A 57671-nucleotide genomic window follows, 5' to 3' on the forward strand; every position below is an offset into this window, starting at 1 on the left:
ACTTCTACCAGAACGAGATGCCCTACGACCCGCCCAACCAGGCCTCCTGGATGAACGGCTCCACCCAGGGCTACGCCGCCTACAAGGTCGCCAACTCCGTCACCAGCCACCAGGTGTACGGGCTGGGCAGTTACTGCTACTTCAACGTCAATCCGGCGGTCGCCGCCGAGAACGCCATCGAGGCGCCGAACAATCCCAACGTCCGCTTCACCAGCATGGTGACCGTGTCGCTGGGCGGTGTCGGCACCATCCGTCATGTCGTGAACGGCAGCGGCGGACCGTCCAACTCCTCCACGAACGTGGCCAACCTGACCAGTTATCCGTAGGACGCGGGACGACCCGCCGCAGGTGACTCAGAGCTTGCGGCAGTAGAGCGCGTCCGGGGTCCGTGACGAGCCGACGCGGCCGGTGAAGGCGACCCCGGCCGCGTACTCGTCGTCGGCGCACTGGCCCTTGTAGCTGCCGTTCGCGAAGTCGCCGCCCCTGGGCGCCGGGCCCCGGTTGTCACCGCGGTCGAACCAGACCGTACGGCCGCTGCCGGCGAGCCGGCCGGACGGGGCCGCGGCGCACAGGGCGGAGGAGACGGCGGCCCCGCGCACGCCGTACCCGGTCATGAACGACCCCTCGGGGCACTGGAGTTTGGTGTACCCGGAGGCCCAGTCGCCGCGTACGTGCCGCTCGTCCCCGACCACCTCGTGGCCGCCGCCCGGCGCCCACAGTCCGCCGGCGGTCACGTCGGAGCAGAGCCCGCGGTTGCCGGTGTGCGCGAGTCCGACGAGCCGCTGACCGTCCGGGCACACCGCCTTGCGCGCACCGGAGTCGAAGTCCGGCAGCGCCCGCATCCGCCGGGACTGCACGAAGTCGCCGTGGTCGGGGCTGAGCATCGACCACTCGGTGACCGGCGCGACCTGGCCGGTCCGCCCCGGCGCCTGCACAAGCCGGCGCCACGCACCGGCCCGCCAGTCGTCACCGTCGTACACGCCCATCCGGTTGCCCGCCGCGTTCCAGTGCAGCAGGGCCCAGCCGTTGCCGGTGCGGTTCTCGTGCCGGCCGACGAGCGGCCAGTACGCGAAGTCGGCGTCGGTGCGGATCAGTTGGTCGACGAAGTTCTCGAACCAGGCCCGCTGCTTCGCACCCGTCTCCTCGCGGCCCCCGACACCGAACTCGCTGATCCAGACCGGTGCGGTGAAGTGCTGGTCCTGCTCGCCGGTGACGAAGAAGGCCTGGCGGTTCAGTACGTCGATCAGCTCGCCCGGCGAGAAGTCCCGGTACCGCGGGTCGGTGGTCTCGCCGGTCCCGGTCGCGCCGCTGTGGTTCGGGCCGGTGTAGTCGTAGAAGTGGGCCGCGTACACGAGTTTGCCGGAGTCGACGAGGGTGTGCGAGAGACGTCGTACGGGTTCCAGGGTGGGGCGTTCGTGGGCGAAGCCGTCGATGGGGATGCCGGTCCAGTTGATGCCCTCGACGACGATCAGCAGATCGGGGTTGGCCTCGGTGAGGATGCGGTCGCCGACGCGCTGGGAGGCGGCGAACCAGTCGTGGTTGTTCCCGAGGCCCCAGTTGGGGTCGTCCCAGATGTTGCGGCGGACCTCGTTGTAGAGGTCGGCGCCCACGACCCGCTTGTTCTCCTTGTAGCGGCGGGCCATGAACAGCCAGTCGTTCTCCCAGGTCTCGGCGGACTGGCTCGCGTTCCAGCGTTCGTTGCCGTCGACCCCGCAGCACCAACGGGTCGTGTTGGTGTGGTTGTTGAGGATCACGGCGAGTCCGGCGTCGGTGAGGGCGCCGACCACGGCGTCGTACACCTGGAGCGGTGTCCTGCCGCGCAGGGCCGGGTTGGCTGCGACGGCGTCGTCCGTGACGGGGACCGAGTCGCGGATCATCTCGTTCGAGAAGGGCAGCCGGACGCTGTTGATCCCGATCTCCCGGAACCCGGAGACGATCTCGCCCATGGGCGCGCGGTCCAGGCCGAGCGGGATCCGGCCGGAGTTCTCGCCGGCGTGGTGGTTGGCGTCGTCGGCCGTGCTGCCGGAGCCGTTCCAGGTGCCGCTCGCGCCGTGCCAGTTGCCGGAGCGGAGTCTGAAGCGGTCGCCGTTCGCGTCGACGATCCAGCGGCCGCGGGTGCTGAGGGGGGCGGTCCAGTCGGCGGCGGCCTCAGCCGGTGTCGGGGCCGGAGCGGGGGCGGGGGCGGTGGCCGGGGCGGGGGCCAGGGCGGGGGCCTGGGCGGGGGTCGGCCGCTCCGCGGAGGCCGCCGCGGGCACGGGGGCCGCGAGCAGGAGTACGGCGGCCAGAGTGGCCCTGACGAAGGATCCGCGCACGGTGACCGTCCTGGGGGATACGGTGTGACGTTGTCATGGCGGCGTCATGATGAGGGATGGGGCGACGCCGGTCCAGTCACCCGGGTGAGCGGTGCGGGCGGGCGAGGGGCGAGGTGGCGCGGTGAGCGGTGCGGGCGGGCGAGGGGCGGGGCGGCGCGGTGAGCGGTGCGGGCGGGCGGGGCGGCTCAGGGATCCACCAACCCGGCCCGGATCGCGTACCGCGTCAGCTCCAGGCGGTCCCGCATCCCCAGCTTCTGGAGCAGGTTGGCGCGGTGCCGTTCGACGGTCTTGGCGCTGATGAAGAGCAGTTCACCGATCTCCTTCGACGTGTGCCCCTCGGCGACCAGCTTGAGGATCTCCTCCTCGCGCTCGGTGATCGCCCGCGCGGGCAGCGCGTCGCCCCGCTGGAGGCGCTCCAGATACGACCGGACCAGCGCCCGCTCGGCCCCCGGGTACACAAACGGCTCGTCCCGTACGGCGGCCCGGCACGCCTCGACGAGATCCCGGTCGGCGACCGACTTCAGGACATAGCCGCAGGCCCCGGCCTTGAGCGCCTCGAAGAAGTACTGCTCGTTGTCGTACATGGTGAGGATGAGGATGGGCAGTCCCGGCAGCCGGCGCGACAGCTCGCGCGCCGCCTGTAGTCCGGTCATCCGGGGCATGGCGACGTCCAGCACGGCAAGGTCCACGTGCCCGGCGCGCGCCAGCTCCACCGCCTCGGCGCCGTCACCGGCCTCCGCGACCACGGTCAGATCGGGCTCGCCGTCCAGAATGAGCCGCACTCCCCGGCGTACGAGGGTGTGGTCGTCGGCGAGGAGGACGCGGGTCGCCTTCGGCGGGACCGTCATCGGACCGCCACCTCGACTCCTGACGCCCGGACGGGTACCCGTAGGCCCACCTCCGTGCCGTGTCCGCCGGGTCCGGAACCGAGGGTGAGATGGGCGCAGGCGAGGAGGGCGCGTTCGCGCATGCCGCTGATGCCGGCGCCCTCGGAGGCGGCGCCGATGCCGTGGCCGTTGTCCCGGACGAGCAGTTCGACGGCGCCCTCGCCGACGTCGGGGAGGGCGCGCAGACGGAGTTCGGCGCGGTCGGCGCCGGAGTGGCGGGCGGTGTTGGTGAGGGCCTCCTGGGCCACGCGGTAGAGGACGAGTTCCGTCTCGCCGGTGAGCCGTGGCAGGTCGGCGGCGGTGTCGAGGCGGACGGTGAGGCCGTGGGCGGTGAACTCCGCGGCGAGTGCGCGCAGGGCGCTGACGAGTCCGAGTTCGTCGAGGACACCGGGGCGCAGTCTGCGGGCGATCCGGCGGATCTCGTCGAGGCCGGCCCGGGTCGCGTCCTGGGCCTGGGCCACCTCGTCGCGCAGCTCACCGGGCACCCGGTCGGCGACCCGCCTGAGCTGGAGGAGGACCGCGGTGAGGGTCTGTCCGACCTCGTCGTGGAGTTCCCGGGCGACGCGGTGCCGCTCCCGTTCCTGTGCCGACAGCGCGCGGGCCGCGCTGCCCGCCCGCTCGGTCTCCAGCCGGTCGAGCATCGTGTTGTACGTCGTGATCAGCGCGGCCGTCTCCGCCGGTCCTGCGACCTCGGCGCGGGCGCCGGGGCGCAGCAGATCGGCGGTGGCCATCGAGCGGCCGAGGCGCTGGAGGGGCCGCAGCCCGACACGGAGGACGAGGGCGTTGCCGGTGAGCAGCACGGCGAGTCCGGCGAGCACCACGAGGGCCTCGCCGAGCAGGACGGGGGTGGAGACGGTGACCGGGCCCAGGAGGAGGGCGGTGGCCAGGACCAGGCCCACGGAGTTGAGCGAGAAGATCCGCCAGAACAGGGACACGCTCCGGACACGGCTCCTTCCGGTCGTGGGGGCGCTCGCCGGGCCGGACTTCGTGCCGGGGGGCCGGTGGTGAGGCGCCCGGCGCAGTCTCGCCGCTCGGCCGCGGTCGCGTATATCCGTCACAACACCCATGTCGCCACCGTATGCGGGAGTGAAAGCATGGCGGCGCCGCCCGAAATCCGATCAGTGATCGCCCAGCACGTACGAGGGAGAGAGAAACGTGTCCGCTCCACGCCTGAGGGCGACGCCGTTGCCGGGCATCGGGGTCCAGTACGACCTCATGACGCGCGAACAGCGCCATCTGTCGGTGGTGGCCCACCGCGACGGCGCCCGTACGGTGAGCGTGTACCGCTCCGACGACCCCGACTCCTGCGCCCAGTCGCTGCGGCTGACCAGCGCCGAGGCCGGTTCGCTGATCGACGCGCTGAAGCCGTCGCACCACAGCGCCAACCTGCTGTACACGACCGACCTCGGTCTGGTCGCCGAGCGCATCGAGGTGGCCGCCGCCTCGCACTGGAACGGCCGTGTGCTCGGTGACACCAGACTCCGTACCGAGACCGGCGCCTCCGTGGTGGCGGTGCTGCGCCGGGCCGAGGCCATTCCGTCGCCGACGCCGGACTTCCGGCTCGCGGGCGGCGACACCCTGATCGTCATCGGCACCCGCGAGGGTGTCGACGCGGCCGCGGCGATACTCGGGCGGGAGTGAACCCGTGCACTCCTCCGCGGTTCTGCTGATCGAGTTCGGTTCCATCATCCTGGGCCTCGGCCTGCTCGGCCGGATGGCCGCGCGGCTGAGTTTCTCGCCGATCCCGCTGTATCTGCTGGCGGGGCTGGCCTTCGGCGAGGGCGGGCTGCTGCCGCTCGGCGCGAGCGAGGAGTTCATCGCGATCGGCGCCGAGATCGGCGTCATCCTGCTGCTGCTCATGCTCGGCCTGGAGTACTCGGCGAGCGATCTGGTCTCCAACCTCAAGGCCCATTATCCGTCCGGCCTGGTCGACTTCGCCCTCAACGCGCTGCCCGGCGCGGCCGCCGCCCTGCTGCTCGGCTGGGGTCCGGTGGCCGCCGTGGTGCTGGCCGGTGTCACCTGGATCTCGTCCTCGGGTGTGATCGCCAAGGTCCTCGGCGACCTCGGCCGGATCGGCAACCGTGAGACGCCGGTCATCCTCAGCGTGCTGGTCCTGGAGGACCTGGCGATGGCGGTGTACCTGCCCATCGTTACCGCGGTGGTGGCCGGTGTGAGCCTCGCCGCGGGCAGCGTCACCCTGGCGATCGCGCTGGGTGTCGCCGGGCTCGTCCTGTTCGCGGCGCTGCGCTACGGCCGGGTGATCTCCCGGTTCGTCTCCAGCGACGACCCGGAGAAGCTGCTGCTCGTGGTGCTCGGCCTGACGATCCTGGTCGCCGGTGTGGCCCAGCAGTTGCAGGTGTCGGCGGCGGTGGGCGCGTTCCTGGTCGGCATAGCGCTGTCCGGTGAGGTGGCGGAGGGCGCGCACACGCTGCTGAGCCCGCTGCGGGACCTGTTCGCCGCCGTGTTCTTCGTGTTCTTCGGGCTGCACACCGACCCGGCGAGCATCCCGCCGGTCCTGCTGCCCGCCCTCGCGCTCGCCGCGGTCACCGCCGCCACGAAGATCGCCACCGGGTACTGGGCGGCCCGCCGCGCCGGTATCTCCGTCAAGGGGCGCTGGCGGACGGGCGGCGCGCTGGTGGCGCGCGGCGAGTTCTCCATCGTCATCGCGGGCCTCGCGGTGACCGCCGGCATCGAACCGTCACTGGGTCCACTGGCGACGGCGTACGTCCTCATCCTGGTCGTCGTCGGCCCGCTCACCGCGCGGTACACGGAACCCCTGGCCGCCCTCTGGACCCGGCGCCGCGCGGGCCGCCGCCAGGAGATGCGGGCGGAGGGGCGGGAGGAGGGGCATGAGCCGGCGCGGATGACCGTGGGGGACTGATCTGCGCTCGCCAGGCGGGCGCGCGACCCTCGCCAGGCGGGCGCGCGACCCTCGTCGGCTGGCGCGCGACCCTCCTCGACGGACGCCCGGCTCTCGTCCGTGGGCGCCCGACTCCCCGGCAGGCGCCCGGCGCCCACTCCAACTCCTGGGTGAGCCAGGTCACTTGAGGATGTGGGGGGAATGTGGAGCCGCCGCATGTCGCTCGTGGCATGCTCATGCGCGGTTACCGGCAAGTAGGAAGCATGGGCATGCCTCCCTGTGAGGCGCATGCCCGTGTCGTGACGTGCCGGTCGTTCCCGTCACCCCCCACCATCCCCTGGACTGACCTTGCGCAGACGCGTACGGCACTCGCGTGCCCTGATCCCCGTCGTGTCCGTGGCCGGCCTTCTGCTCGCCGCCGGCTGCTCCGCTCCCCCGCAGGCCGACCGTCCCCCGTCCGACCGCGCCACCGACGCCCGTACGGTCGAGACGACCGCCGCCGCCGACCGCTCCCTGACCGTCGCCGCCGCCCCGGCGGACACCCCGGCGGCCACCGCGAGCCCCGCCGGTTCCGGCAAGCCGGCCACCGCCCGCAGGACGTCCCTCAAGGTGGCGTCGTACGACAGCCGGACCCGGCGGGCCGTCATCGCCCCGAAGGACAAGGGCGGTTCGCCCGCGCCCGGCGCCGAGAGCCCGGCGCCGCCGCGGGGCACCGCCGTCGGTGACGTCATCGCCAGCGCCCCGGCGCCCGGCGCTCCCGAGGGCCTGCTCGCCCGGGTCACCGAGGTCGTCGGGCAGACCGACCGGGGCACCGAGGTCCAGACCGAGCCGGCCACGCTCAACGCCCTGCTCGGCGACGACACCGCGAAGGGTTCGGTGCCCGTCGACCCCGCCTCCTTCGACGTCGAGGAACTCCTCCCCGACGTCGATGTCTCCTGGTCGAGGACAGGTGACGTACACGTCGGCCCGGAGGGCGCCACGGTCCCGCTGGGCAGCCTGCGGCTCGACGTCACGGCGAAGCTGCCGAAGGCCGAGTCCGGCCCGGTGTCGGCGACGGCCTCGGTGTCCGGCTTTGTGCAGGTCGCCCCGCAGGTCGACTTCCGCTACGGCGGTGCGGGCACCGACTCCGCTCCCGACTCGGCGTATCTGGGCGTCTCCGGCGACTGGGACTCCGGCTGGGCCCTGAAGGGGCGCGCGGCGGTCACCCGGGCCCCGCTGCGGATCCCGTTCGCCACCCTGCACGCCGACCCGGTCCTCCAGGTCGGCCCGGTGCCCGTGGTGGTCAACCTCGACCTGAAGTGCTACCTGGAGATCAGCGGCGACGGCAGTGTCACCGTCGACATGGAACAGAGCCTCACGGGCGACTTCGAGGCGGGCGGCTCCTTCGGCCTGTCCGAGGGCTGGGAGCCGGTCAGCTCCGCCGAGATGACGAGCACGCCGGTCAAGTCGTCGGTCACGGCGGCCGGCAAGGTCAAGGCGGTCCTCGGCGCCGAGGCCGGTGTCGGCCTCTACGGCACTGTGGGCGTCCTCGCCGACCTGGCCCCGTATCTGCGCGGCGAGGCCTCGGTCGACACCTCCGGCGACCCGGCGGTCTGGGGCGTGTACGGCGGCGTGGACCTCAAGGGAACGCTCCGCCTCCAGCTGTCCGTCTTCGGTACGCCGATCATCCTGCACGACATCCCGCTGGGCACCCTGCACCGGGAGTGGAAGCTCGCGGGCAGCGAGACCGTCCAGGCCGGATCCGCAACGTAGTGCCGTCCGCCCGGAAGGGCGGGCGGCCACCTCTCCCCCTGCTGTGCCCGCGCGGTCAACGCGTGTACGGCCCGCTGCCGTTGTTCGGTATCCGTTTGTTCGGCGCCGGGCACCGAACCCGAACAACGCCCGGCGTGGTCAGCTTTGGCCAAGGGAGCCCTCGACCGGCTCACCGGAGCGCGACGCCACCGACCACGCGTCGCGGGGACACGTACACCCCGTCACCGGAACACCACGCTCAGGGGGAGACACATGCAGAACAACAAGAGCGCCCGCGCCACCAGATGGGCCGTCGCGACGACGGTCACCCTCGCGACACTGCTGACCGCGGCCCCGTCCGCGACGGCCCAACCGGCCGCCGTCGGCGGTGAGTCGGCGTCCGCCCCGCGGACGACGGTGGACGCGGCCGCGCTCGCCGCCGCCCCGCAGATCACCCGGGACGAGGTCGTCCTGCGGGCCCGGAGCTGGCTGCGGCCCACGGTGCCGTACGACCAGCACGCCACCCACACCAACGAGTACGGCACCTACCGCACCGACTGTTCGGGGTACGTGTCGATGGCCTGGGGGCTCCCGGGCCCCGGGCCCAACACGGTGGGCCTGCTGGACTTCAGCCACCCCATCGCCAAGGGCGATCTGAAGACCGGCGACATCCTGCTCGACGCCCAGGGCAACTCCAACACCCGCCACGTTGTGCTCTTCGACAAGTGGGCCGACGACGGGCAGTCCTCGTACTGGGGTTACGAGCAGTCCGGCGACGCCAACACGGTCTACCGCAAGATCCCGTACCCCTACTTCAGCACTCCGAGCCAGTTCAAGCCGTACCGCTACCACAACATCGTCGACGGCCGCCCGAGTGGGGCGTCGCTGTCGGGCGACAGCCGGTCCGAGCTGGTGTCCGTGCAGCCAAACGGCGACCTCAAGGCCTGGCGCAACGGGGCCGGCTTCGCCGAGATGCCCTGGAACGGTGACGCCGTCATCGGACGCGGCTTCACCAAGGACAACGTCAACTTCGCCGACCTCGACGGAGACGGCCGCGCCGAACTCGCCAGCGTCCAGGCCAACGGAGACCTGAAGGCCTGGCACAACGGTGGCGGCTTCGCCGAGATGCCGTGGAACGGTGACGTGGTCATCGGGCGCGGGTTCACGAAGGACAACGTGCGCTTCGCGTGACAGGGGCGGTCAGGGGCAGGGAAGTTGTTCGGTGGCTCCCGCATCCGAGCCGGCTCCCGCCTCGGAATCGGCCCCCGATTCCGAGGCGGACTCCTGCCGACGGTCGGACGCGTCGACGACACGGCATATGTAGCCGATGCGCCGGGCCTCGTCCATGTCCCAGATCCGCACGGTGCCGTCGGTGCTTCCCGTCAGGAGCCGGTCGTCCGCCGTGTGGACCACCGCCGACACCGCCTCGGTGTGGCCCGAGAGCAGCACTCTGATACCTGCGTCGGCACGGTCCCACACCCGGGCCGTGCCGTCGTTGCTCACCGTGGCGAGGGTGCGGCCGTCCGGGCTGAACGCCACGGACCGCACCGCTCCGGTGTGCCCGCTCAGCACCTTCGCCGCCCGGCGGGGCTTCATGTCCCACAGGCGCGCGGTGCCGTCGTTGCTGCCCGTGGCGAGGGTACGGCCGTCCGGGCTGAACGCCACGGACCGCACCGCCCCGGCATGGCCCTTCAGAACCGCCGTCGTGCGGCGGGCGCCCAGGTCCCACAGCCGTGCCGTGCCGTCGTCGCTCGCGGTGGCCAGGGACCGTCCGTCGGGGCTGAACGCCACGGCGTTGACGTAGTCGTCGTGTCCTTCCAGGGCCGCGATCCTGCTGCGGTCGGCCACGTTCCAGATCCTGAGCGTCGGATCGGCGCCCGCCGTGGCGAGCGTGCGGCCGTCCGCGCTGAAGGCCACGGCGTGGACGGCGCCGGTGTGCCTGGGCAGCACACCCGTGCGGCGGCGGGTCCGTACGTCCCAGAATCCGACCGTGCCGTCGCTGCCGCCCGTGACGAGGGTGCGGCCGTCCGGGCTGAACGCCATGGACCGTACGATCCCCGTGAGACCCGTCAGTGTCGCCGCGGGCCGGCGCTCGGCCGGGTCCCAGAGCTCGACCTCGGCGTTGTCCCCGGCGACGGCGAGGGTGCGGCCGTCGTGGCTGAGGGCCAGGGCGCCGACCTCGCGCAGCGGATGGCTGATCATCACCGACCGGTCCAGGTCCCACAGCACGGCGGTGCCGTCGAAGCCGGCGCTCGCCAGCATGTTCGCCCCCGAGCTGAACGCCACGTCCAGCACGTAGTCCGTGTGGCCGGGCAGCCGGGCGATCACCCTGCGGTCCGCCACGTCCCACAGCAGCACCACGCCCTCGCCCCCGGCGCTGGCCAGCATGGCACCGTCATGGCTGAAGGCCACGCTGTTGACCTGGTCCCGGTGGCCCCGCAGTTCGGCGAGCCTGCGGTGGTCGCCGCGGGTGTCCCAGAGGGCGACCGTGTGGTTCGCGTATCCGACGGCGAGCAGCTTGGAGTCGGGGCTGAACGCCACGTTGTTCACGGCGTCACTGCGGCCCCGCAGGACCACCGGGTCGGCGCGCGCGTCGTCGGCCTCCCACACCCGGACCGTCTGGTCGTCGCTGCCGGAGGCCAGCCGTGTGCCCGTGGGGTCGAAGGCGAGGCTGGTCACGGCGTCCTCGTGCCCGGAGAGAACACGGACGGTCCGGCCGGTGCCGGCATCGCGGAGGGTCACCCGGCGGTCCCATCCCCCGTGCGCCAGCGTCCTGCCGTCCGGGCTGAACGCGAGACCGCGCGCACTGCCGGAGAAGGAGGTCACGGTGCGCCGCCGGTCCACGTCCCACACCCGGACCCGCTCGTCCGCGGTGCCGACCGCGAGCCGCTTGCCGTCGGGGCTGAAGGCGAGGGTGAGGACGATCCCGCGGTGTCCCTCCAGCGTCGCGACCACCCGTCGCCGGCCAACGTCCCAGATCCGGACCGTACGGTCCGAGCTGCCCGTCGCCACCTGCTCGCCGCCCGGCCGGAAGGCGACCGCGTTCACCGGATCCCCGTGGCCCGCCAGCCGTCCGTCGAAGAACTCGGCCTGGGTGCTCAGCAGCGCGCTGCGCGCCTCGACCGTACGAGCCGTGCCGAACGCCCGCGCGGCCAACGCCATCGACGCCTCGGGCTGGCCCTCCGCCATGACGGACGACTGGGCCGCCATGGCCCGGGAGAGGGCCACGCGCCGCTCGTCCAGCGCGGCCGACCGCTGGTCGAGCGCGACGACACCCGCGGTGACGGCAACCGCCAGCAACACCACCAGAGTCACCAGAAGCCGGCGCTGGATGCGCGCCTGCCGCTGCGCCGCCGCCTCCTCGGCCGCCCGCGCGGCCAGGCCCGCCCGCAGGAACGCGCGCTCACCCGTGGACAGGACGCGCTGCGAGAGCCCGGCGGCCAGCGTCAGCCGCGTGCCGCGGTACAGCGCGCCGGAGTCACGGCCGAGCCGCTGCCACTCCTGGGCGGCGTCGCTGAGCTGCTGTTGGGTGCGCAGCGCCTCCCGGTCCTCGGCCAGCCACTGGTGCAGCCGGGGCCAGCAGCGGATCAGCGCCTCGTGGGCCAGCTCGACCCGGTCCCGGTCGAGCGTCAGCAGCCGGGCGCGGGCGGCCCCGTCCAGCATGACGCCGAGATCCTCGCAGTTGGTGCCGGTCAGCCCCTCCAGGTCCTCGACACCGGCGGGCCGGCGGGTGTCCTCCGTGCCGTCGCCCAGCGCCGTGAGCCGCAGGAACACCTGCCGGGCCAGCTCTTTCTGGGAGTCCGCCAGGCCCTGGTAGAAGGCCTCCGCCGTCCGCGCGAGTGAGCCCTCAAGTCCGCCGGTCGCCTGGAACGCCTCCAGTGTCAGGGCGTTGCCGCGCCGTCGCCGCCAGGTCTCCAGCAACGCGTGCGACAGCAGCGGCAGCACGCCGACCTGTCCGTGGGCCTGCGTGGTCAGCGTGGCCAGGAGCGCGCCCTGCACGGTGAGTCCGGCGCGCCCGGCCGGTCCCGCCACCGCCTGCCGCAGCTCCTCCAGGCTCATCGGCCCGACGGGCACCTGCGCGTCCCGCATCGCCTCGGCCAGCCGCGCGTGGCCGGTGCAGTGGGCGTAGAAGTCGGCGCGGACCCCGAGCACCACCCGGCAGGTGCTGCCCTCGGCCGTCGCGGCGGTCACGAGCGCGGTGATGAAGCGGTTCCGCTCGGCCTCGTCCTTGCAGAGGGTGAAGACCTCCTCGAACTGGTCGACGACGAGGACGACTTCACGGCCGTTGTGCTCGGGGCGGGCGGAGATCTGCCGGACGACGCGTCCCAGGTTCTGCGCGTCGGCGGCGAGTTCGGTCCGTAACGCGCCCGGTGTCACCCCGGCCTGCGCGCCGAGCCGTATCGCGCACTCCTCCAGCGGCTGCGCCCCGGGGGTGAACACCACCACGGCGGCCTCCTCGTCCAGCGCGGGGACCAGCCCGGCGCGCAGCAGGGACGACTTGCCCGACCCGGACGCCCCGAGCACCGCGACGAACCGCTGCCTGCCCAGCCGTTCGGTCAGCTCGGCGACAAGCTGCTCGCGGCCGAAGAACCAGTCGGCGTCCCGGGCCTGGAACGCCGCCAGCCCCACGTACGGCGGCCGCCCCTCGTTCTCGGTGGTCTCCGGCTCGGCGGCCTCGCCCAGCTGTAACGCGAGTTCTCGCCAGGTCCGCTCCCACTCCGCCACGTCGCCGCCGCAGGCGCGCACGTACGCCAGGGTCACCGCAAGGGTCGGCAGGCGCTGTCCGGACGCGGCGCTGGACAGGGTCGAGATCGAGTAGTGCGCGCGCTCGGCCAGCCTCCGGTACGGCGGGTTGCCCGCGTTCTGCCGCAGCTTGCGCAGTTCGACGGCGAACCGCACCAGCGGTCCGTCGCCCGACTCCAGTGGCCGCTCTCCACGTGGCACGCCATCTCCCCCGTTGGCCGAAAAACGTCGTACCGTCACCGACCTCCCACAGTCAGTGAGGCAGGTGTTCGAGAATAGTGCGCTGTTCTCCGTCGGCTCCAGTTGTCCACAGGCCGTGGTCAGGGCCTGTTCTCACCCGCCGCCGAGGCCGCCTTCCAGCCCTGGCGGCGCAGCACCGCAGACACGTCCGGAGCCTCGTAGTGCTCCCCCTTGAGCACCTTGCCGTCCGCGCGGCGGGCGACCTGGCCGTCGGGGCCCAGCTTGGTCATGTTGGAGCGGTGGATCTCGGCGAGTACCGCGTCCAAGTCGATGCCGTGCACCAGCGCGGTGCCGTAGGCGACGTAGACGACGTCCGCCAGTTCGTGCGCGAGCCGGTCGAGCGGGCCCTCGACGGCCACCTCGGCGACCTCGGCGGCCTCCTCGGCGAGCAGTTCGCCCCGGTGGGCGGCCAGCTCCGGGGAGATCTCACCGGGGGCGCTGCGGGCGTCCAGCCCGAAGACGCGGTGGAATTCACGGACCAGATCGGCGGGCGAGGTACTCATGCCGCGACTGTAACGGCCGCCACTGACAACGCCCCGGGCCCGGCCGCCGAACGTCTCGTTGTGATTCCGGCCCTGGTCACCGGCGCGTCCCGGCTGGCAGGATCGCCCGCATGTCCCGAGTGCTCCCCCGGATCGGCCGCCGCCGCGCCCTACAGGGCGCGACCGCCGGCGCCGTCGTCCTGGGGCTGCTGCTGTGGTGGCTGCTCCCGCTGGGCGAGGACCCACCGCGCGGGACGATCACTTTCAGTACGGGCACACCGCGCGGTGTCTACCAGGAGTACGGCGAGCTGCTGCGGTCCGAGCTGGACCGGGACATGCCGGACCTGAAGATCGAGCTCCAGACCAGCGACGGTTCGCAGCAGAACGTCGCGCGCGTGGCGGCCGGTACGGCGGACTTCGCCATCGCGGCGGCCGACGCGGTGGAGACGTACAAGCTGGACGGCGGTCCCGGCGCCGACCGGCTGCGCGGTGTGGCGCGCCTGTACGACGACTACACGCACATCGTCGTCCCGCGTTCCTCGGGCATCTCCACCATCTCGGCGCTGCGCGGCAAGCGGGTGGCCGTCGGTCCGCCGCGGTCCGGGGTGCGGCTGATCGCCGACCGGGTGCTGGAGGCCGCCGGCATCGATCCGCGCAACGACATCACCCCGCTGTCCGACGGCATCGACTCGGCCCCCGACCGGCTGGAGCGGGGCGAGATCGACGCGTTCTTCTGGTCCGGCGGGCTGCCGACGGACGGGCTGACCGAGCTGGCCGACACCTTCAGCTTCAAGTTCCTGCCGCTCGACGCCGGGTTCGTGGCCCGGCTGCACAACAAGGACGAGGGCACGCACTACTACCGCGCCACCAACATGCCGGAGTCGGCGTACCCGTCGATCCAGCACGGCAGCACGGTGCCCACCATGGCGGTCTCCAACGTGCTGATCACCCGCAAGGACATGGATCCCCGGCTCACCGAGTGGCTCACCCGCACCGTGATCAAGAGCCGCGACGGCATCGGCGCGCACGTCCACTCCGCCCAGCTGGTCGACCTGCGCACGGCGATCTACACGGACCCGCTGGCGCTGCACGAGGGCGCCCGCCGCTACTACCGGTCCGTGAAGCCGTAGTCGTCCGTCCGGGCCCCGGGGCCGCTGCGCGGCACCCGCACCGTCACCCGCAGCCCGTGCGGGGCGTGGTGGTCGTACGTGATCGAGCCGCCGCCCGCGGCCAGCAGGGCCCGGGAGATGGACAGGCCAAGACCGGAGCCCTTGATGTTCTGGTGGCGGCCGCTGCGCCAGAAGCGGTCGCCGACGCGGGTGAGTTCCTCGTCGGTGAGGCCGGGGCCGCGGTCGGCGACGGCGATGGTCGAGGTCTCGCCATTGGGGGCGACGGTCACCGTGACGGTCTCGTCGGCCGGGGTGAACTTCACCGCGTTGTCGATCACCGCGTCCAGGGCGCTGGACAGGGCGATCGGATCGACCCAGGCGGTGGTGGGCGGGCAGTCCCCGGTGAGCCGTACCCCCTTGGCGTCGGCGGTCGGCGACCAGGCCGCGACCCGCTCCGCGGTGAGCGCGCCGATGTCGGTCAGCCGCAGGTCGGCCTCCGCGTGCTCGGCGAGCGCCAGGTCGAGCAGATCGTCGAGGACCTGGGCGAGCCGCTTGCCCTCGGCCTGGACCGACGCGATCTCCTCGTGGGCCTCGGGCACGGTGAGGCCGAGCAGCTCCATCCGCAGCAGCAGCGCGGCGAGCGGGTTGCGCAGCTGGTGCGAGGCGTCGGCGACGAAGGCGCGCTGCTGCTCCAGGACGTCCTCGACGTTGTCCGCCATCTCGTTGAACGACCGGGCCAGGCGCCGCAGTTCCGGCGGCCCGCCCGCCACCGCGACCCGGGACTTCAGCCGTCCGGTGGCGATGTCGTGGGTGGTGGCGTCGAGAATCCGTACGGGTCTGAGCACCCAGCCGGTGAGCCGCAGCGCGGCACCGACCGCGACCAGCATCGCGGCCACCAGTCCGGCGGCGATGACCAGCCAGGACTCCAGGATCCGGGAGCGCAGTTGCCCGGTCGGCGAGTCCGTGACGACGACCGCGACGACATCGCCGTCCCGGATCACCGGCGAGGCGACGACGAGCCGCTCGCGCTGCCACGGCCACACCTGCTCGGGATCGTCGCTGCGCCGGCTGAGCAGCGCCTCGTCGAAGGCGTCGCGCACCTCGCCCTCGTCGGGCAGGAACCAGTCGCCGGGCGCGTGCGCCATGGGCGCGTCGCTGCGGTAGAAGACGCCGACGCGAATGCCGTAGACCTTGTGGTAGCTGGTGAGTTCGCTGCTGAGTGTCTCCTGGCGTTCGTCCAGGACGGTGGACGAGGAGGGCGTCACGAACTGGGCGACGGCCGCGAAGAACGCCGTGTCGTCGATCCGGTCGACGACCACCTTCTGCTGCTCGGCGGAGGCCGTGCTGACGGCGAGCGGCACGCCGAGTGCCAGCAGTACGGCCGCCATCAGGACGATGAGCAGCGGCAGAAGCCTGGTGCGCACACGTACCCGCTAGGCGGCCGGGGCGACGAGCCGGTAGCCGACGCCGCGTACGGTCTCGATCAGCGCCGGCATCCGCAGCTTCGCGCGGAGCGAGGCGACGTGCACCTCCAGGGTGCGCCCGGTCCCCTCCCAGCTGGTCCGCCACACCTCGCTGATGATCTGCTCCCGGCGGAAGACCACACCGGGGCGCTGGGCGAGCAGGGCGAGCAGATCGAACTCCTTGCGGGTCAGCTGGACGACCGAGCCCTCCACGGTGACCTGCCGCGTGGGCAGCTCGATCCGCATGGGCCCCAGGAGCAGGGCGCCCTCGCCGCCGGCGCCGGCGTCCTCCGCGACGGTGCGGCGGCTCACGGCGTGGATACGGGCGAGCAGTTCACCGGTGTCGTACGGCTTCACGACGTAGTCGTCGGCGCCGAGGTTGAGGCCGTGGATGCGGGAGCGGACGTCGGACCGCGCGGTCACCATGATCACCGGGATGCTGGTGCGTTTTCGGATCTTGCCGCAGACCTCGTAGCCGTCCTGGTCGGGCAGGCCGAGGTCGAGCAGGACCACACCGAAGTTGGCGACCTCGGAACCGCCGCCCTCCGGGACGAGGGCCTGGAGGGCCTCCTCGCCGTTGCGCGCGTGGGTGACGTCGAAACCGTGCCGGGCGAGGACCGCGGACAGCGCGGCGGCGACGTGGTTGTCGTCCTCGACTAGGAGCAGTCTCATCCCGGCCTCCTCCGGTTCATCGTGCGTACGGTCTCTAAGGTTAGAAAGATCAACGACTGGACGTCACTTGCTGCGCACGCGCGCGTGCACCAAGGCAGTCACGCCGATGGACGCCGACCCCGTCAAGGGGGTTCCACCCGTGTGCGCCTTCCGTTACCCGGCCGATACGCGCCCAGGTCTGCCCTGCTACGACCCGTGTCGGTCCGCTATCGGATCGTGATACTCAAATTCGCCTCAGATGTAATGACGCTGGTCGCGTAGGGTAGCTACTGTCCTCCGAAACCGAGGAGGACGGAGCCAGTAAGCGATGACCGAAGTATCGGTGGCCAAGGAAGATGTGGCCGCGACAGGCGAGCTGGTCGTCCTGAAGAGCGTCAACAAGCACTTCGGCGCGTTGCACGTGCTCCAGGACATTGATCTGACGATCGCCCGCGGCGAGGTCGTCGTGGTCATCGGGCCCTCCGGGTCCGGTAAGTCCACCCTGTGCCGCACCATCAACCGTCTGGAGACCATCGACTCGGGCGATATCGCGATCGACGGCAAGCCGCTGCCCCAGGAGGGCAAGGAGCTGGCCCGACTGCGAGCCGATGTCGGCATGGTGTTCCAGTCCTTCAATCTCTTCGCGCACAAGACCGTGCTCGAGAACGTGATGCTCGGCCAGATCAAGGTCCGCAAGGCCGACAAGAAGGCAGCCGAGGAGAACGCGCGGGCCCTGCTCGACCGGGTGGGCGTCGCCAACCAGGCCGACAAGTACCCGGCCCAGCTCTCCGGCGGCCAGCAGCAGCGCGTCGCCATCGCGCGGGCGCTCGCCATGGGTCCGAAGGTCATGCTGTTCGACGAGCCGACCTCGGCCCTCGACCCGGAGATGATCAACGAGGTCCTGGAGGTCATGCAGCAGCTGGCCCGCGACGGGATGACGATGATCGTCGTGACCCACGAGATGGGTTTCGCACGATCGGCCGCAAACCGCGTGGTGTTCATGGCGGACGGCCGGATCGTCGAAGAGGCTGCGCCCGACCAGTTCTTCAGCAACCCCCGCAGCGACCGCGCCAGGGACTTCCTGTCGAAGATCCTGCACCACTGACGAGCGGTTCCTGCACCACACGACGAGCGCTCGCCGCCCCGGCGACGAGCCGCGCCACCCGCAACGACGGCACCTCCTCTTCACACGAAGGATGTTCACCATGAAGCTCCGCAAGGTCACCGCAGCGGCAGCGGCCGCGCTCGTCCTCTCCCTGACCGCGACGGCCTGTGGCGGCGACGACAGCAGCAACGAGAGCGACTCCGGCTCCAGCGGCGGCAGCAGCATCAAGATCGGCATCAAGTACGACCAGCCCGGCCTGGGCCTGAAGGAGCCGAACGGCGACTTCTCCGGCTTCGACGTGGACGTCGCGACGTACGTGGCGAAGGAACTCGGCTACGAGCCGGACCAGATCGAGTTCGTCGAGACGAAGAGCGCGGACCGCGAGAACGCGCTGGCCCGTGGCGACGTGAAGTTCATCGCCGCGACGTACTCCATCACGCCGGAGCGCCAGGAGAAGGTCGACTTCGCCGGCCCGTACCTGCTGGCCCACCAGGACCTGCTGGTGAAGGCGGACTCGGACATCACCGAGGCGACGGACCTGAACGACAAGAAGCTCTGTTCCGTCACCGGCTCCACCTCCGCGCAGAACGTGAAGGACGACTTCGCTCCGGACGCGCAGCTGAAGGAGAACGGCACCTACTCGGAGTGCATCGCCGCTCTCCAGAGTGGCGCGGTCGACGCCCTGACCACCGACGACTCGATCCTCGCGGGCTTCGCCGCGCAGGAGCAGTACCAGGGTCAGTTCAAGCTCGCCGGCCTGAAGCTGAGCAACGAGAACTACGGCATCGGCGTCAAGAAGGGCGACACCGCGACCGTCGACAAGATCAACGCCGCGCTGGAGAAGATGGAGAGCGACGGCGCCTGGGACAAGGCCGTCAAGGACAACTTCGGCCCGGCCAACTACAAGAACGAGCCCGCGCCGAAGATCGGCGACATCGTCTCGTAACAGCCGGGTGCCCGCCCGACGGGCCTCCGCACACGCGGATCCGCAGCAACGCGGGTTTCTCAGGCGTGCCGCCGTACGACGCGAACACGGCGGCGGCGCGCCCCATCCGCCACGTACGTCACACACCCGGAAGCGCGGGAGATCGTGTTCGATTTTCTTTCTGACTATGACGACCCGAGCCTGTTGGGCGCTTTCTGGGTCACGGTGCAGCTCACCGTCTTCTCCGGGATCGGCTCCCTGATCTGGGGCACGCTGCTGGCGGCCATGCGGGTCAGCCCGGTTCCGTTGATGCGCGGGTTCGGCACCGCCTACGTGAACATCGTCCGGAACATCCCTCTGACGGTCATTATCGTCTTCACCTCGCTCGGTCTCGCCGACATCTTCGGCGTGACGATGGGGGCGCCGGACGACTTCGAACTCCAGGGCTTCCGGCTGGCGGTACTCGGCCTGGTCGCCTACACCGCGGCCTTCGTCTGCGAGGCGCTGCGTTCCGGCATCAACACCGTGCCGGTGGGACAGGCAGAGGCGGCGCGCGCCCTCGGGCTCAGCTTCATCCAGGTCCTCTCCCTGATCGTGCTGCCCCAGGCGTTCCGCTCGGTCATCGGCCCGCTGGCCAACGTACTGATCGCGCTCACCAAGAACACCACGGTGGCCGCCACGATCGGCGTGGCCGAAGCCGCACTGCTGATGAAGGAAATGATCGAGAACGAGGCGCAGACGCTGCTCATCGGCGCGGTCTTCGCCTTCGGTTTCGTGGTACTGACCCTGCCCACCGGCCTCTTCCTCGGCTGGCTGAGCAAGCGACTGGCGGTGAAGCGATGACCTCCGTTCTCTACGACGCCCCCGGCCCCAGGGCCAAGCGGCGCAACATCATCTTCTCGGTGGTCTTCTTCGCCGTACTCGCCCTGGTGCTGTGGTGGGTCTGGCGTGTGATGGACGACAAGGGCCAGCTGGAATGGGCCCTGTGGAAGCCCTTCACCCAGTCCGAGGCCTGGACGACCTACCTGCTTCCCGGCCTCGCCGACACCATGAAGGCCGCGGCGCTGGCGATGGTCATCGCGCTGCCACTGGGTGCGTTCTTCGGTATCGCCCGTCTGTCCGACCACCGTTGGGTGCGGATCCCGGCCGGCGCGGTCGTCGAGTTCTTCCGGTCCATCCCGGTCCTGCTGCTGATCCTGTTCGCGAACGAGTTCTTCGCCCGCTCCACGGGCGTCAGCAGCGAGGAGCGGCCGCTGTACGCGGTCGTCACCGGCCTGGTGCTGTACAACGCGTCCGTCCTCGCCGAGATCGTCCGTGCGGGCATCCTGTCCCTGCCCAAGGGGCAGACGGAGGCCGCCCAGGCGATCGGTCTGCGCAAGAGCCAGACCATGCGGACCATCCTGCTCCCGCAAGCCGTCACGGCGATGCTGCCGGCCATCGTGAGCCAGCTGGTCGTCATCGTGAAGGACACCGCGCTCGGCGGCGTGATGATCGGGTTCACCGACCTGCTGAACACACGCGGCACGCTCGCGGCCAACTACGCGAACGTCATCCCCAGCTTCATCGTCGTCGCGATCATCTACATCATCGTGAACTTCATCCTCACCAGCTTCGCGAGCTGGCTGGAGAAGCGGCTGCGGCGCAGCAAGCGGAGCACGGGGGCGGTGCTCGGGGCCGGGAAGGTGGACGACCTCAACGCGGCCGAGGTCGGCGGTTCCTTCGGCTCGGGCTCCAACAGCGGCGGCCTCTGATGATCCGTCAATAACCCACAGCGAAACGGGGGCAGTGGCATGATCGCCACTGCCCCTTGTCACTTGACGCAAGCACCGGCAATAGGTTGCATACGTTCTGTGATCGTGCACCCTGCTCCAACCTTGTGTTCACATATGTCCCTGGGGACACCGCCGTGCGCAGGGGGCGCCGCGCCGTGGACCCGGTGATCATCGTCGGAGCGGGGCCCGTAGGGCTCACGCTCGCCCTGGCGCTGGCGCGTCAGGAGGTGCCGTGCGTCGTCCTCGACGAGGGCCCCGGCAAGGACGAACCCCGCCTCGCCCGCACGGTTGTGCTCCGCGAGGACACCACCGCCCTCATGGAACGCCTCACCGGCCGCCCCCTCGCCGACACCGGCACCCACTGGGCCGGATGGCGGTCGATGCGGCGCAGACAGGTGATGCGCGAGATCACGTTCTACGACGATGACCACGGCGTCCCCGACGAGGCCGACGGCGCCGATGTCGTCGAGTCCGGCGGCCCCGCCCCCCTGCACATCGCCCAGCACGTACTGACCGGCGCCCTGCGCGCCGCCCTCGCGGGCGAGCGGCTGGTCAAGGTCGCCACCGACAGCCGCCTCGACACCGTCGAGCAGGAGCCCTCGGGCGTCACCGCGCACACCCGCGGCCCCAACTCCACCTGGTGGCGGGGCAGTTACCTGGTCGGCTGCGACGGCCCCCGCTCGACGGTGCGCAAACTCCAGGACATCCGCTTCCCGGGCCGTACGGCGGTCGAACGCCACGCCGTCGCCGCTCTGCGCACCGAACTCCCCTGGCCCGACCATGCGTTGCTGCACCGGCTGCCGCCGTGGCGGACGACGGGCCCCTCCGGCGGCGAGGTGACCGGCCGCCCGCTGCCGGACGGCGTCTGGCGCCTGGACTGGCTGCTGCCGCCCGGCAAGGACCTCGTCACACCCGAGCTCCTCGTGGCCCGCGTCCGGGAGACCCTGGCGGGCTGGACCAACGGCTCGACACCGCCGTACGAGCTCCTGGACACCGGTGTCCATACCGTCCACCACCGGCTCGCGCGGCGCTGGCGCGTCGGTCGGGTCTTCCTCGCGGGAGACGCCGCGCATCTGCTCGGCGCGTTCGGCACACAGGGGCTGGACGAGAGCCTCCGGGACGCCGACAACCTCGCCTGGAAACTGGCCCTCGCCTGGCACCACGGGCCGCACGAGGCGCTGCTGGACAGCTACCAGACCGAGCGGCGCGCGGTCGTCGCCGCCCGGCTGCGCGCCGCCGACCAGACCCTGCCGCTGCTGCGCGGCGGCGGAGGCCTGCGCGGCTACGTACCCGGCGCCGCCCGCGGCCACGACCTGCTGCTCACCGACGGCCACCTGGGGCGCGGACCGCTGGGCGCGCCGGGCTCGTACGCCGGGTCACCGCTCGCGCCCCGGCACCTCGAGGGCGAGGTGCCGGTGGACACCCCGCCCGGATCGCCGGTCGTCGACGTACGGGTGACCGCGGAGGACGGCTCCTTCGTGCGGCTGCGGGACCGGCTCGGCCGGGGCGCGCTCCTGGTGCTGCTGATCGCGCCGGGCACGGGTGTGTGGGAGCGGCGACACTGGGTGACCGCCGGGATCATGCCCCGGCTGGCCGCCGCGGTGACGGCCCTCCCCCATCCCGCCGAGCTGCTGGTCGCCGAGGACTACCCGGGCGCCGGCGCCCACACCGTCCTCCTGATCCGCCCCGACGGCCACCTGGTCACGGCCCTGAACGGCGTCCGCCCGGCCGACCTGTACACCGCGGCCGAGGCGACCCTCGGAGGGCCGCCCGGAGACCCCGGGAGCGCGGGCGCGGAGGGCACCGGGACGGGATCGGGCGCGAAGGCCGGAGCGGGCACGGAGGCGGAAGCGGGGGCCTCGGCCGGGTCCCGCTGACGGATGGACGGCCGGGGAGGCGAGGAGTGGACGGCGGAGGTGGTGACGGGGGGGGACGGCGGAGGTGGTGACCGGGGAGGACGGCAGCGGTGGTGAGGAGTGGACGGCGGAGGTGGTGAGCGGTGGAGGCGCGGTAGGTGAGGGGTGGAGGCGCGGTAGTGAGGGGCTGGAAACACCACCTGCCGATCACCACCCCAGCCCCTCCCGCCACCCCCAACTCCCCCTCCCCACCCCCGAACTGCTCCGTACTGTCCGCATCGTGAGTGCGAGTTGACCGATCTGTAGCAGCGTGGTGTACTCCGGAACATGACTGACACTTGCGTGCACCTGTGGCGGAGGGTCCATATGGACCTGGTCCGCTACATGGGCTGCGTGTGTCGCCCGTCCTGCTGATTTCGCATTCCCTCTCTCCCGAGCGCGCCCGCCTCCGAGCCCGTCGCGCGCTCTCCGCGAACGCTCATCAGGACGGTGCCCGTTGTCTGTCTCCCCTTCTCCCGCCACCGCACGTACCGCCGCCGCCGCTCCCGCCCCCGCGGGTCCGACGCAGGCGGACCTCCTGGACTTCGTACGGCGCACCGCCGCCGACACCGAGCTGATCGCCTCGCTGCCCCTCGACCCCGAGGGCCGCACCTGGGTGCGGCTCGAAGGCCCGGGCGGCAGTGAGGCCTGGCTCATCGGCTGGCCGCCCGGTTCGGGTACCGGCTGGCACGACCACGCCGACTCGGTCGGCGCCTTCCTCACCGCGCAGGGCGAGTTGAGGGAGTTCTCGCTCGCCGCGCGCCTGCCCACCGACGGCTGGAAGACCCTGGAGCTGTCGGAGGAGGTGGACCGCGAACGACGACTGCCCGCCGGGCGCGGCCGCGCCTTCGGCCACCACCACGTCCACGAGGTGCTCAACGAGTCCGACGAGCACCACGCCATCTCCGTCCACGCCTACTACCCGCCGCTGCCGCGCATCCGCCGCTACAGCCGCACGGGCCAGGTACTGCGCCTGGAGCAGGTCGAGCGGCCGGAGGACTGGCAGTGACCGCCGGCACCGCGAACGGCGACGCGAACGCCTCCGGCGGGAGCACTGAAGCCGGAGCCGGAGCTGCGAGCAGCGCGCGCTCCGTCGGGATAGACGAGCTGCTGGAACGGGTCCGCTCCGGCTACGAGCGGATCGAACCCCGCGAGGCCTTCGACGCCGCCCAGTCCGACCAGGCGCTGCTCGTCGACATCCGCTACGCCGCCCTGCGCGACCAGGACGGTGTGATCCCCGGCGCCGTGATCGTCGAACGCAACGAGCTGGAATGGCGTCTGGACCCGTACGGCAGCCACCGTCTCCCCGAGGCCGTCGGCCATGACCTGCGGGTTGTGGTGATCTGCAACGAGGGCTACGCGTCCAGCCTCGCCGCCGAGTCCCTGCACCGCCTGGGGCTGTACCGGGCCACGGACCTGGTGGGTGGCTTCCAGGCCTGGAGGGCCGCCGGGCTGCCGGTGCAAGCACCCTCGTAGCACCGGACCGCGGCTCTTCACCGGGCCCTGAACGCGATCAACGCCCCCGCGCGCCCACCGTGTCCAGGGCCTGCCGGTGGACCGACCCCCCGGTCCGGTCCACCAACGCTCACCACGCATAACCCCCGTGACGCCTCGTCAGTACCCCCGTCAGTACCCCTCGTCCCCCAGGAAGTCCGTCTCCTCACCCTCTTCCTCCAGCGCCTGCCGGACGACTCTCAGCGCCAGGCCCTCGGAATAGCCCTTGCGGGCGAGCATCCCGGCGAGGCGGCGTAGTCGCTTGTCCCGGTCGAGGCCGCGGGTGGCGCGCAGCTTGCGGGCGACCAGCTCACGCGCGGTCACTTCTTCCTGATCGGAGTCGAGTTGGGAGACCGCCGCCTCGATGAGTGTGGAGTCGACCCCTTTGGTCCGCAGTTCCTGGGCGAGCGCGCGACGGGCCAGCCCACGACCGTGGTGCCGGGACTCCACCCAGGCGTCGGCGAACGCCCCGTCGTTGATCAGCCCGACCTCCTCGAACCGCGACAGCACCTCCTCCGCGACCTCGTCGGGGATCTCCCGCTTGCGCAGGGCGTCGGCGAGTTGCTTGCGGGTCCGCGGGGTCCCGGTGAGCAGGCGCAGGCAGATCGCCCGAGCCCGCTCAACCGGGTCCCCTGAAGACTCCTCCTTCTCGGCCCTCGACGAGGAGAAGGCGCCTTCGTCCACTCCGGACGGCTCCGCGGAACCACGCCGACGGCGCCCACGCCCCGCACGTGAGCCACCCTCGCCACGCGGCCTCCGGTCGCCCCCGAGACGACCGCCGCCCGCACCACGATCCCCACCACCAACGCCACTGCCACCGTCGCCGTACACGGCCCCGTCCGCGTACGTGCCGGGCGCCGCGCCCGTGCCGGCCCCGGCGCCTCTGTAAGACCCACCGTCCGGCCGGCCGTCGCCGTCCCCGGCGAAGCCCCCGTCGCCCCCTGTTCCCGGCTCGCGCGGAGTGCCCGGGCGGGCGTAGTACTCGGCGTACTCCGCCCAGTCGGTTCGCCGTGTCACGGGATCAGCTCTTGGCCGCCGGGGCCTTGGCCTTGGCCGTCTTGGCCGCCGGTGCGGGCACCGACTTCGGGTCGGCGGCGGCCGGAGTGGCGGCGGGGGCGGAGGCGGTGACCGCGGCGGCGTCCGCGCCCGGCTCGGCGGTCGGCTCCTGAGGCCGTACGCCGACGCCCAGCTTCTCCAGGATCTTCTTCTCGATCTCGTTGGCCAGGTCGGGGTTGTCCTTCAGGAAGTTGCGCGCGTTCTCCTTGCCCTGACCGAGCTGGTCGCCCTCGTACGTGTACCAGGCGCCGGCCTTGCGGACGAAGCCGTTCTCCACGCCCATGTCGATCAGGCCGCCCTCGCGGCTGATGCCCTGGCCGTAGAGGATGTCGAACTCGGCCTGCTTGAAGGGCGGCGCGACCTTGTTCTTGACGACCTTGACGCGGGTGCGGTTGCCGACCGCGTCCGTGCCGTCCTTCAGCGTCTCGATACGACGGATGTCGAGCCGCACCGAGGCGTAGAACTTCAGCGCCCGGCCACCGGTCGTGGTCTCCGGGGAGCCGAACATCACGCCGATCTTCTCGCGGAGCTGGTTGATGAAGATCGCGGTGGTCTTGGACTGGTTGAGCGCGCTGGTGATCTTCCGCAGGGCCTGGCTCATCAGCCGGGCCTGGAGACCGACGTGGCTGTCGCCCATCTCGCCCTCGATCTCCGCGCGCGGGACGAGCGCGGCGACGGAGTCGATGACGATCAGGTCGAGCGCGCCGGAGCGGACCAGCATGTCCACGATCTCCAGCGCCTGCTCGCCGTTGTCCGGCTGGGAGAGGATCAGGTTGTCGATGTCGACACCGAGCTTCTTCGCGTACTCGGGGTCGAGGGCGTGCTCGGCGTCCACGAAGGCGACCTGGCCGCCGGCCCGCTGTGCGTTCGCCACCGCGTGCAGGGTCAGGGTCGTCTTGCCGGAGGACTCCGGTCCGTAGACCTCGACCACTCGGCCGCGCGGGAGTCCGCCGACGCCGAGGGCCACGTCGAGCGCGGTCGATCCGGTCGGGATGACCTCGATGGGCTCCATCGTCCGGTCACCCATGCGCATGACCGCGCCCTTGCCGAATTGCCGTTCAATCTGTGCGAGTGCGGCTTCGAGAGCCTTCTCGCGGTCGGTACCTGCCATGGGTTCCACCCGATTTGCTTGAGTCGATCGCTTCACGTGAAAGACGCTAACGCCTGCCACTGACAATGCGTCCCGACGTGGGTTCGGCCTGTGGATAACTCGGGTCCTTCTCCACCCAAACCCTGCCGAAATCACTGCCGTCAGCCTCGCCGACGCCTCCATAAGAATGGATGTTCGATTTTGGTGTCAAGCGCACCACGCGGCACGGGCACACCTCTCTCACAGACACTCACCCGCCACCCGTCCGCCCCCACAAATCAAATTTGATTAGTGGGCTCCGTGCGCCTACGGTCGAACCCATGGCCGAGAAGACGATCCCGATCCTCCCCTGCCCGTCCATCCCCGAACTGGTGGAGTTCTACGAGCACTTGGGCTTCGCCGTGGACCACTTGCAGACCCGTCCCAACCCGTTCGCGGCGATCAGCCTCGGCGGCATCGAGCTTCAGTTCTTCGGCCACAAGTCGGTGGTACCGGCCGAGTCCTGGTCCACCTGCTACGTCGTCACCGACCGTGTCGACGAGCTCTACGCCGCCTTCCGTGCCGCCCTGAAGGCGGCGTACGGCCGCATCCCGACCCGTGGTGTTCCGCGCATCGGCCAGCTGAAGGACACCTCGTACGGCGTGCGTCAGTTCCTGATGACCGACCCCGGCGGCAACTGCATCCGCATCGGCCAGCCGACCGGCGCGTCCCTGGAGCACGCTCCCGCGCCGAAGGAACCCTTCGCCCGCGCACTGCACAACGCCTGGCTGATCGGCGTCTCCAAGGGCGAGCCCGCGCAGGGCGCGCGCATCCTCGACCGGGCGTTGGCGAAGGAGGTCCCCGCGGGCGCGGGCGAGCACTACCGCGCTCTGGTGCTGCGCGCCGATCTCGCCGCCCAGCTCGACGACGCGGCCACCGCACGGGCCCGGCTGGCCAAGGCGGCGGCCCTCCCCCTCACCGAGGCGGAACGCGACACGCTGACGGACGAACGGGAGCGGGCGGCCGACCTGACCGCCGAGCTGGAACAGCCGTCCACGAGCGGCCCCTGACGCCTGCGTAGGGCATCTCCGAACTCACCACCGAACGCGTCCCTGGGCGCGCGGTGGATCAGTCTTCGGGCCGTTCCCTGGGGGCGTTCCCGGGGCCCTTCTCGGCTCCGGGTGTCGGCTTGTCGGCCGGCGTGTCCTGCCGCTCCCGCGCTTCCTGCGGCTGCCGCGCTTCCTGTGCTTCCTGCTGGTCCGGTGCCCGGCGGGCCCACAGCGTGCGCATGCGCGTGTAGAGGCCTGTCTGCGCGCCGCGTCTGCGGTGGCCCTGCACGCGCGGGTCGTCCGTGACGGCGTACCGCTTCACGTAGGCGCCAAGGAACGCCTGGAGGGTGGCGACCGCGGGGATGGCGATCAGCGCGCCGACGGCGCCGAGGAGCGCGGTGCCCGCGATCACCGAACCGAAGGCCACGGCGGGGTGGATGTCGACGGTCTTCGCGGTCAGCTTGGGTTGCAGCACGTAGTTCTCGAACTGCTGGTAGATGACGACGAAGACCAGCACCCACAGCGCGTACCAGGGGTCTTCGGTGAAGGCGATCAGCATCGGCAGCGCGCCCGCGAGATACGTGCCGATGGTGGGGATGAACTGCGAGACCAGGCCCACCCACACGGCGAGCACGGGCGCGTACGGCACGTCCAGTGCCTGGAGCAGGATGTAGTGGGCGATGCCGGAGATCAGCGCCATCAGACCGCGCGAGTAGATGTACCCGCCGGTCTTGTCGACGGCGATCTCCCACGCGCGCAGCACCTCGGCCTGCCGGGTCGGCGGCAGCACGGAGCAGATCGCGCGCCGCAGCCGCGGACCGTCGGCGGCGAAGTAGAACGAGAACAGGGTGATCGTCAGCAGCTGGAAGAGGCCGCCCAGCACCTGTGCGGACACGTCGAGCACGCCCGTGGCGCTGTTCTGCACGTAGTCCCGCAGCCAGTCGGAGCGCAGCAGCCCCTCCTGGACGTCCACCCGCTTGAGCTCGGTGTGGAAGTGGGCGTTGATCCAGTTGATGACCGAGTCGAGGTAGCTCGGGAAGCCCTCGACCATCTTGACGATCTGGCCGGCGAGAAGGGAGCCGAGCATGGTGACGAAGCCCGCGGCCGCGACGATCACGCCCAGGAAGACCAGGCCGGTGGCCGCTCCACGGCGCATTCCGCGCGAGGCCATCCAGCTCACCGCGGGCTCGATGGCGAGAGCCAGGAAGAACGCGATGAGGATGTTGATCAGCAGCCCGGTGAGCTGGTGGAAGGCCCAACTGCCGAGCTGGAAGACGGCGATGAGGGCGAGTGCGAGCACCATGGCGCGCGGCAGCCAGCGCGGCATGCGCCGGCTCGGCCCGGCCGGACGGTCTCCCGGGGGCCGCACGGGCGGCGTGGTGCCGAGCGGGGATGCGTGCTGGGCGGTCTGCCCGGCGTCGTCAGTGGGTGTCACGCTGCAAGTCTCGCCCACGCCACCGACAATCGGTGGCCGTCCTGCGATCTTCCGGGTCCGGTCAGCGCTTCTCCTGCGGCACGTTCATGACCAAGCAGACAACTCGCCACACGTCCTTCGCCTCCCAGCCGGAGTTCAGCGCCTCGTCCACCGTCCGTCCGCCCAGCTCCGACATCACGTGATCACGCGCGAAGGTCTCGGCGTACCCCGTCCCGAAGTACTCCGACATCCGCTCCCAGAAGACCGTCAACCGCATGAACCCAGTATCCCGCCCCTGAGAGTGGGCCCTGGCCGGGACGGCCTGCCGGCGCCGCTTTCCGCCCTACGGTCTGACGCATGGCCGAAACAGGAGCTTCCCCACTCCCTTCCACGCCCCCGGCGCGCACCCCGCTCGTCCGCGCCGGGCACTTCGTCTGGCTCACCGCGCGTGTGCTGGAGCAGCGCCTCTTCGCGTACCACTTCCTGAACGGCGACGCCGACGCCGTGGAGACCGCCCTGGACGCGTACCGCAACGCGGACGGCGGATACGGCCACGCGCTGGAGCCCGATCTGCGCGGCCCGGTCAGCCAGCCCCTGCACACCGCGCACGCGCTGCACGTCCTGGACGCCATCGGGCGGTGCGGCGGGCAGCGCGTGGAGCGCATGTGCCGCTATCTGACGGCGGTCTCCACCGCGGACGGCGCGCTGCCCGCGGTCCATCCCGGCCAGCGCGGCTATCCGACGGCCCCGTTCGTCCCGATCGTCGACGACCCGCCGAGCGCACTGCTGACGACCGGCCCCGTGGTCGGGACGCTGCACCGCAACGACGTGTGGCACGCCTGGTTGTTCCGCGCGACGGACTTCTGCTGGAAGGCGGTGGAGTCCCTGGAGCGGTCGCATCCGTACGAGGTCCACGCCGCCGTGGCCTTCCTGGACGCCGCGCCCGACCGCCCCCGCGCGGAGGCCGCCGCCGACCGGCTCGGCCGCCTCGTGCGCGAGCAGCGTCTCGCGGTGCTGGATCCGGAGCGCCCGGAGGCGTTCCCGGTCGCGCCGGGCTACGCGCCCGGCGAGCACCACTTCCCGCACGACTACGCGAAGACGTCGCACTCGCTCGCGCGCGCGTGGTTCACGGACGAGGAGATGGTCCGTTCCCTGGAGTTCCTGGCAAGCGAGCAGCGGGAGGAGGGCGACTGGCCGGTCCGTTGGCGCCGCTGGGCACCGGCACCCGCGCTGGAGGCACGCTCCATGGTGACGGTCGAGGCACTGCGCACCCTCAGGGCGTACGGCCTTCCGATCGACTGACCGCGCGGACCGTCACCCGTACGCGGCATCCGGTCCCGAGGGCCGTCACCCGCCGATCGCGCGCACCCCGGCCGTCACCAGCACGGCCGCCGCGACGACCAGCAGGAACGGCGCTCTCAGGACGAGCGCCACCGCCGCCGCGGCGAGCCCGGCCGCCCGCGCGTCGAACACCGGCGTCTGCCCGTCGGCAAAGGTCTGCTGGGCCGTGAGGGCGGCGAGCAGGGCCACGGGCAGCAGCGCCGCGAGCCGCTTCACGAGCGGCCGTTCGAGGACACCGGCCGGGACGAGGAGTCCGGCGAGTTTGACGGCGTAGCAGCCGAGCGCGGTCACACCGATCGCGAGCCAGATGTTCAACGGTCTTCCTCTCGCGAGTCACGTGCGTCGTGCGGGGTGGCATGCGGGATGTCGTGCGGCGTGTCGTCCTGGGCGGCCTCCTGTGTGGCGGCGGGTTCGGCAGTGGCGCCCCGCGCGGGCGATGTCCCGGCGCCGTCAGGTGCCCCCTTCCGGCGGCCCTCCGCCCACAGCACGACCGGCGCCGCGAGCGCCGCCACGAGGACGGGTACTCCGGCGGGCAGCACCGGCAGCAGGCCGAGCCCGAGGACGACGGCGAGCCCGGCCACGGCCCGTTCGGTGGTGCTCGTCAGCATGGGCGCGAGCAGCGCCAGGAAGACGGCAGGTCCGGCGGCGTCGAGCCCCCACGCGGCGGTGTCGCCGATGGCCTCGGCGCCGAGCGCGCCCAGCAGGGTGGTGAGGTTCCACAGCACGTAGAGGGTCAGCCCGGTCACGGTGAAGCCGATGCGGACCGCGCGCCGGGTGGGCTGGGCCAGGGCGACGGCCGTCGTCTCGTCGATGACCCACTGCGCGGCGAAGGGCCGCACCGCGCGCGGGAGGGCCAGCAACTGCGAGAGGCGCAGCCCGTAGAAGGCGTTGCGTACGCCCAGGAAGAAGGCGCCGGCCGCCGCCGTGAACGGGTTGCCGCCGGCCGCGAGCGCGCCCACGAGGGCGAACTGGGACGCGCCGGTGAACACCAGCAGACTGAGCGCGCAGGTCTGAAGCAGCGTGAGTCCGCCGCCCGCCGAGGTCACCCCGAAGGCGAACCCGGAGAGGCCTACGGCGACTCCGACCCCCAGGGCGTCCCGGACGACGGCGCTGTCGGGTTTCGCCGCCGGGTCGTCGGCTCGTATGTCCGCGGATGCTGTCTGTTCTGCCACACGTCGGACGGTAGGAGCAGACGCTGCCGCGCGTCTTGTACGTTCTTGCGCTCGCGCTGGTAGGCGCCCGGCGGTACGCCGACGATCCGCGCGAAGTGCCGGTTCAGGTGCGGCTGGTCGGTGAAGCCGACGACCGTGGCGGCCTCCGCGGGTGAGGTGCCGGCGTCCAGCAGTTGCCGCGCGCGCCGGACCCGAGCGTCGGTGAGCCACGCGTGGGGCGGCATCCCGTAGGCGTCGCGGAAGGCCCGTAGCAGCGCGAAGGGGCTGGCGCCGAGGTCCGCGGCGAGCTGCTCCAGTGTCGGCGGCCCGGCCATCCGCCCTTCCAGTACCGCACGCGCGCGTGCCGCGGTCCGCGCTCCCGCCGTGCGCACCTCGCGCTGCGGCAGCGGGCCGCCGTTCAGCCGGAGCAGCCGGGTCACGGCGACCCGCAGCAGGGTGTCGGCGGCGAGCGCGTTGCCCTCCTCGGCCGCGCGCAGCACCTGGTGGACGAGGCCGACGGCGTACGGGTCGTGCAGGACCGGACTGACGAAACCCGGCGTTCCGCGGATCGTCGTGGTCTCGGCGGCTATCTCCGCCACGACCTCCGGCGACGGGTACACCGCCCCGTACCGCCACCCTTCGGGCACGCCCGCCCGCCCGGTGTGCGAGGTGTCGGGGTTGACCAGGGCGAGGGCGCCGGCACCGGCGTACTGATCGGCCCCGCTGTGGTGGAAGATCTCCGCGCCGTCGGCGATCGCCGCGATCACGAAGTGCTCGTGGGTGTGCCGGACGAACGTCTTTTGGATATATCGGGCGCGCAGCAGGTCGACACCGGGCAGCTCCGCGTACTGCCAGTGCCGCGCCCGCTCACTCGAACCCGCCATACCCCTATTCTCCGCCACACCCACCCACCCCTCCGCCCACGCCCTCTCCCACCACACCCACCCCACGGCTTCTCGGCCCCGGCCACCCCGGCCACCCCGGCCACCCACCCGAAGGCCGGCAGCCCACACCTCGGCATCCCCCCAGCTCAGGGCCATTGTCAGTGGCGGGGTGCAGGATGGACGCATGGTCAGCTCTCACCGAGCCCTCGACGGCTTCTCACCCGCGACCCGTGGCTGGTTCACGGGTGCCTTCTCCGCGCCCACCGCGGCGCAGGCGGGCGCGTGGCAGGCCATCGGCGAGGGCTCGGACGTGCTGGTGGTCGCCCCGACCGGCTCCGGCAAGACCCTGGCCGCCTTCCTCGCCGCGCTCGACCAGCTGGCCTCCACCCCGCCCCCGGCCGACCGCAGGAAGCGCTGCCGGGTGTTGTACGTGTCACCGCTGAAGGCCCTGGCCGTCGACGTGGAGCGCAATCTGCGCAGCCCGCTGACCGGCATCCGCCAGGAGTCCGTGCGCCTGGGCCTGCCCGAGCCGGAGGTGAGCGTCGGCATCCGCTCGGGCGACACGCCGCCCGCCGAGCGCCGCGCGCTGTCCACGCGCCCGCCGGACATCCTCATCACCACCCCCGAGTCGCTGTTCCTGATGCTGACGTCGGCCACGCGCGACGCGCTGACCGGCATCGAGACGGTGATCCTCGACGAGGTGCACGCCGTGGCGGGCACCAAGCGCGGCGCGCATCTCGCGCTCTCCCTGGAGCGGCTGGACGAGCTGCTGCCGAAGCCGGCCCGCCGCATCGGCCTGTCGGCGACCGTGCGCCCGGTCGACGAGGTGGCCCGGTTCCTGTCGCCGCAGCGCAAGGTGGAGATCGTCCAGCCCGCGTCCGGCAAGGAGTTCGACCTCTCGGTCGTCGTCCCGGTCGAGGACCTGGGCGAGCTGGGCGGCTCCCCGGTCGCCGACGGTTCCGAGGGCGCGGAGCGGCCGTCCATCTGGCCGCACGTCGAGGAGCGGATCGCCGATCTCGTCCAGTCCCACCGCTCCACGATCGTCTTCGCCAACTCCCGCCGTCTCGCCGAGCGCCTCTGCAACCGGCTGAACGAGATCGCGTACGAGCGGGCCACCGGCGAGACCCTGGACGAGCACCACTCCCCGGCCGAGCTGATGGGCGGCTCGGGGGCCGCGCAGGGCGCCCCGCAGGTGATCGCGCGCGCCCACCACGGCTCGGTCTCCAAGGAGCAGCGCGCCCTGGTGGAGGAGGACCTCAAGGCGGGCCGCCTCCCCGCGGTGGTCGCCACGTCCAGTCTCGAACTCGGTATCGACATGGGCGCGGTGGACCTCGTCGTCCAGGTCGAGTCACCGCCCTCGGTGGCCTCGGGCCTCCAGCGCGTCGGCCGCGCGGGCCACCAGGTGGGCGCGGTCTCCACCGGCGTGGTCTTCCCGAAGTACCGCGGCGACCTGGTGCAGGCGGCCGTCGTCACCGAGCGGATGCGCACCGGCAGCATCGAGTCCCTCAAGGTCCCCGCCAACCCGCTGGACGTCCTCGCCCAGCAGATCGTCGCCATGACGGCCCTGGACACCTGGCAGGTCGACGACCTGCTCGCCATGGTCCGCCGCGCGGCGCCCTTCGCCTCGCTGCCCGAGTCGGCGTTCACCGCGGTCCTCGACATGTTGGCGGGCCGCTACCCGTCCGACGCGTTCGCGGAGTTGCGACCGCGCGTGGTGTGGGACCGCGTCACCGGCACGATCGACGGCCGTCCGGGCGCCCAGCGCCTCGCCGTCACCTCCGGCGGCACCATCCCCGACCGTGGTCTCTTCGGTGTCTTCCTCGCCGGGGCCGACCCGAAGAAGGGCGGCGGCCGGGTCGGCGAGCTGGACGAGGAGATGGTCTACGAGTCCCGCGTGGGGGACGTCTTCACGCTGGGCACCAGCTCGTGGCGGATTGAGGACATCACACGCGACCGCGTCCTGGTCTCCCCCGCCCCGGGCGTTCCGGGGCGGTTGCCCTTCTGGAAGGGCGACCAGCTGGGCCGCCCGCTGGAGCTGGGCCGCGCGGTGGGCGCGTTCCTGCGCGAGGTCGGCTCCCTCGGCAAGGAGGACGCCCGTCTGCGCCTGGTCGCCGCCGGCCTCGACGCCTGGGCCGCGGACAACGTCCTGTCGTACCTGGACGAGCAGCGCGAGGCCTGCGGCCACGTCCCGGACGACCGCACGATCGTCGTGGAGCGCTTCCGCGACGAGCTCGGCGACTGGCGGGTCGTGGTGCACTCCCCCTTCGGCGCCCAGGTCCACGCCCCGTGGGCCCTCGCCCTCGGCGCCCGCCTCAGCGAGCGGTACGGCATGGACGCCCAGGTCATGCACGCCGACGACGGCATCGTGCTGCGCCTGCCCGACGCCGACCTGATGGGCCTGGACCTGCTGGACCAGGAGCCCCGGAAGGCCGGCACGGAGTACGACGCCGAGCAGGCCCCCGTCGGCGCGGCGGACGTGGTCTTCGACAAGGGCGAGGTCAACCAGGTCGTCACCGACCAGGTCGGCGGTTCGGCGTTGTTCGCGTCCCGCTTCCGCGAATGCGCCGCCCGCGCGCTGCTGCTGCCCCGCCGCAACCCCGGCAAGCGCACCCCGCTCTGGCAGCAACGCCAGCGCGCCTCCCAACTCCTCCAGGTCGCCGGCGAGTTCGGCTCGTTCCCGATCGTCCTGGAGGCGGTCCGCGAGTGCCTCCAGGACGTCTTCGACGTCCCTGGGCTCGTCGAGCTGATGGGCGACCTGGAAGCCCGCAAGGTGCGCCTCGTGGAGGTCACCACCCCCGAGCCGTCCCCCTTCGCCCGCTCCCTCCTCTTCGGCTACGTCGCCCAGTTCCTGTACGAGGGGGACTCGCCGCTCGCCGAGCGCCGCGCCGCCGCCCTGTCCCTGGACTCGCGCCTGCTGGCGGAGCTGCTCGGCCAGGCGGAGCTGCGCGAGCTGCTCGACGCGGACGTGCTGACCGAGCTGGAGCGCGAGCTCCAGTGGCTCACCGAGGACCGTCGCACCAAGGACGCCGAGGGTGTGGCCGACCTGCTGCGGATGCTCGGACCGCTCACCGACGCCGAGCTGGCCGAGCGGGGCGCCGCACCGCAGTGGGCGGTGGACCTGGCGGGCGCCCGTCGCGCCATCAGGGTCCGGATCGGCGGCGCCGACCACTGGGCGGCCATCGAGGACGCGGGCCGCCTGCGCGACGCCCTCGGCACCGCACTCCCGGTCGGCGTCCCGGAGGCCTTCACCGAGCCCGTGAAGGACCCCCTCGGTGACCTCCTCGCGCGCTTCGCCCGTACCCACGGCCCGTTCACGTCGGCCACGGCCGCCGCCAGGTTCGGCCTCGGCGTCGCGGTCACCGAGGGCGCCCTCCAGCGGCTGGCGGCGTCCGGCCGCGTCGTCCAGGGCGAGTTCCATCCCGCGGGCATCGGACAGGAGTGGTGCGACGCCACGGTGCTGCGTAGGCTGCGCCGCCGTTCGCTGGCCGCGCTGCGGCACGAGCTGGAGCCGGTTCCACCGGCGGCGCTCGCACAGTTCCTGCCGCAGTGGCAGCACATCGGCAAGGGGCACGCCCTGCGCGGGACCGACGGTCTGGTCCGCGCGGTCGAGCAGTTGCAGGGCGCCTCCGTGCCCGCCTCGGCGCTGGAGAAGCTGGTCCTGCCGTCCCGCGTCACGAACTACGCGCCCGCCATGCTCGACGAGCTGACGGCGGCCGGGGAGATCGTCTGGGCGGGGGCGGGCTCCCTGCCCGGCAAGGACGGCTGGGTCTCCCTCTACCTCGCGGACGCGGCCCCCCTGCTCCTGCCCGACCCCCACCCCCTGGAGCCGACCGCACTCCACGAGTCCGTCCTGACCACCCTCTCCGGCGGCTACGGCCTGTTCTTCCGCCAGATCGCCGACCAGGTCCGCGCCACCACCCACCCCGACGCGACCGACCCCCAACTGGCCGACGCCCTCTGGGAGCTGGCCTGGTCCGGCCGGCTGACCAACGACACGCTGACCCCGATGCGTTCCCTCCTGGGCTCGGGCCGCACCGCCGGCTCCACCGCCCACCGGGCCAAACGCGCGGCGCCGCGCGGTCGCTACGGTTCGCTGACGGCCGCCGCGCGCCCCGCGTCCCGCAGCGGCCCCCCGACCGTCGCCGGCCGCTGGTCCCTCCTCCCCGCCGCCGAGCCGGACCCCACGGTCCGCGCCCACGCCCTGGCCCGCACCCTTCTCGACCGGCACGGCGTGGTGACCCGGGGTGCCGTCGCGGCCGAAGGGGTGGAGGGCGGTTTCTCTGCGGTGTACCGCATCCTGACCGCCTTCGAGGACAGCGGTCAGGCCCGGCGCGGTTATGTGGTCGAGGGCCTGGGCGCCGCGCAGTTCGCCATGGACGGCGCCGTGGACCGCCTCCGCGCGGCGGCCAACGCCCGGGACAGAGGCGAGACACTCACACCCCCGTCCCATGGAAACGGCCTGCCCTACGACACAGGTCAAGGCGGCCTCCCGCACGACACCGGGCAGGCCCGGGACAGCACACCGAACGGCCCCCACGCCCACGACGGGACCGACCCGAACGGCCCGCGCCTCCCGGACGACTGGGAGAACTCCTTCGACACCGGTACGGGCTCCGGCACCAACACGGGCTTCGCCCCAGGCGCCGACTTCCCCCCGTCCGCCACACCGGACTTCGCCACGCCGGACTTCGCCACACCGGACTTCCCCGGCTTCCGCCCCGCCCCCGACGACTACATCTCACCGCGCGACTACCCCCGCCAGGACCTCACCCCCTGGCAGAGCGGCTCTAGGGCGCCGTACGCACACGGCCGCCGAACACCCGCGTCCCGGGCCGTGGTCCTGGCCGCCGCCGACCCCGCCAACGCCTACGGCGCCGCACTGCCCTGGCCCGAGCCCCCGACGGGCGCCGGACACAAGCCCGGCCGCAAGGCGGGCTCGCTCGTCGTCCTGGTCGACGGCGAACTGACGCTCTACATGGAGCGCGGCGGCAAGACCCTGCTCGCCTGGCCCTCGGACCCCGGCGCCACACCCACCGAGGACCCCCGGCTGCACGAAGCGGCCGAAGCCCTCGCCGGCGCCGCCCGCGTGGGCTCCCTCGGCACAGTCACGGTCGAGCGGGTCAACGGCACCGCGGCCCTGACGTCCCCCTTCGGCGCTCTCCTGGAGGCAGCGGGCTTCATCGCCACCCCCCGCGGCCTGCGCCTGCGCGCATGACCCCGCCCACTCGGCCCGTGCCCGCCCCCGCCCCCGTGCCACCCTTGACCCATGCCTGAAGGTGACACGGTCTGGCAGGTGACGCGGCGACTGCACGCGGCGCTGGCCGACCGCGTCCTGACCCGTTCCGACCTCCGCGTGCCGAAGTACGCCACGGCCGACCTCACCGGCCGCAGGGTCCTGGACGTCACCCCGCGCGGCAAGCACCTGCTGACCCGGATCGAAGGCGGCCTGACCCTCCACTCGCACCTGAGAATGGACGGCGCCTGGAAGGTGTTCGCCCACGACCAGCGCTGGAGCGGCGGCCCCACCCACCAGATCCGCGTGATCCTCGGCACCGAGGACCAGACGGCCGTCGGCTACCGCCTCCCCGTACTCGACCTCATCCGCACCACCGACGAGGACCGCGCGGTCGGACACCTCGGCCCCGACCTCCTCGGCCCGGACTGGAGCGCGGACCGCGCCCTCGCCAACCTCCTCACGGACCCCACCCGCGCACTCGGCGAGGCCCTCCTCGACCAGCGCAATCTCGCCGGCATCGGCAACGTCTACAAAAGCGAGCTGTGCTTCCTGCTCGGCGCCACCCCCTGGCTGCCCGTCGGCGCCCTCCCCACCGAGCGCGCCGCGCACCTCCCGGCCCTCGCCAAGAGGCTCCTCGAAGCCAACCGCGACCGCCCGGTCCGCAACACCACCGGCCGCCGCGGCCAGGACCTCTTCGTCTACGGCCGCGCCCACCGCCCGTGCCTGCGCTGCGGCACACCGGTCCGAGTGGCCGACCAGGGCGACGGTTCGCGCGAGCGCCCCACCTACTGGTGCCCCGGATGCCAGCGGGGCCCGGCCCCGGCACCAGGCTCCCCCGCAACCCGCAGAACCCGCTCCCGCCCGTCCCGCCGCACCAATTGACGACCCGTCAGAAACGCTCGTACGGTCCTCCTATGGCCGTGAAGGCGTACGACCTCACCGGACGCACCGCATTCGTCACCGGCGCCGCGAGCGGCATCGGCCGCGCCTCGGCCGTCCTGCTCGCCGAAGCCGGCGCGACCGTGCACTGCGCGGACCTCGACGCGCCGGGCCTTCACGAGACGGCGACCACGATCAAGGCCAGGGGCGGCACCGCCCACACCCACCACCTCGACATCACCGACGCCGCCCGGCTCAAGGAGGCCGTCGCCTCCTGCGGAACGCTGCACGTCATGGCCGCGATCGCCGGGATCATGCACAGCAGCCCGGTCCTCGACACCCGGGACGAGGACCTCGACCGGGTGTTCGACGTCAACTTCAAGGGTGTACTCCACGCCTGTCAGGAGGCGGCCCGCCTGATGCTCGCCCGGAACACCCCGGGCTCCATCGTCACCATGGCCTCGGGCGCCGTGGACACCGGCGGCCCCGGCCTGCTCTGCTACGGCGCGGCCAAGGCGGCGGTCGTGCAGCTGACGAAGACCCTCGCGACCGAGGTCGGCCGCCACGGTATCCGCGTCAACGCGGTCGCGCCGGGCTGGATCCGCACACCCATGACCGACCACCACGACACCGGGGCCCAGACGCACACGGAGGACCTCATGGCCCGCAAGTCCCCCCTGCGCCGCGTCGGCGAACCGGAGGACGTGGCCCAAGCCGTCCTCTACCTGGCCTCCGACGCGTCAGCCTTCACCACAGGCCAAATCCTCCGCCCCAACGGCGGAGTATCCATGCCCTGGTAAACCCCAGGCAGCCACCCGACCCTCCCACCCTCGCACGCACGCAGCTGCGGGCAATCGTGCCGCAGGGCGGCACGGGTGGGCGCAGCGGCACCCCGCACACGCCGGGTCGCGCAACCCCCCGCCCCCAGCCCCCAGCCCCCAGCCCCCAGCCCCCACGCCGGGCACGCACCAGAGAGAACGCCCCCTCACCCCCGTAGCAACGCCCCACCCCGAGTCACACCAACGCTCACTCCCGCCCCGGCGGCCGCCTCCCACCCCGCCCCGCCCGACGCCGCCCCCAAGCCCGCCCCACACCCACCCGCCCGAACCCCTTGGAAACTCCCCCGGACGCCCCGCCGGACCCGGCACCGACCCAGCCCCCGGCGTCGACACCGCCCCCGGCACCGACACCGCCCGCATCCCCCACCTCCAAAGCCCCCGCAGGAGCCCCCCTCCCCCGCCAAGCCGCCACCCACCGCCCAGCCCCCAGCGCCCCCACCGCCCGAGCCTTGGGCACACAGTGCACCGGCAGCAGGCTCAGCCCCCACCCACCGGCCGCGACCGCACCCTCCACCGCCCCCGCGTCCGGCGCCACGGCGAGCCGGAGGACGGCCCACCACCAGACAGCCCCGAGCCCCAGCGCGGCCCCCCAGCGCAGTATTCGCCCCGCCATGGCAGCCTCCTCCGGCCCGACGCTAGGACGCCCCCGCCACAGGCAGGGAGGGCGCACCAGCGGCACACAGGCGCAAACCCAGGCCACTCAGAGCCTCAACCGGCACAGCCCCGGACGCGGAGTTCCGCATACCTCCGTCCGGGACCGCCGGAGAGGACGTCAGACGTTCTCGGCGGCGAACATCCAGCGATGCTTCTCGAGGTCCGCCGACACGGTGATGAAGATGTCCTGGGTGACGGGGTCCGGTTCCGCCGTCGCGTTGACGCGCTCCCGCATCCGGGTGATCACCGCGCCCAGCGCGTCCACCAGCACGCGCACGGCGTCGTTGTCCTTCACCCAGCCGTCGTCCACCGTCCCGATCCCGCTGCCGGCGGCGACGGTGGCCGCGCGCCCGTCCGGGGAGACGCCCAGCGCGGAGGCCCGCTCGGCGACCGTGTCGGAGTGTGCGCGTGCGCTGACCACCACGTCGTCGAGCTGGAGGTGCACGGACCGGAAGCGGGGACCGACGACGTTCCAGTGGACCTGCTTCGCGACGAGCGACAGGTCCACGAGGTCCACCAGGGCCCCCTGGAGCGCCTCGCCCACGATCTTCAGGTCCTCGTCGGGCAGCGAGCTCTTCACGACGTTCATCACACCTCCGTTGACCGCCCCGAGCAGTTCCCCTCCACGATGACCGCAACGCCGAATACCGGCAAACGGACCAAAAAGGGACGCCATCTCGGCGCAGGAGGATCCCAGGCTCGATGCGAAAGCACGCCCCGGCTTGGCACAGGAGGCCCCCCGGGCGCGCAAAAGCCCCAGCCCAACTCCCCCGGGGATCTTCCCGGAGAAGCCCCGGCCGGGGCTTCACACTCGCGTCGGTTCAGCGACCCACGCGGGTGAACGTCACGCGGCGACCACGTCCACCGCTTCGGCGGGCGCCTTGATGGTCACCCGCTCCGGTGGCACACCGGCCACCGATACGGAACCCAGCATCGGACGACGTACTGGCGTGGGTACTGGCTGGCTGGGGGTGGCAGCAGCGGACTGGGCCAGCTCCGCGAGGGCGAGCTCGTCGCTCACTTCCCGCATGAGCTCGGACATCCGTACGTCCAGCGCGTCGCAGATCGCGGAGAGCAGCTCGGAGGAAGCCTCCTTCTGCCCCCGCTCCACCTCGGAGAGATAGCCGAGTGAGACTCGGGCGGACGAGGAGACTTCGCGCAGAGTACGGCCCTGGCGCTGGCGCTGCCGACGCAGCACGTCACCCAGCAGGCGACGGAGCAGAATCATCGGTGGCTCCCTCCTCGGACCGCGTAGCCGCATCCTTCACGCCCCACCGTACCGCCTTGCGCCGCGGCCGTGCGGGGAGCGATGTCGTGTTCACTCAGGGCTGCAAACATCAAAACCCCCCGTTCTGTTCCGTATCCTGTGCCCGCTCATTCCCGGTCTGTTCGCCCGCGAGCTCCCTCAGGAGCAGTGCGAGTACGCTCCGTACACTCTCCATACGGATTTCCTCGCGGCTGCCGTTCAACCGCAGGGCCTGTACTTTTCCGCCACCGGCAGAATAGAAATCCGCTGTGAGCGGGCCGTCGACGGCGACGAAAACGGTGCCGACGGACTGTCCGTCCTGCGGTTCCGGGCCGGCGACTCCGGTGGTCGCGATGCCCCAGTCGGCGCCGAGCACCCTCCGCACTCCGGCAGCCATCTGGGCCGCCACCTGCGGATCCACCGCTCCTCGCGCCGCGAGAAGCGCCGCGTCGACGCCGAGCACCTCGTGCTTGAGCGCGGTCGCGTACGCGGTCACCGAGCCCCGGAAGGCCTTGGACGCTCCGGGCACCGCGGTGATCTCCGCCGCCACCAGTCCACCAGTGAGCGACTCGGCGACGGCGAGGGTCTCGCCCCTCACTGTCAGTAGTCGCACCACGTCGGCGGCCCCGGGACTCACGCGTCCGTCTCCTCCAACGCGGCCCTGCGCTCGGCGATTCCCTGCCTGCGCAGCACAATGGCCTGTCGTACATAGTCGAGACCGGTCACCACGGTCAGGACGACCGCGGCGGCCATGACCCACCAGCGCAGGGTGGCGAGCCACCCCGTGAGCGCCAGGACATACATCCCGACGGCCACACCCTGGGTGAGGGTCTTGAGCTTGCCGCCCCGGCTGGCCGGGATGACGCCGTACCGAATGACCAGAAAACGAAGCAGAGTGATGCCGAGTTCCCGGCCGAGGATGACCACCGTCACCCACCACGGCAGGTCGCCGAGGGCCGAGAGACAGATCAGCGCCGCCCCCATGATCGCCTTGTCGGCGATGGGGTCGGCGATCTTCCCGAAGTCGGTGACGAGGTTGTACGTACGGGCCAGATGGCCGTCGAACAGGTCCGTGATCATGGCGACGGCGAAGGCCGCCCACGCAAACGCGCGCCAGGCGGGGTCGTAGCCGCCGTCGGCGAGCATCAGCGCGACGAACCCGGGCACCAGGACGAGCCGCAGCATGGTCAGCAGGTTCGCGATGTTCCACACGCTGGCCTGGTCGACCGCGGCCGCGGCGATCTTCACCGCGCGGGGCGGCCTGGTGCCCGGCTCACCGCCGGACGTACCGGTCGACCGCCGCGCGGCAAGGCCGCCGGACACGGCGGGCGCACCGCCGGACACGCCCGCGGAGACACCGCCACCCACGCCGCCCGGCGCACCGTTCGCCGGGGAGGAGCCGCCCGCGGCCGATGCCGGGACTCCCGTCATCTGCCCGCCTCCTCACTGCGTGCCGACGAGCCGTGCAGGGGCTCGGCCACCAGGTCGACACCCTCCGTACCGACCACCTTCGCCTCGACCATACGACCGACTCTCAGCCCGGCGCCGCTCGTGAGCAGCACTTGGCCGTCCGTCTCGGGTGCCTGGTGCTCGCCGCGGCCGTGGACACCCTCCTCGGGGTCGACGGACTCGACCAGCACGTGCACGGTCTCCCCGAGGCGCTCCTCGGCCCGCTGCGAGACCAGCTCCTCGGCGAGCCGGGAGACCCGGGCCAGGCGGTCGGCGACGACGTCCACGTCGAGCTTGTGGTCGTAGGTCGCCGCCTCGGTGCCGTCCTCGTCGGAGTAGCCGAAGACGCCGATGGCGTCGAGCCGCGCGTGGTTGAGGAACCGCTCCAGCTCGGCGAGGTCGGCCTCGCTCTCGCCGGGGAAGCCGACGATGAAGTTGGAGCGCACGCCGGCCTGGGGCGCCTTGCTCCGGATGGTGTCGAGCAGCTCCAGGAAGCGGTCGGTGTCGCCGAAGCGGCGCATCGCGCGCAGCACGTCGGGCGCGGAGTGCTGGAAGGACAGGTCGAAGTAGGGCGCGACCTTCGGTGTGGACGTGAGCACGTCGATGAGGCCGGGGCGCATCTCGGCCGGCTGGAGGTAGCTGACGCGGACCCGCTCGATGCCGTCCACGTCGGCCAGCTCGGGCAGCAGCGACTCGAGCAGCCGGATGTCGCCGAGGTCCTTGCCGTAGGACGTGTTGTTCTCGGAGACCAGCATGATCTCCTTCACGCCCTGCTCGGCCAGCCAGCGTGTCTCGTTCAGCACGTCGCTGGGGCGGCGCGAGATGAAGGAGCCGCGGAAGGACGGGATGGCGCAGAAGGAGCAGCGCCGGTCGCAGCCCGAGGCGAGCTTGACCGAGGCGACCGGGGCGCCGTCGAGTCTGCGGCGCAGGGGCGCGCGGGGGCCGGACTGCGGGGCGAGGCCTTCGGGGAGGTCGGTCGGCGCGCCGTGGCCGGGCAGCGCCACGTCCGTGGCCGACTGGCGCTCGGCCGGGCTGATGGGCAGCAGCTTGCGCCGGTCGCGCGGGGTGTGGGCGGCGTGGACGCCACCGGCGAGGATGGTCTGGAGACGGTCGGAGATGTCCGAGTAGTCGTCGAAGCCGAGCACGCCGTCCGCCTCGGGGAGGGCCTCGGCGAGTTCCTTGCCGTACCGCTCGGCCATGCAGCCCACGGCCACGACGGCCTGGGTCCTGCCGTGGCCCTTCAGGTCGTTGGCCTCCAGGAGGGCGTCGACCGAGTCCTTCTTGGCGGCGTCGACGAATCCGCACGTGTTGACCACGGCGACATCGGCGTCCTCGGCGTCGTCCACGAGCTGCCAGCCGTCCGCCTCCAGACGACCCGCGAGCTCTTCGGAGTCCACCTCGTTGCGGGCGCAGCCAAGCGTGACGAGTGCGACGGTACGGCGTTCAGGCATGGGCTCAAGACTACTTCGTCCCACTGACACCCCACGTCGACGGGGTTGGCCCGTCTTGGCCAACCCCGCCCTGTGACAACGTCCACCACCACGCGCGCGTGCGAGGGGTCACCCGCGCGGTGACGGGCAACGACCCACTGCCGTCACCCGCACACCCCGCTCATCCCTCCTGCGGGTCGCCCTTCGTGTACGTGAGCCGCTCCACGGCCCCCGGCTGCCAGTCGTCGTCGATCTTCTTGCCGTTGACGTAGAGCTGGATGGCGCCAGCGTCACCGAGCACCAGGTTGATCTTGGAGCTGTCCTGGAAGGTCTTGGACTCGCCCTGCTTGAGGAGTCCGTCGAAGAGCAGCCGGCCGTTGTGGTCCTTGGCGGAGATCCAGCTGCGTCCGTCGGTGGCGCTGACCTGGACGGTCACCTTGTCCTGCGGCGCCGCCGCGATGGCGCTCTCGGTGGGGTCGGGCTTGGGGTCGGTGGGCTTGCCGGTCCCGGCGGACGGCGCGGAGGACTTGTCGGCCGAGGGCGTCGAACCCTCGGCGACCTGGTCCTTCGAGCCGCTGTCGGTCTCACCCTTGAACATGGTGAACCCGACGAAGCCGATCACCGCGACGATCGCGGCGACCATCGCCGCGGTCCAGTTCGGCCCCCGCCGCTCCGGACGGATGCGTTCCGCCTCGAACAGCGGGGCCGCCGGCGTCGGGGCCGGCCGCCCGCCGTGCTCGGCGTCGTACTGGTCGAGCAGCGGGCCGGGATCGAGGTGCACGGCCTTGGCCAGGGTCCTGATGTGACCGCGGGCGTAGACGTCACCGCCGCAGGGCGCGAAGTTGTCCGCCTCGATCGCGTGCACGATGGCGATACGGACCCGGGTGGCGGTACTGACGTCGTCGACGGTCAGCCCGGCCGCGATACGGGCCTGCTGGAGCACACGGCCGATCGGGGGACGGGCTTCCTCGGTCACGTCTTCGAACGGACGCTCGTCTTCAGGGGAGTTGCCGATGGACACGGGGGCGCCTTTCGAGCGTGTAGCCGCCTGTGCTAGGGGTTCAGTCTAGGGGGGTAGCGAAAGGGTGGGGCAACCGGGCGGTGGGACTTTGTACGCCATCGGAATGGCCCGTCATCCCGATGGTGGGACAGCTGCGTTTCGCTTCCCTCAACTTGACGTACGCCGTGGGGAAACGGTTGCTCAATGATCCCTTACGGGTGAGTCACGATCGAACGCCCACCCCGGACACGAACCGGTCACGAGGGTTCGCCGAACCCCGTGCCCTACCCTTCAGACTCCCCGCGGATCACCGCGAGCACTCCGTCCAGCTCGTCAGGTTTCACAAGAACATCACGAGCCTTGGATCCCTCGCTCGGTCCCACGATGTTCCGGGACTCCATCAGATCCATCAGCCGGCCCGCCTTGGCGAAGCCGACGCGCAGCTTGCGCTGGAGCATGGACGTCGAACCGAACTGGGTGGAGACCACCAGCTCGGCCGCCTGGCACAGCAGGTCCAGGTCGTCGCCGATGTCCTCGTCGATCTCCTTCTTCTGCTTGGTGCCCACGGTGACGTCGTCCCGGAAGACGGGCGCCATCTGGTCCTTGCAGTGCTGGACGACCGCCGCGATCTCGTCCTCGGTGACAAAGGCGCCCTGCATACGGGTGGGCTTGTTCTGACCCATCGGCAGATACAGCCCGTCACCCTTTCCGATCAGCTTCTCGGCGCCGGGCTGGTCGAGGATGACCCGGCTGTCGGCGAGCGAGGAGGTGGCGAAGGCCAGCCTGGAGGGGACGTTCGCCTTGATCAGACCGGTGACGACGTCGACCGAGGGCCGCTGTGTGGCGAGCACGAGGTGGATGCCCGCCGCGCGGGCGAGCTGCGTGATGCGCACGATGGAGTCCTCGACGTCCCTCGGCGCGACCATCATGAGGTCGGCGAGCTCGTCGACGATCACCAGGAGATACGGATAGGTCTTGAGCTCCCGCTCGCTGCCCTCCGGCGTCTTCAGCTTGCCGTCGCGGATCGCCTGGTTGAAGTCGTCGATGTGCCGGTACCCGAACGCCGCCAGGTCGTCGTAGCGCAGGTCCATCTCGCGTACGACCCACTGGAGGGCCTCGGCGGCCCGCTTCGGGTTGGTGATGATCGGCGTGATCAGGTGCGGGATGCCCTCGTAGGCCGTCAGCTCGACGCGCTTGGGGTCGACGAGGACCATCCGGACGTCCTCGGGCGTCGCGCGGCACATGATCGAGGTGATCAGGCAGTTGATGCAGGACGACTTGCCCGAGCCGGTGGCGCCGGCCACGAGGATGTGCGGCATCTTCGCCATGTTCGCCATGACGTAGCCGCCCTCGACGTCCTTGCCGAGCGCGACGAGCATCGGGTGGTCGTCCTCGGCCGCGTCGGCGAGCCGCAGCACGTCACCGACGTTGACCATCTCGCGGTCGGTGTTCGGGATCTCGATGCCGACGGCCGACTTGCCGGGGATCGGGCTGATGATCCGTACGTCGGGGCTGGCGACGGCGTAGGCGATGTTCTTGGTGAGCGCGGTGATCCGCTCGACCTTCACGGCGGGGCCCAGCTCGACCTCGTAGCGCGTGACCGTCGGCCCGCGCGTGAAGCCGGTCACGGCCGCGTCCACCTTGAACTCGGAGAACACGTTGGTGAGCGAGGCGACGACGGCGTCGTTGGCCGCGCTGCGCGCCTTGCCCGGTCCACCGCGCGTGAGGAGGTCCAGGGACGGCAGGGAGTAGGTGATGTCGCCGGACAGCTGGAGCTGCTCCGCGCGTGGCGGCAGATCGCGCAGTTCCTCCGGCGGCGCCTTGGTGAGGTCGCGGACGTCCGCCTTGAGCTTCTCCTGCTTCGGGCGGGCGGCCGGCACGGGTGTCGGCGTCGGCGTGGTCTCCGCGCGGTCGCCCACACTCACGCCCTGGGTGAGGTCGGCGACCAGGGCCGAGGGGGGCATGCCGTGCATGACCGCCCCGTCCAGATCCGCGGCGGCCGCCGCGGCGAAGTCCACGGCGTCCATCTGACGGTCCATCGCCGGCTGCGGCACGGCGGAGCGCCTCGGGCGGCTGCGGCGCCGTGAGAGGGCCTCCTGCTCGGCGTCCTCGGGGTCATATGCCTCGGGCGCCGGTCCGCCGCGCTTGCGGCCGCGCGCGGGCAGTGCCTCGCGCCACTGTTCGTCGTAGCGCTCCTCGTCGTCGGCGAACTCGTCGCGCTCGGAGTCGTGGACGAGCCCGAGCCGTACACCCAGCTGCCGCAGCCGCTGCGGGATCGCGTTGACCGGCGTGGCCGTGACGACGAGCAGCCCGAAGACGGTGAGCAGCACCAGCAGCGGTACGGCGAGGACGTCCGTCATCGTGTACGACAGCGGAGTCGCCGCGGACCAGCCGATCAGTCCGCCCGCGTCCCGTATGGCCTGCATGCCGTCGCTGCGTGCGGGCGAGCCGCAGGCGATGTGGACCTGGCCGAGCACCCCGATGACGAGCGCGGACAGGCCGATGACGATCCGGCCGTTGGCCTCGGGCTTTTCGGGGTGGCGGATGAAGCGCACGGCGACGAGCGCGAGCAGTATCGGCACTAGAAGGTCGAGCCGGCCGAAGGCCCCGGTCACCAGCATCTCGACCAGATCGCCGACCGGTCCGCGCAGATTGGACCAGGTGCCCGCGGCGACGATCAGCGCGAGTGCCAGCAGCAGCAGGGCGACGCCGTCCTTGCGGTGTGCCGGGTCGAGGTTCTTGGCTCCCTGCCCTATGCCGCGGAACACCGCGCCGACGGCATGCGCGAGCCCGAGCCAGACGGCGCGCACCAGTCGGTACACGCCCCCGGTGGGACTGGGCGCCGGCTTGGGCGCGGGCTTCTTCGCCGCGGCCTTGCGCGCGGGCGCCTTCTTGGCGGGTGCTTTCTTCGCAGCGGCCTTCTTCGCCGGAGCCGCCGCCTTCTTCGCGGGCTGCTTCTTGGCTGCGGAGGGACGTGAGGCCATGGGTGTGAGGTTACCGGTGGAGACGGCAGTGAACACGCGTGCCTACGTCTTCACCCATTCGTGTCGCCATTTTGTGGGCGGAATACTGACGCGACTTCACCTGTCCGTAGCTGCGGGCAGTCGTGCCGCCGGGGCGATGGGGGTCCCCCGCTCAAGCGAAGCCGAGAGTGGGGGAGGCTGGGCGCGGCGGCACTCGTTCGCGCCGGGCCGCGCAACGCCCCAGACCAGCACAACAACGCGGGGCGCGGACCCAACCCGCCCCGCGCGAAGCTCAGTTCTGCGAGGGCACCGACGCGGCCCCGCCGGCGCCCGGCTCCAGCGCGTCCAACGCCCGCCGCAAGCCCGTCAACTTCCGCTCCAGATGCGCCGCGGTGGCCACCGCGGCCGCGTCCGCGGACTCGTCGTCGAGCTGCTTCGACAACGCCTCGGCCTGCTCCTCGACCGCGGCGAGCCGCGCGGACAGCTCCGCGAGCAGTCCGGCCGACTCCTTGCCGTTCCCCGTACCGACCCCGCTCTTGCCGCCGCCGCCCTCCAACTGGAGCCGCAGCAGCGCCGCCTGCTCTCTCAGCTGGCAGTTCTTCATGTACAGCTCGACGAAGACGGAGACCTTCGCGCGCAGCACCCACGGGTCGAACGGCTTGGAGATGTAGTCGACCGCACCCGCCGCGTACCCGCGGAAGGTGTGGTGCGGTCCGTGGTTGATCGCGGTGAGGAAGATGATCGGGATGTCCCGGGTCCGCTCCCGCCGCTTGATGTGGGCGGCGGTCTCGAAACCGTCCATGCCCGGCATCTGGACATCCAGCAGAATGACCGCGAAATCGTCCGTGAGCAGTGCCTTGAGCGCTTCCTCCCCGGACGATGCCCGAACCAGCGTCTGATCGAGCGCCGAGAGGATCGCCTCCAGCGCCAGCAGATTCTCCGGCCGGTCATCGACCAGGAGGATCTTGGCCTTCTGCACCATGGCCCGCCCTCCTCGCCCCGGCATGGGGCCACCCCTGTCCGCAGGACTTGGGGAAGCACCGGTCGGAACCACCCCACGGGACGACTCCGTTTCGTCGCCCGTCCTCGTGCCGGTCATCGTAGCCGCACCCCGCCCGTCGCCACACCCTGTCACCGTGATGTCACTGTGCACGTAGCAGAAACGCAGCGGGAGACCAGAAGGTTCCCCGAATCGCGTACGTCCACACGGCGCCGACCACACTGAGTCAGCAACTCCGCGTGAACACTCACCGTTCCCGCGCCACGTGCACACATTCCGACGCCCACGTCACTCCGCCCGCATCCACTGCCGCATCACCGTGAGCAGATGGTCGGGGTCGACCGGCTTGGTCACGTAGTCGGACGCGCCCGACTCGATCGCCTTCTCCCGGTCGCCCTTCATCGCCTTCGCGGTCAGCGCGATGATCGGCAGCCCGGCGAACTGCGGCATCCTGCGGATCGCCGTGGTCGTCGCGTAACCGTCCATTTCCGGCATCATGATGTCCATCAGCACCACCGCCACGTCGTCGTGCTGCTCCAGCACCTCGATGCCCTCACGGCCGTTCTCGGCGTACAGCACCGACAGACCGTGCTGTTCCAGGACGCTGGTCAGGGCGAAGACGTTGCGGATGTCGTCGTCGACGATCAGCACCTTCTCACCGCCGAACCGGATGTTCGCCCGCGGTTCCTGCGTCACCTGCTGGCCGTCCATCGACCAGGGTTCGGGCTGGACGGACGCCCGCGCGAAGGCCTCCACGTTGCGGCGGCGGCGCCTGAAGAGCGCGGCGGCGCCGTTCTGCGTCTGCTGGTACGACTGCACCTCGGCCGGCGTCTCGACCTCGGTGCCCGCCGGGACCGGCTCGCCGGCCAGCAGCTCGCCGACCGGGGTGGGCGCCGTCTGGTAGCCGTGCGGCGGCAGTTCGCTCGGGTGCAGCGGCAGATACAGCGTGAACGTCGAGCCGCGGCCCGGTTCGCTCTGCGCGTGGATCTCACCGCCGAGCAGCTGCGCGATCTCCCGCGAGATCGACAGTCCGAGGCCCGTACCGCCGTACTTGCGGCTGGTGGTGCCGTCGGCCTGCTTGAACGCCTCGAAGATCACCCGCATCTTGCTCGCCGCGATACCGATCCCGGTGTCCGTCACCGAGAACGCGATCAGTTCGGCGCCGGGACCGGTCAGCGACCCGGCCTCCAGCAGCTGTTCGCGGATGGTCTGCGGCACGTCCGCGCCGGCCGGCCTGATCACCAGCTCGACCGACCCGGAGTCGGTGAACTTGACCGCGTTGGACAGCAGGTTGCGCAGCACCTGGAGCAGCCGCTGTTCGTCGGTGTGCAGCGTGGCCGGCAGTTCGGGCGACACCCGTACGGACAGGTCCAGGCCCTTCTCCGCGGTCAGCGGCCGGAACGTGGCCTCCACGTAGTCCACGAGCTGGACCAGCGCGATGCGCGTCGGGGAGACGTCCATCTTGCCCGCCTCGACCTTCGACAGGTCCAGGATGTCGTTGATCAGCTGGAGCAGGTCGGACCCGGCGCCGTGGATGGTCTCGGCGAACTCGACCTGCTTCGGGGTGAGGTTGGCGTCCGCGTTGTCGGCGAGCAGCTTGGCCAGGATCAGGAGCGAGTTCAGCGGCGTACGCAGCTCGTGCGACATGTTGGCGAGGAACTCGCTCTTGTAGCGCATGGAGACCGCGAGTTGCTCGGCGCGCTCCTCCAGGACCTGCCGGGCCTCCTCGATCTCGGTGTTCTTCACCTCGATGTCACGGTTCTGCTGGGCCAGCAGCTCGGCCTTCTCCTCCAGTTCGGCGTTGGACGCCTGGAGGGCCTTCTGCCGGTTCTCCAACTCCTCGGAACGCTCGCGCAGTTGCTCGGTCAGCTCCTGCGACTGCTTCAGCAGCACCTCCGTCTTGGTGTTGACGGAGATGGTGTTGACGCTGGTCGCGATCATCTCGGCGATCTGGTTGAGGAAGTCCTTCTGGATGTGCGTGAACGGGGTGAACGAGGCCAGTTCGATGACGCCGAGCACCTTGCCCTCGAACAGCACCGGCAACACGATCACCTGCGCGGGCGGCGCCTCACCGAGCCCCGAGGAGATCTTGAGGTATCCGCTGGGCGCGTTCTCGACGAGGATCGTGCGCTTCTCGTGGGCGGCCGTGCCGACCAGCGCCTCACCGGGCCGGAACGACGTGGGCATGGAGCCCATGGAGTAGCCGTACGAACCCAGCATCCGCAGCTCGTAGGCGTCGTCCGGGCCTGCGCTCATGTCCTTGCCGTCGAGCGTCGGCAGGGCGAGGAAGAACGCGCCGTGCTGTGCGGAGACCACCGGCGTCAGCTCGCTCATGATCAGCGAGGCGATGTCGTCGAGGTCGCGGCGGCCCTGCATGAGGGCGGAGATCCTGGCGAGGTTGCCCTTCAGCCAGTCCTGCTCCTTGTTGGCGATGGTGGTGTCGCGCAGGTTGGCGATCATCTTGTTGATGTAGTCCTGAAGTTCCTGGATCTCGCCGGAGGCGTCCACGTCGATCTTCAGGTTCAGGTCGCCACGGGTCACCGCGGTCGCCACGCGCGCGATGGCCCGCACCTGCCGGGTGAGGTTCCCCGCCATCTCGTTCACGGACTCGGTGAGGTCGCGCCACGTACCGTCGACGTCCCGCACCCGCGCCTGACCGCCCAGCTGCCCCTCCGTGCCCACCTCGCGGGCCACTCGCGTGACCTCCTCGGCGAACGAGGACAGCTGGTCGACCATCGTGTTGATGGTCGTCTTGAGTTCGAGGATCTCCCCGCGCGCGTCGATGTCGATCTTCTTGGTGAGGTCACCCTTGGCGATGGCCGTGGTGACCATGGCGATGTTGCGCACCTGGCCGGTCAGGTTGGACGCCATCTGGTTCACCGACTCGGTGAGGTCCTTCCACGTACCGGCCACACCGGGTACGTGCGCCTGCCCGCCGAGGATGCCGTCCGTACCCACCTCACGGGCTACCTTGGTGACCTGCTCGGCGAACGAACTCAGCGTCTTCACCATCGTGTTGAAGGTGTCGGCGAGCTGCGCGACCTCACCGGCCGCCTCGATCGTCACCGTCCGCGTCAGGTCGCCGTTGGCGACGGCCGCCGCAACCTGGGAGATGTTGCGCACCTGCATGGTCAGGTTCTTGGCCATCAGGTTGACGTTGTCGCTGAGGTCCTTCCAGATCCCGACGACACCCGGTACGTGCGCCTGGCCGCCGAGGATGCCCTCGGTGCCCACCTCACGGGCCACCTTGGTGACCTGCTCCGCGAAGGACGACAGCTGGTCGACCATCGTGTTGACGGTGATGACGAGTTCGAGGATCTCGCCCTTGGCGTCGACGGTGACCTTCTTCGACAGGTCGCCCTTGGCGACCGCGGTGGTCACGTCGGCGATGCTGCGCACCTGGACGGTCAGGTTCCTGGCCATGAAGTTCACCGACTGGGTGAGGTCCTTCCAGGTGCCGGAGACCCCCTGCACCTCGGCCTGACCGCCCAGCTTGCCCTCGGTGCCCACCTCGCGGGCCACCCGCGTGACCTCCTCGGCGAACGAGGACAACTGGTCGACCATCGTGTTGAGGGTGTTCTTCAGCTCCAGGATCTCGCCGCGCGCGTCGACCGTGATCTTCTGCGACAGGTCACCGCGCGCGACCGCCGTGGCGACCTGCGCGATCTGCCGCACCTGGGCGGTGAGGTTGCCCGCCATGCCGTTCACGGAGTCGGTCAGGTCGCGCCACACACCGGCGACGCCGGGCACCTGCGCCTGACCGCCCAGCCGGCCCTCCGTACCCACCTCGCGGGCCACCCGTGTCACCTGGTCGGCGAAGGAGGAGAGCTGGTCGACCATCGTGTTGACGGTGTTCTTCAGCTCCAGGATCTCGCCGCGCGCGTCCACGGTGATCTTCTGCGACAGGTCACCGCGTGCCACGGCCGTCGTGACCTGGGCGATCTGCCGCACCTGCGCGGTCAGATTGCCCGTGATCGAGTTCACCGAGTCGGTGAGCTCCTTCCAGGTGCCGGAGACACCGGGCACCTGCGCCTGACCGCCGAGGCGTCCCTCCGTACCGACTTCCCTGGCCATCCGCGTGACCTGCTCGGCGAACGAGGACAGCTGGTCCACCATCGTGTTCACGGTGTTCTTCAGCTGGAGCATCTCGCCGGAGACGTCGACGGTGACCTTCTGCGACAGATCGCCGTTGGCGACGGCCGTGGTCACCTGGGCGATGTTGCGGACCTGCCCGGTGAGGTTGCGGAAGGCGGTGTTGACCGAGTCGGTCAGGTCCTTCCAGGTGCCGGCGGCGCCCGGCACCTGCGCCTGACCGCCCAGTTCACCCTCGTCACCGATCTCACGGGCGACGCGCGTGACCTCGGAACCGAAGGCGGAGAGCTGGTCCACCATCGTGTTCACGGTGTTCTTCAGCTCGAGCATCTCGCCGGCCACGTCCACCGTGACCTTCTGCGACAGATCACCGCTGGCCACCGCCGTCGTGACGGCGGCGATGTCCCGCACCTGAGTGGTCAGGTTCCGGAAGACCGTGTTGACCGAGTCGGTGAGGTCCTTCCAGGTGCCGGCGGCGCCCGGTACGTTCGCCTGCCCGCCGAGCCGGCCCTCGCCGCCGGTCTCGTTGGCCACACGCGTGACCTCGTCCGCGAAGATCCGCAGGGTCTCGGTCATCTGGTTGATCGTCTCGGCGAGCTGCGCGACCTCGCCGCGCGCCTGCACGGTCACCTTCTGCGACAGATCACCGTTGGCGACCGCGGTGGTGACCTGTGAGATACCCCGCACCTGGGCCGTCAGGTTGCCGGCCATGGTGTTCACCGAATCGGTGAGTTCCTTCCACACACCCGCCACACCGGGCACCTGGGCCTGTCCGCCCAGCTCGCCCTCCGTGCCCACCTCGCGGGCGACGCGGGTCACCTCGGAGGAGAACGCCGAGAGCTGGTCCACCATCGTGTTGACGGTTTCCTTCAGCTCCAGCATCTCGCCGGCCACGTGAACCGTGACCTTCCGTGACAGATCACCCTTGGCGACCGCCGTCGTCACCAGCGCGATGTCCCGCACCTGCGCGGTCAGCCGGTCCGCCATCGTGTTGACGGACTCCGTCAGGTCCTTCCACGAACCCGACATACCGCGGACCTGGGCCTGTCCGCCCAGCTTGCCCTCGGTGCCCACCTCGCCGGCCACACGCGTGACCTCGTCGGTGAACGTCGACAGCTGGTCGACAAGGTTGTTGACCGTCCGCCCGACCTTGAGGAACTCGCCCCGCAGCGGATGCCCCGGCCCCTCCGGCGTCTGCGCCCGCAGCTCCATCCGCGGCGACAGATCACCCTCGGCCACCGCCGACAGCACCCGGCCGACCTCGGAGACCGGCCGTACGAGATCGTCGACCAGCGCGTTGGACGCGTCGATCGCGGCCGCCCAGGAGCCCTCACAGGCCCCGGACTCCAGTCGCTCGGTGAGTTTTCCCTCACGCCCCACCACACGCCGCACCCGCGACAGCTCGCCGGTCAGATGCAGATTGCGGTCCGCGACATCGTTGAACACGGCCGCGATCTCCGCCATGACGTCGTCGCCGGACACCGTGAGCCGCTTGCGGAAATTGCCGTCCCGCATGGACACCAGAGCGGTCAGCAGCCGATTCAGGGCAGCCGTCTCCACCTCAGTGGTCCCATTGCGCGGTTTGCGCTGGTTACTCAGGGACTGTCCGCCTTTCGCGCGCGTCTTAGTGCCCCGCGTCGCTTCGCCAGACTCCACTGTGTCCCTCCCGCAGGGGTCGACCATTTCTGCCGTGCTCGGGTGGTTCCGTAATCACTGTGCGCTTTATCCGGTTACTGCTGATCCGGTTACCGCTGAGTACTGCCGCCGCTGGTTTCCGGGACGGCGAACCGCCCCGTACCCTGGGCTGCTGCCCAGCCGGCACGCATCGCACTCGGCCTGCCCGGACCTTCACCAGAAGCCTGCCCAGTGTTTCACCCCCACTGAACCAGGCCATAACAGTTCGGCAGCTTCGCACATCGTCCGCACACCCTCCGGACGGAAACACCGGCGACCGGCATCCGCATGGACCGGGAAGGTAAGTAACCTTGCATGCGGCTGTCCAGCCGCACCGGTCCGTCCGGCATGGGCGGTGGCACGAGAAAGAGCGGGCATCGGAGGGGCGGCCGCACAACATGACCACCGGACTGATCCCCGGGGGACAGCCCCCGGACCCACGGCCGACGAATGGCCTGCCGTCGCAGACGCGACGCGAGCCGGTCGACCAGGGAGTCCCGCACGCCGACAACCGGTCGAGGAGTTCTGTGATCACCGCGCGCGCGGCTGCCAGCTTCGAGCCCGTCGGGCGATCGGTCGCGTCCGCACGCTCCTTCGTCCGCGACACCCTCCAGGGCTGGGGCTTCGCCGACATCGTCGACGACGCCGTCGTCCTCACCAGCGAACTGGTGACCAACGCCGTGGTGCACGCCGGCACCAACGCCGACGTCCTGTGCCTGCGCAGCGACGACGGCGTACGTATCGAGGTCGCCGACCACTACCCCGAACGCGAGATCCCGCTCCAGGGACCCGTCGCCACCATGGGCAACCTCGACCGCGAGGGCGGCCGCGGCCTCCAGCTCTGCGCCGCCCTGGCCGCCCGCTGGGGCGTCGACTACACCCCGACGCACAAGCAGGTCTGGTTCCACCTCGACCTGCCCGCCCGCGCGGTGGGCACCCGCGCCGCGGGCCCGTCCCTCCCGGCCGAACTGCTGCCGCTCGCCGACGGCCGCGTCCGCGTCGCCGTCATCCAGATCGACCGCGCGGGCGCTATCTCCGCCTGGAACGAGGACGCCGAGGAGCTCTTCGCCTACCCGTCCGAGCAGGTCATCGGCAAGCCCCTCACCGACCTGGCCGCCTGGCCGCACACCCCAGGCACCAGCACCGGCATCGTCGAGGCCCTCCAACTCTCCCGCTGGGAGGGCAGTTACGGCATCCGCGACGCCGCCGGCCGGGTCGTCCCGGTCTACGCCTCGCACCTGCGCGTCCGCGACACCGACGGCGACCCGTCCACGGTCTGCCTCCTGGTCCGCGACCACGAACGAGCCGTCCTCCAGACGCCGTTGCGGGTCGCCTCTGCCGACACCACCACCTCCGAGGGCCAGAGCAACGACCCCTTCGAGGTCTTCATCGGCTCCCCCGCCCCGGACGACCTCGACGGCCTGCTCCAGCGCACGGTCGAACGCGCCCGCGACATGCTCGACGCCGACTCCGCCTTCCTGCTCCTCGCCACCGACGACGAGACCGAGTTGGAGGTACGCGCCTCCACCGGCCTGCCCTCCGCCCGCCAGCGCTTCGCCCGCGTCCCCGTCGAAGCCGGCCCCGGCCGCTACGGCTCGGCCCGGATGCCCGCCGTCCACGACGACCTCACGGCCGTCCCCGGCGCGGTCCCCCTGCTCAACGGCACCGGCATGCGCTCGGTCGTCACCGTCCCGCTCAAGGTCGAGGGCCGCCTCACCGGCTCCCTCGGCGTCGCCGCCGAAGCCCCGGGCCGCTACTCCAACGAGGAGGCACTGCGCCTCCAGTTCGCCGCCGACCGCATCGCGCTGGCCGTCGAATCGGCCCGCCTCGGCGAACTCGAACGCCTGCGCCGCGGCTCCCTCAGCTTCCTCGTCGAGGCCTCCGACCTCCTCGCCGGCACCCTGGACCGCGACCAGACACTGGCCCTCATGGCCCAGATGACGGTCCCGACCCTGGCCACCTGGTGCGCCGTCTACACCATCGCCGACCAGGCCTCCGAGCCGTATCTGTCGTACGTCCTGCACGAGGACGAGGAACTCATCGACGGCATCAAGTCGTTGCTCTCGAAGATCTCCCCTCCCGACCCGGTCCCGACCCCGGGCGCCCGCGTCTGGACGGCCCCCGCGGAAGCCGCCCACCAAGCGGCTCTCCGTACGTCCATGCGCAGCCTCGGCCTCAACGAGCCGGCCACGGTCAGCTCCGGCATCGGCACCACCCTCACCACGGCCTCCGCGGTCGGCGGCGAGACCGTCGTCCTGCCCCTGGTCGCCCGCAACCGTGTCATCGGCATGCTGACCCTCGGCAAGCCCACCGACGAGCACTTCCGCCAGGAAATCCTCGAACTGGCCGAGGACTTGAGCCGCCGAGCCGCCCTCGCCCTGGACAACGCCCGCCTCTACTCCGAGCGCACCGCCATCAGCCAGTCCCTCCAGCGCAGCCTCCTGCCGCCCGAACTCCCACAGATCGACGGCGTCGAGGTCGAGGTCATCTACCGCGCGGCCGGCGAGGGCAACGAGGTCGGCGGCGACTTCTACGACCTCTTCCCCATCAGCGACAGCACCTACGGCTTCGCCATCGGCGACGTCTGCGGTACGGGCCCCAACGCGGCGGCGGTCACCGGCCTCGCCCGGCACGCCCTGCGCCTCCTGGCCCGCGAGGGCCTCAGCGGCCCGGCCGTCCTACAGCGCCTCAACTCCGCGATCCTCGACGAGGGAGCCCGCAGCCGCTTCCTGACCCTCCTCTACGGCGAACTGCGCCCCTGTGAGGACGGCAGCGCCGAGCTCAAGGTCGTCTGCGCCGGCCACCCGCTCCCACTGCGCCTGCGCCAGGACGGCACGGTCGAACCGGCCGCCGAACCCCAGCCGCTCCTGGGCGTCCTGGAGGATCTGGAGCTGTACGAGCAGACGATCACGCTCGACCCCGGCGACGTCCTGCTCTGCGTCACCGACGGCGTCACCGAACGCCGTGAGGGCACCCGCATGCTGGGCGACGACGGCCTCACCGAGGTCCTCACCACCTGCACGGGCCTGACGGCCGGCGCTGTGGCGGCCCGCATCATGCGCGCGGTGGAACGCTTCGCATCCGACGCCCCGTCCGACGACATGGCCATTCTCGCGATGCGTGTGCCGGGCCTCCAGCAGGCCTGAACTACCGCGTCAGGACAGCAAAAAGCCTCCGCCCGAAAGGGCGGAGGCTTGATCTGTCAGAGCCCCCAAACGGAATCGAACCGTTGACCTTCTCCTTACCATGGAGACGCTCTACCGACTGAGCTATAGGGGCCTGTCACCATTTCGAGGGTTCCCTCGCGGCAACGGAATAGATCATACCCTGAAGCAACACGTGCTCCCAACCTCCGTCAGAAGGCGGGCTGGAGGAGTCCCCCGAGCGCGTTGCACGCGGACACGACCCGCTGCATGTCCCGCTTGGTGAGCGAGGCGTCGACCGGCAGAGCGAGCGTCTCGTCGGCCGCCAGCTCGGTCTCCGGCAGGATCACACACTGCCGGAATCCGGGCAGCCGGTGCACAGGCGTCTTCACCGGCACCCGGCAGTCAACTCCCCTGGCCCGCAAGGCCCGTG

43 protein-coding genes, 1 tRNA gene and 1 pseudogene (1 of these 45 running past the window's edge) are annotated in these 57671 nt (G+C 71.4%); 20 read left to right on the forward strand and 25 right to left on the reverse strand.

The window, feature by feature from the left end:
- A pseudogene (locus tag ACIQAC_RS39815) lies at positions 1–326 on the forward strand (coagulation factor 5/8 type domain-containing protein); the annotation flags it as partial.
- 27 nt (positions 327–353) lie between these two features.
- On the opposite strand, the gene ACIQAC_RS39820 reads toward ACIQAC_RS39815, so the two are convergent.
- The 3 genes from ACIQAC_RS39820 to ACIQAC_RS39830 all read right to left on the reverse strand — a co-directional run bounded on the left by ACIQAC_RS39820 (position 354) and on the right by ACIQAC_RS39830 (position 4134).
- Positions 354–2312, reverse strand: a complete 1959-nt coding sequence (locus ACIQAC_RS39820) for a glycoside hydrolase family 5 protein (protein ID WP_402200481.1) — start codon at positions 2310–2312, stop codon at positions 354–356.
- A 185-nt stretch (positions 2313–2497) separates the two neighbouring features.
- Positions 2498–3160 carry a response regulator gene (locus tag ACIQAC_RS39825; RefSeq protein ID WP_402200483.1) on the reverse strand — a complete coding sequence of 221 codons (663 nt, stop codon included), beginning with the start codon at positions 3158–3160 and terminating at the stop codon, positions 2498–2500.
- Positions 3157–4134 (reverse strand): sensor histidine kinase, encoded by a 978-nt coding sequence (locus tag ACIQAC_RS39830; protein WP_402200484.1) that lies wholly within the window; start codon positions 4132–4134, stop codon positions 3157–3159. The genes ACIQAC_RS39825 and ACIQAC_RS39830 overlap by 4 nt, the downstream gene beginning before the upstream one ends.
- Positions 4135–4354: 220 nt before the next feature.
- Here ACIQAC_RS39830 and ACIQAC_RS39835 point away from each other — a divergent pair, with 220 nt between their 5' ends.
- From ACIQAC_RS39835 to ACIQAC_RS39850, 4 genes are all read left to right on the forward strand, one after another.
- Entirely contained in the window at positions 4355–4840 is a 486-nt protein-coding gene (locus ACIQAC_RS39835) for a cation:proton antiporter regulatory subunit (RefSeq protein ID WP_402200486.1), read from the forward strand.
- Between the two features lie 4 nt (positions 4841–4844).
- A complete protein-coding gene (locus ACIQAC_RS39840; RefSeq protein WP_402200488.1) occupies positions 4845–6080 on the forward strand; it encodes a cation:proton antiporter in 1236 nt (411 codons plus the stop codon).
- A 375-nt stretch (positions 6081–6455) separates the two neighbouring features.
- Positions 6456–7811, forward strand: coding sequence for a hypothetical protein (locus tag ACIQAC_RS39845; RefSeq protein WP_402200490.1), 1356 nt, complete (start codon positions 6456–6458; stop codon positions 7809–7811).
- A 252-nt stretch (positions 7812–8063) separates the two neighbouring features.
- Complete coding sequence (locus ACIQAC_RS39850; RefSeq protein WP_402200492.1) at positions 8064–8981, forward strand: hypothetical protein; 918 nt, start codon at positions 8064–8066, stop codon at positions 8979–8981.
- A 9-nt stretch (positions 8982–8990) separates the two neighbouring features.
- Here ACIQAC_RS39850 and ACIQAC_RS39855 read toward each other — a convergent pair whose 3' ends face one another.
- Together ACIQAC_RS39855 and ACIQAC_RS39860 are read right to left on the reverse strand one after the other, a co-directional pair.
- Positions 8991–12734: an XRE family transcriptional regulator gene (locus ACIQAC_RS39855; protein ID WP_402200494.1), complete on the reverse strand. Its 3744-nt coding sequence runs from the start codon at positions 12732–12734 to the stop codon at positions 8991–8993.
- A gap of 119 nt (positions 12735–12853) precedes the next feature.
- On the reverse strand, positions 12854–13276 hold the full coding sequence (locus ACIQAC_RS39860) for a MazG nucleotide pyrophosphohydrolase domain-containing protein (protein ID WP_402200496.1): 423 nt from the start codon (positions 13274–13276) through the stop codon (positions 12854–12856).
- A gap of 110 nt (positions 13277–13386) precedes the next feature.
- Between ACIQAC_RS39860 and ACIQAC_RS39865 the strand changes: the two genes are divergently transcribed.
- On the forward strand, positions 13387–14385 hold the full coding sequence (locus tag ACIQAC_RS39865) for a TAXI family TRAP transporter solute-binding subunit (RefSeq protein ID WP_402200498.1): 999 nt from the start codon (positions 13387–13389) through the stop codon (positions 14383–14385).
- Here the strand turns inward: ACIQAC_RS39865 and ACIQAC_RS39870 are convergent.
- Positions 14364–15788, reverse strand: coding sequence for an ATP-binding protein (locus tag ACIQAC_RS39870; RefSeq protein WP_402200499.1), 1425 nt, complete (start codon positions 15786–15788; stop codon positions 14364–14366). The two genes, ACIQAC_RS39865 and ACIQAC_RS39870, sit on opposite strands and share 22 nt — an antisense overlap.
- Before the next feature lie 9 nt (positions 15789–15797).
- Positions 15798–16499, reverse strand: a complete 702-nt coding sequence (locus ACIQAC_RS39875; protein ID WP_402200501.1) for a response regulator transcription factor — start codon at positions 16497–16499, stop codon at positions 15798–15800.
- 307 nt (positions 16500–16806) lie between these two features.
- On the opposite strand from ACIQAC_RS39875, the gene ACIQAC_RS39880 reads away from it, so the two are divergent.
- The 8 genes from ACIQAC_RS39880 to ACIQAC_RS39915 all read left to right on the forward strand — a co-directional run bounded on the left by ACIQAC_RS39880 (position 16807) and on the right by ACIQAC_RS39915 (position 23651).
- On the forward strand, positions 16807–17583 hold the full coding sequence (locus ACIQAC_RS39880; RefSeq protein WP_402200503.1) for an amino acid ABC transporter ATP-binding protein: 777 nt from the start codon (positions 16807–16809) through the stop codon (positions 17581–17583).
- A gap of 100 nt (positions 17584–17683) precedes the next feature.
- Entirely contained in the window at positions 17684–18529 is an 846-nt protein-coding gene (locus ACIQAC_RS39885; protein ID WP_402200505.1) for a glutamate ABC transporter substrate-binding protein, read from the forward strand.
- Positions 18530–18673: 144 nt separating this feature from the next.
- Positions 18674–19351 carry an amino acid ABC transporter permease gene (locus tag ACIQAC_RS39890; RefSeq protein WP_402200506.1) on the forward strand — a complete coding sequence of 226 codons (678 nt, stop codon included), beginning with the start codon at positions 18674–18676 and terminating at the stop codon, positions 19349–19351.
- The gene (locus ACIQAC_RS39895; RefSeq protein ID WP_402200508.1) at positions 19348–20259 is read left to right on the forward strand and encodes an amino acid ABC transporter permease; all 912 of its coding nucleotides are present in this window, start codon (positions 19348–19350) and stop codon (positions 20257–20259) included. The genes ACIQAC_RS39890 and ACIQAC_RS39895 overlap by 4 nt, the downstream gene beginning before the upstream one ends.
- A 176-nt stretch (positions 20260–20435) precedes the next feature.
- Positions 20436–22157 (forward strand): FAD-dependent monooxygenase, encoded by a 1722-nt coding sequence (locus ACIQAC_RS39900; protein ID WP_402200550.1) that lies wholly within the window; start codon positions 20436–20438, stop codon positions 22155–22157.
- 306 nt (positions 22158–22463) lie between these two features.
- Positions 22464–22550, forward strand: a complete 87-nt coding sequence (locus tag ACIQAC_RS39905) for a putative leader peptide (protein WP_402200552.1) — start codon at positions 22464–22466, stop codon at positions 22548–22550.
- Between the two features lie 82 nt (positions 22551–22632).
- Entirely contained in the window at positions 22633–23184 is a 552-nt protein-coding gene (locus tag ACIQAC_RS39910; RefSeq protein ID WP_402200510.1) for a cysteine dioxygenase, read from the forward strand.
- Positions 23185–23273: 89 nt separating this feature from the next.
- On the forward strand, positions 23274–23651 hold the full coding sequence (locus tag ACIQAC_RS39915) for a rhodanese-like domain-containing protein (RefSeq protein WP_402200554.1): 378 nt from the start codon (positions 23274–23276) through the stop codon (positions 23649–23651).
- Between the two features lie 150 nt (positions 23652–23801).
- On the opposite strand, the gene recX is transcribed toward ACIQAC_RS39915, so the two are convergent.
- Positions 23802–24686, reverse strand: a complete 885-nt coding sequence (gene recX, locus ACIQAC_RS39920; protein WP_402200512.1) for a recombination regulator RecX — start codon at positions 24684–24686, stop codon at positions 23802–23804.
- Positions 24687–24690: 4 nt separating this feature from the next.
- Positions 24691–25836, reverse strand: a complete 1146-nt coding sequence (gene recA / locus ACIQAC_RS39925; RefSeq protein WP_402200514.1) for a recombinase RecA — start codon at positions 25834–25836, stop codon at positions 24691–24693.
- A 299-nt stretch (positions 25837–26135) separates the two neighbouring features.
- On the opposite strand from recA, the gene ACIQAC_RS39930 reads away from it, so the two are divergent.
- Positions 26136–26864: a bleomycin resistance protein gene (locus tag ACIQAC_RS39930; protein WP_402200515.1), complete on the forward strand. Its 729-nt coding sequence runs from the start codon at positions 26136–26138 to the stop codon at positions 26862–26864.
- Between the two features lie 58 nt (positions 26865–26922).
- On the opposite strand, the gene ACIQAC_RS39935 is transcribed toward ACIQAC_RS39930, so the two are convergent.
- Both ACIQAC_RS39935 and ACIQAC_RS39940 read right to left on the reverse strand, forming a co-directional pair.
- On the reverse strand, positions 26923–28170 hold the full coding sequence (locus ACIQAC_RS39935) for an AI-2E family transporter (RefSeq protein ID WP_402200556.1): 1248 nt from the start codon (positions 28168–28170) through the stop codon (positions 26923–26925).
- Positions 28171–28339: 169 nt separating this feature from the next.
- Complete coding sequence (locus ACIQAC_RS39940; RefSeq protein ID WP_402200517.1) at positions 28340–28534, reverse strand: DUF3046 domain-containing protein; 195 nt, start codon at positions 28532–28534, stop codon at positions 28340–28342.
- An 80-nt stretch (positions 28535–28614) separates the two neighbouring features.
- Between ACIQAC_RS39940 and ACIQAC_RS39945 the strand changes: the two genes are divergently transcribed.
- Positions 28615–29559 carry a hypothetical protein gene (locus ACIQAC_RS39945; RefSeq protein WP_402200519.1) on the forward strand — a complete coding sequence of 315 codons (945 nt, stop codon included), beginning with the start codon at positions 28615–28617 and terminating at the stop codon, positions 29557–29559.
- A 45-nt stretch (positions 29560–29604) separates the two neighbouring features.
- On the opposite strand, the gene ACIQAC_RS39950 is transcribed toward ACIQAC_RS39945, so the two are convergent.
- The 3 genes from ACIQAC_RS39950 to ACIQAC_RS39960 are packed head-to-tail and all read right to left on the reverse strand — an operon-like array spanning position 29605 to position 31633.
- Complete coding sequence (locus tag ACIQAC_RS39950; RefSeq protein ID WP_402200521.1) at positions 29605–29913, reverse strand: AzlD domain-containing protein; 309 nt, start codon at positions 29911–29913, stop codon at positions 29605–29607.
- Complete coding sequence (locus tag ACIQAC_RS39955) at positions 29910–30770, reverse strand: AzlC family ABC transporter permease (RefSeq protein ID WP_402200523.1); 861 nt, start codon at positions 30768–30770, stop codon at positions 29910–29912. Before ACIQAC_RS39955 ends, ACIQAC_RS39950 begins: the two co-directional genes overlap by 4 nt.
- On the reverse strand, positions 30668–31633 hold the full coding sequence (locus tag ACIQAC_RS39960) for an AraC family transcriptional regulator (RefSeq protein WP_402200525.1): 966 nt from the start codon (positions 31631–31633) through the stop codon (positions 30668–30670). Before ACIQAC_RS39960 ends, ACIQAC_RS39955 begins: the two co-directional genes overlap by 103 nt.
- Before the next feature lie 184 nt (positions 31634–31817).
- Between ACIQAC_RS39960 and ACIQAC_RS39965 the strand changes: the two genes are divergently transcribed.
- The 3 genes from ACIQAC_RS39965 to ACIQAC_RS39975 are packed head-to-tail and all read left to right on the forward strand — an operon-like array spanning position 31818 to position 38548.
- Positions 31818–36848, forward strand: coding sequence for an ATP-dependent helicase (locus ACIQAC_RS39965; RefSeq protein WP_402200527.1), 5031 nt, complete (start codon positions 31818–31820; stop codon positions 36846–36848).
- A gap of 51 nt (positions 36849–36899) precedes the next feature.
- A complete protein-coding gene (locus ACIQAC_RS39970) occupies positions 36900–37751 on the forward strand; it encodes a DNA-formamidopyrimidine glycosylase family protein (RefSeq protein WP_402200528.1) in 852 nt (283 codons plus the stop codon).
- Positions 37752–37783: 32 nt separating this feature from the next.
- On the forward strand, positions 37784–38548 hold the full coding sequence (locus ACIQAC_RS39975; protein ID WP_402200530.1) for an SDR family NAD(P)-dependent oxidoreductase: 765 nt from the start codon (positions 37784–37786) through the stop codon (positions 38546–38548).
- Between the two features lie 811 nt (positions 38549–39359).
- On the opposite strand, the gene ACIQAC_RS39980 is transcribed toward ACIQAC_RS39975, so the two are convergent.
- The 9 genes from ACIQAC_RS39980 to ACIQAC_RS40020 form a co-directional block, all read right to left on the reverse strand.
- Complete coding sequence (locus tag ACIQAC_RS39980) at positions 39360–39830, reverse strand: Dps family protein (RefSeq protein ID WP_402200532.1); 471 nt, start codon at positions 39828–39830, stop codon at positions 39360–39362.
- 255 nt (positions 39831–40085) lie between these two features.
- Positions 40086–40469 (reverse strand): helix-turn-helix domain-containing protein, encoded by a 384-nt coding sequence (locus tag ACIQAC_RS39985; protein WP_402200534.1) that lies wholly within the window; start codon positions 40467–40469, stop codon positions 40086–40088.
- Positions 40470–40578: 109 nt separating this feature from the next.
- On the reverse strand, positions 40579–41124 hold the full coding sequence (locus tag ACIQAC_RS39990) for a CinA family protein (protein WP_402200536.1): 546 nt from the start codon (positions 41122–41124) through the stop codon (positions 40579–40581).
- On the reverse strand, positions 41121–41918 hold the full coding sequence (gene pgsA / locus ACIQAC_RS39995) for a CDP-diacylglycerol--glycerol-3-phosphate 3-phosphatidyltransferase (RefSeq protein ID WP_402200538.1): 798 nt from the start codon (positions 41916–41918) through the stop codon (positions 41121–41123). The genes ACIQAC_RS39990 and pgsA overlap by 4 nt, the downstream gene beginning before the upstream one ends.
- A complete protein-coding gene (gene rimO / locus ACIQAC_RS40000; RefSeq protein ID WP_402200540.1) occupies positions 41915–43387 on the reverse strand; it encodes a 30S ribosomal protein S12 methylthiotransferase RimO in 1473 nt (490 codons plus the stop codon). The genes pgsA and rimO overlap by 4 nt, the downstream gene beginning before the upstream one ends.
- Before the next feature lie 160 nt (positions 43388–43547).
- Positions 43548–44387 (reverse strand): helix-turn-helix domain-containing protein, encoded by an 840-nt coding sequence (locus tag ACIQAC_RS40005; RefSeq protein ID WP_402200541.1) that lies wholly within the window; start codon positions 44385–44387, stop codon positions 43548–43550.
- Between the two features lie 263 nt (positions 44388–44650).
- Positions 44651–47350 (reverse strand): DNA translocase FtsK, encoded by a 2700-nt coding sequence (locus ACIQAC_RS40010; RefSeq protein ID WP_402200543.1) that lies wholly within the window; start codon positions 47348–47350, stop codon positions 44651–44653.
- A 271-nt stretch (positions 47351–47621) separates the two neighbouring features.
- Positions 47622–48311, reverse strand: coding sequence for a two-component system response regulator (locus ACIQAC_RS40015; protein WP_402200545.1), 690 nt, complete (start codon positions 48309–48311; stop codon positions 47622–47624).
- Positions 48312–48617: 306 nt separating this feature from the next.
- Positions 48618–54077: a HAMP domain-containing protein gene (locus tag ACIQAC_RS40020; protein WP_402200547.1), complete on the reverse strand. Its 5460-nt coding sequence runs from the start codon at positions 54075–54077 to the stop codon at positions 48618–48620.
- Positions 54078–54493: 416 nt separating this feature from the next.
- On the opposite strand from ACIQAC_RS40020, the gene ACIQAC_RS40025 reads away from it, so the two are divergent.
- On the forward strand, positions 54494–57241 hold the full coding sequence (locus tag ACIQAC_RS40025) for a SpoIIE family protein phosphatase (RefSeq protein ID WP_402200549.1): 2748 nt from the start codon (positions 54494–54496) through the stop codon (positions 57239–57241).
- A 60-nt stretch (positions 57242–57301) separates the two neighbouring features.
- Here ACIQAC_RS40025 and ACIQAC_RS40030 read toward each other — a convergent pair.
- A tRNA-Thr gene (locus ACIQAC_RS40030) sits at positions 57302–57374 on the reverse strand.
- A 76-nt stretch (positions 57375–57450) separates the two neighbouring features.
- Positions 57451–57671: the 3' portion of a DegT/DnrJ/EryC1/StrS family aminotransferase gene (locus tag ACIQAC_RS40035; RefSeq protein ID WP_402200557.1), read on the reverse strand. It continues 442 nt past the right edge of the window; 221 of the gene's 663 nt are visible here — the last part of the coding sequence; its start codon lies beyond the right edge, outside the window; the stop codon is at positions 57451–57453.

This window comes from Streptomyces sp. NPDC088387 (genome assembly GCF_044753385.1).
Taxonomy (GTDB): Bacteria; Actinomycetota; Actinomycetes; order Streptomycetales; family Streptomycetaceae; genus Streptomyces.

Bases quoted from the DNA above. Each gene is read 5' to 3' on its own strand.
- ACIQAC_RS39850 (WP_402200492.1), top strand. From the start codon at position 8,064: ATGCAGAACAACAAGAGCGCCCGCGCCACCAGATGGGCCGTCGCGACG.
- ACIQAC_RS39880 (WP_402200503.1), top strand. From the start codon at position 16,807: ATGACCGAAGTATCGGTGGCCAAGGAAGATGTGGCCGCGACAGGCGAG.
- pgsA (WP_402200538.1), bottom strand. From the start codon at position 41,918: ATGACGGGAGTCCCGGCATCGGCCGCGGGCGGCTCCTCCCCGGCGAAC.
- ACIQAC_RS39985 (WP_402200534.1), bottom strand. From the start codon at position 40,469: ATGATTCTGCTCCGTCGCCTGCTGGGTGACGTGCTGCGTCGGCAGCGC.
- ACIQAC_RS39980 (WP_402200532.1), bottom strand. From the start codon at position 39,830: ATGAACGTCGTGAAGAGCTCGCTGCCCGACGAGGACCTGAAGATCGTG.
- ACIQAC_RS40010 (WP_402200543.1), bottom strand. From the start codon at position 47,350: ATGGCCTCACGTCCCTCCGCAGCCAAGAAGCAGCCCGCGAAGAAGGCG.
- ACIQAC_RS39875 (WP_402200501.1), bottom strand. From the start codon at position 16,499: ATGAGACTGCTCCTAGTCGAGGACGACAACCACGTCGCCGCCGCGCTG.
- ACIQAC_RS39905 (WP_402200552.1), top strand. From the start codon at position 22,464: ATGACTGACACTTGCGTGCACCTGTGGCGGAGGGTCCATATGGACCTG.
- ACIQAC_RS39940 (WP_402200517.1), bottom strand. From the start codon at position 28,534: ATGCGGTTGACGGTCTTCTGGGAGCGGATGTCGGAGTACTTCGGGACG.
- ACIQAC_RS39885 (WP_402200505.1), top strand. From the start codon at position 17,684: ATGAAGCTCCGCAAGGTCACCGCAGCGGCAGCGGCCGCGCTCGTCCTC.
- ACIQAC_RS39930 (WP_402200515.1), top strand. From the start codon at position 26,136: ATGGCCGAGAAGACGATCCCGATCCTCCCCTGCCCGTCCATCCCCGAA.
- rimO (WP_402200540.1), bottom strand. From the start codon at position 43,387: ATGCCTGAACGCCGTACCGTCGCACTCGTCACGCTTGGCTGCGCCCGC.
- ACIQAC_RS39975 (WP_402200530.1), top strand. From the start codon at position 37,784: ATGGCCGTGAAGGCGTACGACCTCACCGGACGCACCGCATTCGTCACC.
- ACIQAC_RS39825 (WP_402200483.1), bottom strand. From the start codon at position 3,160: ATGACGGTCCCGCCGAAGGCGACCCGCGTCCTCCTCGCCGACGACCAC.
- ACIQAC_RS39865 (WP_402200498.1), top strand. From the start codon at position 13,387: ATGTCCCGAGTGCTCCCCCGGATCGGCCGCCGCCGCGCCCTACAGGGC.
- ACIQAC_RS39895 (WP_402200508.1), top strand. From the start codon at position 19,348: ATGACCTCCGTTCTCTACGACGCCCCCGGCCCCAGGGCCAAGCGGCGC.
- ACIQAC_RS39965 (WP_402200527.1), top strand. From the start codon at position 31,818: ATGGTCAGCTCTCACCGAGCCCTCGACGGCTTCTCACCCGCGACCCGT.
- ACIQAC_RS39970 (WP_402200528.1), top strand. From the start codon at position 36,900: ATGCCTGAAGGTGACACGGTCTGGCAGGTGACGCGGCGACTGCACGCG.
- ACIQAC_RS39860 (WP_402200496.1), bottom strand. From the start codon at position 13,276: ATGAGTACCTCGCCCGCCGATCTGGTCCGTGAATTCCACCGCGTCTTC.
- ACIQAC_RS39945 (WP_402200519.1), top strand. From the start codon at position 28,615: ATGGCCGAAACAGGAGCTTCCCCACTCCCTTCCACGCCCCCGGCGCGC.
- ACIQAC_RS40025 (WP_402200549.1), top strand. From the start codon at position 54,494: ATGACCACCGGACTGATCCCCGGGGGACAGCCCCCGGACCCACGGCCG.
- ACIQAC_RS39960 (WP_402200525.1), bottom strand. From the start codon at position 31,633: ATGGCGGGTTCGAGTGAGCGGGCGCGGCACTGGCAGTACGCGGAGCTG.
- recA (WP_402200514.1), bottom strand. From the start codon at position 25,836: ATGGCAGGTACCGACCGCGAGAAGGCTCTCGAAGCCGCACTCGCACAG.
- ACIQAC_RS39935 (WP_402200556.1), bottom strand. From the start codon at position 28,170: ATGCCGCGCTGGCTGCCGCGCGCCATGGTGCTCGCACTCGCCCTCATC.
- ACIQAC_RS40015 (WP_402200545.1), bottom strand. From the start codon at position 48,311: ATGGTGCAGAAGGCCAAGATCCTCCTGGTCGATGACCGGCCGGAGAAT.